Here is a 57671-nt window from a genome sequence, read left to right as displayed (position 1 = left end):
ACAGCCGTAAATTTCCGTCCGTAATTATACAATACCTGCACATACTTTTCAAACATAAAGTCAAAAGCCTCCTCATCGCCATCCTTAAAAGCTTGCCAGAGTGCTGCATCTGTATATGCTGTAAACTTCCTGTTCATCTCAGCAAAAGCCATTTTATGTCCATAAGCCGTATATGAGTGGGTAAAAATAGAGGTATTTCCTGTAATGAATATAAATATAGTGATAATTAACTTTACTTAAATGCTATTGCTTGAATTCTCTGCCGGATGCAAACTTGTTTAGTGGGCAGAAGTACTACTACTTACCACCAGATTCTTGGAAGGCGAAAATAATAAAGCCTGTTTATGCAACCTATGGTGAATAAGTAGCCTCTTACATACTAAACCACTTCTAGCATGGCTCATTTGCATACAACTTGCCTGAAAAAATGCAGTACTATTTTCCGGGTGCTCTGTTTATGGATTGCATTCACCTCTTGCCACAAAGAGGACGTTTTAGAAGGAGTAGATACGCAAGCACTCTTTGCGCCTCCAACCCAGGCAGAAATAGAAACCGTGAAAGCAGACTGGAAGAACAGAGATTTAGCAGTGAAAGGATTCCGTCTGGAGCAAGCCATTCCACTTTCAGCAAATGGGCCATTATTGCAGTTTGTTTCCTTTGAGGTTAATAACTACCGGCAATATGGAGCGTTAATTATTCCTCCTACAGAAAAACCTTTGCCAGTATATCTGTCCATCTATGGCTATGACAATAATAATCCTGTTAATCAACAAACCCTACGCATAAACACTTCGCAAACAGATAGTATTCCTTTTATTTACGCTATTCCAGCCTTACGCGGACAAACACTTGTGCTGACTATTAACGGAGTAGAATACCGGTCGCCTCCATCAGAAGGCCCTCACGCCGATGCTTTTGATGGAGCTACCGACGATGCAATTGCATTCCTGAATGTTATACAAGCACATTTCCCTCAGGCTGATGTAAACAAAACTGCTGTCAGAGGAGGTAGCCGGGGAGGTACAGTAGCTTTATTAATGGCTGAGCGGGATCAACGGGTTAAACTGGCTGTTGGGGTTGCTTTCCCAACAGATTTAATTGGACTAACGGCTAAAAATCAGCGTGATCCTACCTATCAAAATCAATTTCTGCAAGGGTTGCTCAATGGTTCAGGTTCCGTAGCTCAAACCCGTCAGAAAATGATTGCCAGTTCTCCTCTGTTTTTTTGTGAGTTTCTACCAAAAACCCAGATTCATTTTGGTGCAGACGATAAAATTACCCCTGTCCAACAAGGCAGTTTACTAAGCAATAAGATGCATGAGCTAGGAGTAGGCAATCAGCTGGAGTTTTATACCTACCCAGGCAGATCGCATACAAACATTGGACAGGATAATCAGGAGCTCGTTTCCCGTATTCAAACATTCCTTTCTCAATTATTTTAAGCAAGCAACAGCTTCCTGTTATATGCCTTGCTGAAAATTACTTTTTCTCAGTAGAGAATGAATAGGGAAAATCCTCTGACTTAACACCTCTTTGTTTATTGGGGGAAGCGGACATCGTAAAATTCAGGGTGGCTCCCTGCATGAGTTCCTGGTGGCTCAGCCAGTTTTTGCTATAGGGCTTTCCATGCAAGGACAACTCCTGTACATACCTGTTTCCGGCACTATTATTTTGGGCGTTAATGATCAATTGCTTCCCATTTTCTAATTGCAGGGTTATTTTTCGAAACAAAGGTGCTCCTAGTACATACTGGTCGGTAGCCGGGCAAACCGGATAAAAGCCCATGGCAGAAAACACATACCAGGCTGAAGTTTGTCCGTTATCTTCATCACCACAATATCCATCCGGAGTTGGCTGATACATCCGGTTCATGGTTTCGCGGACCCAATACTGGGTTTTCCAGGGTTCACCGGCAAAATTATACAGGTAGATCAGGTGCTGAATGGGCTGGTTGCCATGTGCATACTGGCCCATGTTGGCAATCTGCATCTCCCGGATTTCATGTATTACGGACCGGTAATAACTTTCATCATAGACTGGTGGCAGGATAAATACAGAATCCAGTTTGGCTGCAAACTTTTCCTTTCCGCCCATTAAATTAATTAATCCCTGTACATCATGAAACACCGACCAGGTATAATGCCAGCTATTGCCCTCTGTAAAGGCATCTCCCCACTTAAAGGGGTTAAACGGCGACTGAAACGTACCATCCTGGTTTTTACCCCGCATTAGTCCGCTTACCGGATCATACAAATTCCGGTAATTCTGGCTACGTTTGGCAAACAACTCTATTTCCTTTTTGGGACGTTTCAGGGCTTTGGCCAGCTGATAAATAGTAAAATCATCATAGGCATACTCCAGGGTACGGGCAGCATTTTCATTTATGCCTACATCATAGGGCACATAGCCTAGTTTATTGTAGTGCTTCACGCCTGCCCTACCAACAGCCGTCAAGGGTCCTTCATTTTCAGCATTTTTCAGCAGTGCCTCATACAACGCCTGAATATCATACCCACGGGCACCTTTCAGGTAGGCATCGGCTACCACAGAAGCAGAGTTAGAACCCACCATTACATTCCGCAACCCTGGGCTTGCCCATTCCGGCAACCAGCCGCCTTCTTTATAGGCATTGGCCAGACCTTCCTGCATCTGGGCATTTAGTGAAGGGTACATCAGGTTGAGGAAGGGAAAAAGAGAGCGGAACGTATCCCAGAAGCCAGTATCGGTGAACATATAGCCTGGCAATACTTTTCCATTATAGGGACTGTAATGCATTACTTTTCCGCCTGCATCCAGCTCATAAAACTTCCTGGGAAAAAGCAAACTGCGGTACAAGCAGGAATAAAAGGTTCTTAGTTGGTCTATGGTACCCCCTTCTACTGCAACCCGGCTTAGTTCTTTGTTCCAGGCATCTTTCCCCTGTTGCTTCACTGCTTCAAAATCTGCCGTTCCGATTTCATTCAAATTCAGCTCTGCTTGCTCTGGGCTTATGAACGAAGAAGCTACCCTGGCTTGCACCTGTTCTCCTTTACTTGTTTTAAAGCCGACTAAAGCCCCTACATGATCAGCCGTCAGTTCTACGTTATTGGCTTGTACCTGGTTCCCACTCCAAGTAGCGGTACTTGCAAAGGGTTTGTCAAAAATGATGACAAAGTAATTTTTAAAGTTCTCGGGTACGCCGCCACTGTTTTTAGTCGTATAGCCGGTGATTTTGTTTTCAGCAGGTATGATTTTTATAGACGATCCTTTATCAAAAGCATCAATTAACACATATGCACTATCGGTCTGAGGAAAGATAAAGCGGAACCTGGCAGCACGTTCGGTAGGTGTAATTTCCGTTGTCAGGTTATAATCGGCCAGGTAAACGCTGTAGTAATACGGCTTTACAACTTCCGATTTATGAGAAAACCAGCTGGCACGTTCCTCTTCATTTATTCTGGGTTTTCCGGTAAGGGGCATTATGGAAAATTGCCCGTAATCATTCATCCAGGGAGAAGGCTGATGGGTTTGTTTAAAGCCCCGGATTTTATCGGCGGCATAAGTATATCCCCATCCATCGCCCATTTTGCCGGTTTGCGGCATCCAGAAGTTCATTCCCCAGGGCAAAGCAATTGCCGGGTAGGTATTTCCATTAGAAAGACTCGGTTTAGAATCCGTACCCACTAACGGATTTACCCATTCTACCGGATCAGTTACTTTGTCTACAAGCTGGGCATAGGTGCCTGCAGGAATAACTAAACAAAAAGCAACTAGAAATTTTAGCATATGCATACACGTGATCAAGAAAGAAGTAGAAAAATAAGTGGCCGCCGACAACATGCCCTGGATGTGCCAATATATAGATTTATCCTGCATGAACGCTACATTGCCAGGTAGAAATTCAAAACCAATACAATAAAGAAACTCAGCTTAACCTAACAAAAAATTTTAGACTAGAACTTTTTTGCTAACATTTGAGACATATGTGCTAATAGCTCTGGCAAAAACCGATTATTTTATAGGTAGAAAGAATCTGGGCATATTCTACGGCGGCCTGTTTATCAAACAGGCTATCATGCATTTTTTTCATTTTTTATTCCTTCTTACCCCTCACCACCATGAATAACTCATCACAGGCTGCTTCTGCGGAAGCTCCAACACCAACCATCGATTCGCAAAGAATGGAAGCCTTTCTGGGGAAAGTTGTCACTGATTTTGGCGCTGCTTTCAGTGCACCTTTATGTTATATAGGAGACAAACTAGGCTTGTATAAAGCTATGGCTTTTGCAGGTCCCCTTTCGCACGAAGAAGTAGCACAACGCACCCAAACAGATGCTCGCTATGTGCGGGAATGGCTCATTAATCAGGCAGCCGGAGGATATATGACGTATGATCCTCAAAGCAAGAAATATACATTACCCGACGAACAGGCAACTGCCTTAACTGTAGAAGACAGTCCGTACTATGTGGTAGGAGGGTTTCAGATAGTGAGTGCCATGAACAAAGCCTTAGAACGGATTACAGAAGGTTTCCAGACTGGTAAAGGTATGTTATGGGGAGAACACCACCACAGTTTGTTTCAGGGTACTGAACGTTTTTTTAAGCCCAGCTACATAGGAAACCTGCTTCAGAACTGGTTGCCTGCTGTGGAAGGAGCCGAAGAAAAGTTACAAAAAGGGGCTAAAGTAGCCGATATTGGCGCAGGGCATGGCATTTCCACCCTTATCATGGCTAAGGCATTTCCTAACTCTCACTTCTACGGATTCGATAACCACCAACCATCTGTAGAAAGGGCCAATCAGATTGCTCAGCAGGAAGGAGTTGGTAACCGTGTCGAATTTCAGGTAGCCAGTGCCCAGCAGTTTCCTGGCAGTGATTATGATTTAATTGCGTATTTCGATTGTCTACATGATATGGGAGATCCGGTAGGTGCACTAACAAGAGCCTATGAGGCATTAACCCAGGATGGCTCTGTGATGGTAATTGAACCGATGGCAGGCAGAAAGACCGAAGAAAATTTTAATCCGGTGGGACGTGTGTACTCTGGTGCTTCGGTATTATGCTGTACGCCGAATGCCATTGCTTCCGGCCCCTATGCGCTCGGAACCGTTGCCAGTGACAGCGCCTTACAAGAAGTAGCTACCAAAGCAGGATTTAAAAGCTTTACCAGAGTAGCGGAAACACCTTTTAACCGGGTTTTCCAGGGTAAGAAATGATTTTTATGTAAGCCAAATAAGGATCACCGTTTTGATAGACATCCAAGGTATAAACTAATAAACTACCGAATATTGGTTGAAGCTAGGACTTGTAAACACGCACTAGTTACTTTTTCACTTTTCCCTTTAGTCACCCTTTAATCCTTCACTCCTATGAGAACTAGCTGTCTATTTTTTATACTTGCCTGCTTATATTGTCTGCAGGTAGCGGCACAAACACAAAACTCACTGATAGGTACCTGGAAACTGGTTTCGCAATTGGGTGAAGACGAAAATGGCAAACGCCTTACCCGTGATGCCTCCAAAGTAAAAGAGTATAAAATTATTACGCCTACCCATTTTATGTGGATTGCAGAAGTAAAAGGAGATACAGGGAAATATGCCGGAGGGGGAACCTATACTTTTTCCCCCTATGATGGTAAATATATAGAAACGGTGCAGTGGACTTCTCTGCCGGATTTAAAGAAGACTACCTTTGATTTAACCATGAAAGTAGAAGGAAATACATTGCGGCAAACGGGTTGGGCTACCTTACATGGAAAGAAATATCCACAAGACGAAACCTGGGAAAAAGTAAATCTGCCGGCACAACAGGTAGATGAGGCTATTGGCACCTGGCAACTGGTTAGTTACAAGGCTACTGGCAAAGATGGAAAAGAGCAAGTAACGGACAAATCGCAGATGAAACTTATCCGGGTGATCACCCCGACACACTGGATGCAGCTGGGGGAAGCTTTACAAGGGAGTAAATCAACCTTTGCCTACGCTATTGGTGGAACCCATAAACTGAAAAATGCTAAAGTAATAGTAAAATCTGAAATAGGAACAGTACCGTATACCCAAAATGAATGGACTGAATTGACTTACAAAGTGGAAGGAGACAAGATTTTGCAGACGGGTACGCATCATGAGGCAGATGGCAGCACAGCTACTTTCAGCGATGAATTTCAGAGAATTGGAGCCAAACCCAAACTGGCGAAAACGAGTCCGGCTAAATAACAGACTTTCCAACAAAGCCTCTTACGGATGGTAAAAGACCAGTGGACATAACCGGATATTTTTAGCACGCTTTTTGAAACTATCTTTACTCCTTGAGAAATAAAATTAATCAGGGAATAAGTTTCACTTAACTAACCTATATCCACTATGACAACCACATTTGTAAATAAACTAGCCACAGCCACCTTGCTCATCCTTGCTTTGCTGGTGAGCTATCCTAGCCAGGCCGACCATACATACCCAACACCCAGTAAAAAAGAGATCAGGCAGGAAGCCAGGTCTTTGAAGCTACGGGGCAAAAGGCTGCAAGAAGAAGGAAAACAAATGATCCGAGAGAGCCGGACACTAAAAGCTGAATCTGGCAACAGAAAAGAAGCCCGCAAAATCAGAAGAGAAGGCCGCTTGCTGCTGAAAAAAGGAAAAACGATGGAACAGAAAGGCCGCCTGCTCCGGAAAGGTAAAATATCGTATTATGCCGCTATGCGCTATTAAGGTATACTAGCTGTTTAGGCAGCCACTTGTAAATGGCTGCAACTAGAAACATCCTCTTTTTGGTAGAAATGATTTTTTTATTCAGCTATCAATAAGAGGATTTTCTATGTCCGCTTAGCTGATGAATCCATTGTTTCTGCCAGCAAAATGCGGTGGTACGTTAATTTTTTTCGCAGATAGTCTTATATTGCCTACCTCATTCAACTAAGTAGTGCTACGAATAAATCTATGAAAAAGACACAAATTGCGGTAATAGGGCTGGGAGGCGTTGGCGGATATATTGGCTTTAAACTCGCCCAAACCTATGCCGATGACCTGTTGGTGTCGGTGGCATTTGTAGCACGCAGCGAAACGTATCAGGTGGTCTCTACAAACGGCCTTACATTACTTTCTCCTGAACATGCAGAATCAGTGGTTCGCCCGGCACATCTGGCAGAAAATGTTTATTCTTTACCGCAGACAGATATATTCCTGATTTGCGTGAAAGAATATGATTTAGAAAATGTGTGCAACCAGTTAGTGGCGTATATACAGCCAGATACCCTTATTCTTCCATTAATGAATGGAGCCGATATATATGAGAGAATCCGTAAAATTATTCCTCAGGGCATTGTTTTACCTGCTTGTGTGTATGTAGCCTCTAATATCAAACAAAAGGGGATTGTGGAACATAAGGGCAAGCCAGGAAAAGTTATTCTGGGCAAAGATCCTCAATACCCGTCCTTTTCGCCGGATGAACTTTTTCAACTGCTGCAAAAAGCATCTATTAACGTAGACTATCAGGAAGATGCTTTCCCTGCCATCTGGACAAAGTTTATTTTTATTGCCAGCTTTGGATTGGTATCCGCCTGTTACAACAGCCCTATCGGCCAGATACTCGACGAACTGCCTTTACGGAAACGGGCCACCTCCATTATGGAAGAAATACAGGCTATTGCCTTACAAAAGAACATTCCATTACCAGCAGATATTATTGAACAAACGCTCCGGAAAGCAGCAACCTTTCCACCTCATACACCCACTTCCCTACAGCTTGATGTACAAACAAAAAAAACAGCCAATGAACTGGAACTGTTTGCCGGAACCATTATGCGGTATGGAAAATTGTACGGAATTCCCGTCCCAGCCACCGAGTCTATCTACCACCAAATCCGGGAAGAAATACCAGTGAGCATAGGCAGAGCCACAGAAGATAGTTCCAATTCCTAAAACCTAGCAAGCATTAGTCACCATAGAAACATTTGTAAAGAAACGTATGCAACCCTCTTTATCTTCAGGCATAATCCGGGCGATTCAACTAGCTGACAATGCGGCCATGGCTGGCGTTATCCGGCAGGTAATGACCGAATTTGGCGCGGTAGGCGAAGGCTACTCCATTAACGACCCGGAAGTAGATTTTCTGTATGAAGCCTATCAATCCCCAGGCAAAGCTTTTTTTGTTATTGAACATGAACGGCAGGTGAAAGGCGGTGCTGGTATTGCGCCTTTAAAAGGAGGCGATCCCGGTATATGCGAATTGCAAAAAATGTATTTGCTACCTTCTATCCGGGGGATGGGCTTGGGAAAACAACTGCTGGTACATTGCCTGGAGGTAGCCAGAAAGCTAGGCTACCAGCAATGCTACCTGGAAACCGTGAAGCGGATGGAAAAAGCCCAGCAACTTTACCTCTCTTTCGGCTTCCGGCCACTTCCTGGCCCCTTAGGTAATACAGGCCATTATACGACAGATGCCTGGTACGTATTAGATTTGTAAGCTATTTTCAAGCCTGCATGCTAACATTTGTCCCTATTAAAAACATAGGTAAACAAGTTCATTTGCATACCTTTGTCAGCTATACAGCCCTTTTTCAGTTATTCAAGAAACTATACCCTCACTTATTCTTTACATCTATGTCAACAACTAAGCTTCCGGAAGTATGGCTAAGAGGTCCTTTGCCGGATTTCAATCCATGGGTACAACCAGCGGCCCATGCCTTGCTACAGGCACAGGAAGAAATACAAGCCATGGCTTCTTCCTTTCCCGATGTCTTGCTCTGGGAAAAACCGGCTGGCTTGGCATCTGTAGGGTTTCATCTGCAGCATTTAACCGGCGTGCTGGACCGGCTGTTTACGTATGCCAAAGGTGAATCTCTTTCAGAAATACAATTGCAAGCACTGAAGTCGGAAGGAAAATGCCCGCAAGAACCTTGTAGTACAACCCAGCTGGTGGAGGCTTTTTCTGCGCAGGTTGGTAGAGCCCTAGAACAGCTAAAAAAGACCGATGAACAGCAGTTGTTAGCTAAAAGAAGCGTAGGCCGTGCCCAGCTTCCCTCTACTGGCTTGGGCCTGTATTTTCATGCAGCCGAACATACCATGCGGCATGTAGGACAGCTGCTGGTAACTATCAGATTTCTGCTGGATAAGCAACCTGCCTGAATAAACCTGCTGTTTGCCTTATACGCTTTATAATTAAAATGGGCTCTTTGGAAATATACACTATACCAAAGAGCCCATTTTTTTACTAAGCAGATTATTGTCTTATCACCTTATCAATGGTAGAATATACCAGCCTTACTCTTTGCTTTCCTTTTCTACTTCCTGTTCCACATCAGTGGCCGCTTCCTTTAAATCGTTCACTGCATCAGTTACCCCTTTTTTCATCTCCTCCCATACCGATGCGGTAGATTTCTCAAGCTTTTCCAGTTGAGTATCCAGGGTACCTCTTTTCAATTCAAGTTCCTTTAATTCCCGTTGCATTTTGGCTTTTGCCTCCGCACTAGCCTTACTGGATTCCCGCCTGGCATCTTTTGTCCGGTCATTTATTCTGGTTTTCAGTTTGTCGATACGCTTGTCTAACTCCCGGATTTCGTCTCTGGTAGAAGCTAAAAACTTATCTTTACTTTGCTCCAGATCGCTGCCTATATTTTTGGTGGCAGCGCCTATCTTTTCTCCGGCTTTTTCCAAACCTCTTTCCACATCCTCGCCTGCCTTCTCCAGGTTTTTGCCGGCTTTCTTCAATTGGGCTTCAGTCCTTTCCTGATTAGTTTCCGCAGAATCACAGGCATATACAGAGACTATTACCATGCCCGCTAGCAGGATGTGTTTCCAGGAGGTAAAATAACGTTTAGTCAGTTTCATAGTGTTGGGTTATTTAAATTTCTGTTACAAGTTCCTGAAAAATATGTACGCTTTTTACCCGCCCACGGTTTATGTATCCGGCTTTACTCTTCCCGAAAATCTAAAGCAATGGAGTTGAGGCAGTACCGCAAACCGGTAGGCTTTGGTCCATCGTCGAACACATGCCCAATATGCGAGCCACAGCGGACGCATTCTACTTCAGTCCGGACCATTCTCATACTCCGGTCTTCTACTTCCTTTACTTTATCCTCAGACAGTGGGGCATAAAAGCTAGGCCATCCGGTGCCTGAATTAAATTTAGTTTCCGAGCTGAACATAGGATTTCCACAGCCGGCACAGGCGTAAATTCCTTTCTTTTTATTATCGTTATACTTATTAATAAAAGGCAGTTCCGTTCCTTCTTCCCGTAGCACCCGGTAGGCGGCAAAACTCAGCTGGTCTTTCCATTCTTCTTCAGTTTTTACAACCGTATCTCTTAATGATTCATTATTCAACCTGGCCAGCTGATCTGCTGTTAATGGACTTTCGCCTGTTTTAGCAGTAGACACCCCTCCTTCTGGAGAATCTTTCTGCTGAGAGCAGGCAAGCAGAATCAGGAAAGATAGGATTAAAAAGAAACTATTGATTTTTATCATCATATTCATTTGTTTATGTACAAGTATGCAATTAGAAGTATATTCCTTATACATAAAACCAAATCCTACGCAGAAATGTTGCTACTGAGTTAACCAATATCTGGCAAAAAAACGAAAACTCATTAGTTGGTCATAAACCGCCAGGTAACTTTACCAATTGAGTCTGGCTTATTTTTTTCTGCCTTGGAGATACTTCCTTTAAACTGTCCGTTTTGTTGCTTTTCCACCCGGATTTCGCGCCAGCTATACTGGCCTTTTTCATAATTGTAGGTTTCACCATCGTCATCATAGAGCAGGTAGCGGCCTGGCTTTTCTCCATAATGACGTATTTCCAAATCTACTTTCTGACCCGATTTGGGAGCATGTAGCAGGGGTGGCATCAACGGAATAATTCCCCCATCTTTTACAAATACTGGAATTTTGTCTAAGCCTGGCGCTACAGTGATCACTTCCCCATTCCCTGCCAGCTTACCAGTATAAAAATCATACCAGTTGCCTGTGGGTAATACCACTTGGCGGGTAGCCTGACCGGCAAACATAGGGGCTACCAGAAGGTACTCTCCGGCCATATACTGATCTTTAATCTCTTTTGTAACGGCTTCCACATAGGGATTCTCTCCTAAACTGGTTTTTTCTACTACGCTTACCGCTTTTTGAGTAAAGCCCTCTTCCAGATTCATGGCCCGGAAGGGAGGTATTCCCTGGAAATGATACCTGGCAAAAGCTGTATACCAATAGGGCATCATTTGCATCCGCAGCATGGCAATCTCCTGTACCTGTTTGGCTACTTCCGGAAACGACCAGGGTTTAGTGCCGTCTGCCCAGGCATTAATCATGGCCATGGGTGAAAAACACACCGATTGCATACGCCGCAGCCACTCTTCTCCCGTTTTAGAGGCCCGCACTTCAGGTGTCCATAACACGCCGGAAAATCCGCTGTTTACCAATCCTGTAATAAAATCCTGATGGCTGTAGTTGTCATTGTAGATAACATAGGGAAACGAAGAAGCACCGGCATTCGAAGCACGTACCAAGCCATAAGTCCGCTGGTTATTTTTACGGAACATGTCTGTACTGTATTTCTGCACAAGCACTCCGTACGTTTGCCGCATTTGCTCTGCACTTATACCCGAAGGAAAGGTAGCCACATCTGGCCACAACCAGGTATCGTAGCCATCTACTTCATCAATCTTGTATCCACTTACGCCAATATTTACATGGTCTTTTTCGAACTGAGAAAAAAAGATCGTTTGAGCTTCGGGCATAGTCAGGTCTGGCACAACGCCTACCCAAACGGTGTGCGAACCGGTATACGGCAGGATTTTCTCATACATGGAAGCATCCGGAGACACATAAGGATTTGTCCATAGGTTAATGCGTATTCCTTTTGAAAGCATCTGCTGTACAAATTTAGCTGGTTCCGGAAAACGGGTTTTGTCCCATTCAAAGGTACAAGGGTACGATTTGCTTTGCCAGCCAGGTTCCAGGCCAATAAAATCTAAGGGATACTTACGGGAAGCAAACTCTTCTGCTTCGTTTGTTACCTGATCTGCCGTGTACAAGCGGTGTACCCGCTGGGTAAAGCCTAAGCCCCACCGCGGAGGCAAGCACCCGCCTCCGTTAAACAGATTGAACCGCTGCACGGCTTGCAAAGGTTCTTTTCCACCAAAAATATATAACTCTACGCCTGCTGCCGGCACTAATATCTCCACAGCATCTGAATAAGGCCGGGAACTCCAGGTTGTATCCGTATTGCGGTCTTTTGCTTCTGGTGGATGCTTACTGTCTTTGCGTACGGCAGCACCTGCATAAATATCTAAGTAGCGGGCCGAGTTTACAAATACCCCATACCCTCTGGAAGATACATAAAAAGGGACCGGGGCATGCGTCCGGCCATTGTCTTTATTCCCATAATGATCTACATGCAGTTGCATAACCTTTCCGCGCTGATGCACTGTCTGAAAGTTTAACCCAAACCCATACACCTGTTCTTCCCTAGCCAGAGGTAAGCGGACATAAGTTTTTCCATCCCGGATTTCTACCACTATTTCGTCTCTCTCAAACGGAAACGTTGCCTCGCCTATGGCCGAGATGGCCGCTATGTTGGGAGATACACCAGCTGCCCTAAGCAACGTATAGGCTTCAGGTTTCCCGGCTTCCGCTTTCCAGATACCTGCAGCTACTTCTGTCCAGGTGAGGGATTGACAAAAGCTGGTAAGTGGATTCATCAACCAGAGAATGAATAGCCCGGTAAGAAGATAGATTATTGGTTTGTGGGGAAATAATTTTTTCTGGCGGAAAAGTCTATTTGTTGAACTTGCGGGCCATGTAGCTATCTGCGGGTTTTCTGGCGGCGTTTGAGGGGGATAAGGCATAGAAGAACAGCAATTGAGTCGTGAAATGGAAATTCGTCATTTCTTTCTCAATAGTCAACATTGCTGTATAAATACCTAGTAGGAGATTTTTTAGCTGAAGCAGGGCTAGAAGAGTTTTTTAACCCGGTTTGTTAACGAATGCGTAAAGCTTTTAATGGACTCTACTACCGAATGAGAACGTTCTTGTTCTTCCCGCCACTTCCAGTATTGATCTTCGGGCACATCTGTAGTGCCAGATTGTCTGCATTCTCTGTTCAGCCGTTGCCAGTCGTTTTTCCATTCCAAGGGAATGAGTACTGGTATTAAATTTTTGCCACGCCTGAAATGCCTTGAGCTACACTTTCTACCTTTAAAATCTTTCATTGCAATAGCTTTTATGTTAATCAGTCATTTTACCTACCTTATACTTACGAGGTTTTGAGCAAAAAGTAGACAATTCATTGAAAATACACAAACTGTTCCTGCAAAAAATTGCTACTAAATCACTAACTAGCCAGCTGCCAGCAATACGGCTGGCAAGGTGCTGCCACATACGGTTTGCCAAGCAAATGCACAGCTATCTGACCTGGAATACCCTTTAACGACAAAGTCTTAGTTGCCGCCCTGGGAGGCTGAAGCAATAAGCGGTAGGTTTCATGCGATATAACAAAACTATTGTTGAGCTGCTTGGTTGCCTGTTGCAAACGTGCCGCCAGATTTACCGGATACCCCATCACGGTTAACTGGTTATTTACGCCTAACTCTAATCTTCCTACCACTCCTCTTCCTACATGCACGCCAATTCCTACCTGAAAGGTGTGTTGATATATTGGCTCAAAGTAACATTTATTCATTTCATCCAGTTCCCGGAGTATAGCCAGACCTGCCTCAACGGCTGACGTGGCTGCCTGGGAAAGAGACTGTTCCAAACCAAAAACAGCATACAACCCATCGCCTGCTGTTTCAATAATAGTACCGCCAGAAGAGTGAATAGCCTGCCGGAAAATCCGGAATGCCTCTTGTAACAGCTGCATGACTTCCAGTACCGGCCGGGAAGCAATAAAGGGAGTAAAATCACGTATATCCAGAAAAAAGAAAGCTAACTCTTTTTCCTGCAGCCCCTGCCCTGGTTGGCTTAGTGCATTGCCTGCAATTTCATAATTTACAAGTGTAGCTTTCGGACCGGGACTTACTTTAGTAAAATGTCTCATGGCTGTGTGGTTTGGTTGTTACAAAGTAACAACCAACCAGTGACAACCCTATGTCAGTAGTAGTTGGAAATTTTTCTATATATTTATTAATTATTCTACCCGTATTTACCATACGTAGCTACAGAGTTGAAAGGGAAAGCTACCGGTGCAGGTTAGCGTCTAATCTAGTTTTGCTAGCCTACTTATCCGTTTGGTTAATAAGGTTGGTCAGTAGGTTTTCCGGCCAAAGAAACAGCACAAGTAGCCCACAACCAATAGTGATTCCAAATAACATAGCCATTGTTAGCAATAACTTCCGGTTTCCCAGGGTAGCTACAATACCCGCTTTAAAAGCCAGATTGGAGAGGGAAGCAATTAATACGATTTTCCATCCGGCATGGGGTTCCAGACTTTGAGTATTCACCAGTCTGGCTGTAGAAAGGGTAATGGCATCTACATCTGTCAGGCCAGAGATAATGGCTACGGTATACAACCCATTTCTTCCAAAATAATCTTTTGCAGCCGCCGTACCCAAAACAACCAGCCCATAGATCAGCCCAAAAACTAAGGCACTTTTGAGCTGAGCCGGATTTTTCTGTTCCAGCATACTTTTTTCCTGCCCGTGATGGTTGCCTGTATAGGTAATTACCGAAAGAATAATCATCACCAGCAGGACGACACCCAGAGGCAGAGCAAACGTAAGCAGATACCGGGGAGCTACCACTGCTATTTCTACCAAGATACGGATAAAGGCAATGGCTGAAGCGGCTGTTATAACAAAAGCTGCCGGTTTAACTAGTTTTGGAGCCTCTTTGCTATGCTTGGCGTAGGATACGGTAGTGGCCGTACTGGAGATAAGTCCGCCCAGAATACCTCCCAGAATAATGCCTGCCTTGCTGCCCCAGAACTTATAGGCAAAATATCCGGCTATACCAATACCCACAATCAGCACTACCATCAGCCAGATATCACGCGGATTAAGTACCTGATATGGGCCATACGTACGGTCTGGCAGGATAGGCAAAATCACCAGAGAAATGAGTACAAACTGCATGATCACCCGTATATCTGCGTACCCAAAACGGCTTACCAGCGTATGCAAAGGATTTTTGAAATGAAGCAGCACAGCTGTAATGGCTCCACAAGCTATGGCAATGGGTTGGTTGCCAAAGGGCAGGTAAGCTCCAACTACAAACATCAGTAATATAGCTGCTTCTGTCGTTTGCCCTGGATCATCTGAGGGGTGGTAGATATTTACGGCTATTACCAGTCCGGCTACTGCTAGTAATGCACCTGCCAGCACAAAACCACCAAACTGCTGAGCCAGTAATCCGCTAATTGTTCCAAATAAAGTGATGATGGGAAAGGTACGTATACCGGCAATAGCCGAGTTGGCGTGTTCTCGCTGCAGGCCCACCAGTAAGCCTAGACCCAAGGAAATACCGAAGATTTTTATCAGCTCAACATTCATTTGTTTGATATATCACCCTTTTTTCAAGATTCTGCATTTGTGAGCAGGAGTATTCAGGAGTACCTTCTAAAAAGAACCTAAATACAGTAGTGGTATTTTTTCACACCAACTTTTATGCTAGAGTAGCTGGAACCTTTGGCTTTTCTGAACTCATTGTTGCTCTACTTTACACAGCTTTGTTTTTTTATGGAATAGTTGTGTTTGCCAGATGGGCTTTAAAAGCTAACTAGATTTTACCTCTATCGAAAAAAGTCTGATCTTTTCAGGCATTCTGTTTTATGGTTGCTGCAATTCTTTGAGCAGTGCTTCTTCCAAGGCAACAGGCAGGCCCATGAATCCTTTGGCAGTTAGCAATTTGTAATTTTTGTTAGGCAGGTACGAATCCGGCTGAACATTTCCATTCTCAAAATTTATTGCCCCTATAATATCCGGCATAGGCACATCTCCTTTGGGATTTTTTGTCCGCTTATCTACCAGGTATACATAGCCGTTGCCTACTTTCTGGCCTTCTTTCAGAAAGTCTGGTTCTGTGGGCAGATGCTTTGCCAGAAACGCATGTAAAAATGCTTTGAAAACCGGATTTTCCTCGAATTCTGCGAGGTCTACCTGGGCTGATTTCAGGTATCCGGCTATAGCCTGCGGCATACCTGCCTTGTTTTGAGGTAGAACAGAAATACAATATTGTTGCTTGCCTTCTACTCCTGCTGTAAACACATAATATTCCATATACCTTCCGGGAAACGAGATTATATTTTTTTAAGCAATAACTAGTAGTTACCACTACTCTTTACTGGCTAGCTAACTTTATTTTCTGTACTGCTTGATGATTTGTAAGACTCTTTCTATAGGTAATGCTTGTATCTGATGCCCTTTGTAGCCTTGCATCGTACGGGCTGTAAACAGGGAATTAATGATGGCCTCTTCCGTAGCTTCAATAGCCGCTAAAAAAAGAGGAGACATATTATCATTCCGCAGCAGGGGTACCTGGTCTAAAGGTTGAGCCGATTCGTGGGGAATCCGGTAAGCGGTAGAAATACTTATGACATAATCTCCACTGCCATTAGAAGCAATTCCGCCGGTTTTGCCCAGGCCAAGCATGGCCCGTTTAGCAAGCCGCTTTAGATTACGGGCATCCAACGGGGCATCTGTTATAACTACCATCATGCAGGAGCCGTCGGATGATTTATCCAGCTCTTGCTTAAACGAATACTGACCTAGTTCCTCTCCTACTGGTACGCCATCCACCTGCAACACGCCGCCAAAATTACTTTGCACCAGCACACCCACCGTGTATCCACCCAGGGACGCTGGCAATTTGCGGGAAGCTGTTCCTATTCCCCCTTTATATCCGAAACAAACAGTACCCGTACCTGCGCCTACATTACCTTCTTCCACCCTTCCCCCACTGGCTTTCCGGATGGCTTCCAGTACATGTTCTTTCTTTACATGCCGGCCCCGGATGTCATTCAGAAATCCGTCGTTGGTCTCTCCTGCAACTACATTTACTGAGCCAATGGCTTCATTGCCGGGTTGAGATAAACTGTACTCCACTAAAGCTTCTGCGGCGGTGGCTACATTTAAGGTATTGGTTAAAACTACCGGACTTTCTATGAGCCCTAGTTCCTCTACTTGGGTAGAACCTATTAATTTACCAAAACCGTTTCCTATATAGATCGCAGCCGGCAATTTCTGCTGAAATAGATTATCGCCATGCGGCAAAATGGCCGTAACACCAGTGCGGATATTGTCTCCCTGGATTAAGGTTACCTGCCCCACTTTAACACCTGGCACATCAGTAATGGCGTTTAGCGGCCCTGTAGGCAATACGCCTATGTGAATGCCATAATCACGGGCCCTTTTTACTTGTTGAGCCATTAAATGATCCATTGTTAGGGTATTAAAAATCAGGAACAGGCACAAATATATCCGATGTTGATTGCGCATAAAGAAATGTGTACACGAGCAGTAAGCAAAACAAACTCTACCTACCTAAACATAGGTAATTCAAAGGTAAATCGAAAGCACTCGCCTGATCTTTTAAATACTTCCCGCTTGTTATAATACGATTGATGGTAGAGAAAATTTTTATCTTTTATATAAATGCAACAATGTTGCATTTAACTATATTTGCTCTTAGGGTTGAGCTTGCAGCGTATCTTTACCTGCTTGCGCACCATATTCAGTGATACATTAACTAAAATCAATTTACCTATGAATCAAAATAGCGTGGAAGTACTGATTATTGGCGGCAGTTATGCCGGACTCAGTGCAGGTATGGCTTTGGGGCGTTCCTTACGGAATGTGCTGATTATTGACAGTGGAAAACCATGTAACAGACAAACGCCTCAATCTCATAATTTTATCACACACGATGGCCAGACGCCTGAGGCTATTGCCGCAAAAGCCAGAACGCAAGTACTTGCATACTCCACTGTACAAATTATCCACGATACAGCAATAAGAGCCGACAGAAAAGCCGGTAGATTTGAAGTAACTACAGCTTCGGGAAGCGTAGTTGTAGCAAAAAAATTACTCATGGCGACAGGTATTACAGACCTGATGCTGGATATACCAGGGTTTGCGGAGTGTTGGGGTATATCTGTGCTGCATTGCCCTTATTGCCACGGCTACGAGGTAAGGAACCAAAAAATAGGCATCCTGGGAAATGGAGATAATGGATATGATTTAGTCAAACTGCTCTCCAACTGGAGCAAGCAACTGGTGCTTTTTACAAATGGAAACGCTACTCTTACCCCAGAACAACGGCAAAAACTGCAACAGTATCAGATTCTGGTAGTGGAAACGGCTATACAGGAGATAATCCATACAAAAGGCTACCTTACAGAAGTAACTATGGCCAATGGCAAGCCCTATACGCTAGATGCGATGTTTGCCAGGGTTCCGTTTGTGCAGCATACAGACCTGGCTTTGCAGCTTGGGTGTGCCCATACAGAAGCCGGGCATATTGTTACAGATGAATTTGGAAGAACTACAATACCCGGAGTATATGCCGCAGGCGACAGTACTACTCCAATGCGGTCTGTGGCAATGGCCATTGCAGCTGGTAACAAAGCTGGCGCAGTGCTAAATAAAGAGATGATTGATGAGACCTTCTAAGATAAGCTATTGGTGGCCTTAGATAAAAAAAGAAAGGATTAAAAGAAATCTTTTGTAGCCCAAGCTCCTTTCCGATTTTCTTTTAATCCTACTTAAAGGTGTTAATGATTTATTCCTAAACTATTAACGTCTTGTATAGATGCTTATACGGACCTTTTAAAAAATAGTTACAGGCAAGTTGCATAAGTTTTCAATTTATTTTTTTGCCCGCCAGCTTTTCTTGCTGTATGGGTTGCCTACTGAACAGATTTAATCCAGGATTCTGCGGATGGCATGTCCTTAAACACCTGAGATGTGTAATGAGGTGTTTTTTTAATTAAATCTTGTAAAGCAAACTGGCCAAATATATCTGGCGGATAAATAAACGCAATGTTCTTTAACCCTGCCTGAATAGCCCTTGGAAACCAGTCTTTGGCAATCCACTCATTAGCAGAAGTCCAGGTGCCTTTTACTTTGCGTGTATCGGAAATAATATTCGGGCACTTGTATTTTTGTATGCAGGCAAGGCTCTGGTTTAAGCTTTTTTTCAGTTTCTCGTCGCTTGGGTAGCCGTTACGCGTACTGATGACTACCTTGTTTGCCTGATCGTATTCTATTCTGCAAAAGTCGTCTTGATAAAAGAGTACTAGTTCACTTGTCATAGGTAAATAGTTTAAAAAATATACGAATTGATTTTCGCCTTCATCCCTTTACTGAAAAACAGGTAATTGTGCAAAGGTAGTTGCAGATGGTCTGTATTGGTAAGATCAGGGATTGCTAAGCGGATTTTACTTTGCCACACATAAAAAAGAAGGAAAAAAGGCACATATGTAAATGGCAGGCAGCGTAGCAAAAGGCTATACTGCCAGTCAGGATATGAACGGTGCTTTGGCTTGTTTGCCGGGTCGTATTCTGCTTACCTGCCTGATAACGCTATTCTTCTGGCAGAAAACTAGTAGGCCGGGAAATGGACATGAAAGGTAGTTCCGGTATTTTCCTCACTTTCAATAAAAATATCCCCATTGTTCAGATCAATTACCCGTTTTACCAGGTACATACCAATACCGCGGCCTTCTACTTCCGGATTAAACCGTTTAAAAATCTGAAATACTTTTGGAAGATTTTCAGCTTTTATCCCCAGACCATTGTCTGAAAAGGTGATATATAAACGTCCGTCTTTACGAAAACAGGCAATATCTATGACGAGTGGGCGGTCATACGAGCGGAATTTAACCGCATTCGATAGCATGTTGTACACAAGACTTTTGGCGTGCCGTCTGGGAATACTAAGATAAGGCGTTTGCATCTTCACATTCACCATAGCTCCGGCTTCCGAAATCTGTTCCAGCAATCCGGTTTTTACTTCGTCAACAATTTCGGACAGGTTTACCCGTTCTGTTTTTTCCGGGTGTATTTCTGTAACCTGTGTGAGGTCATGCAACGTGGATTTGAGATCAGCGATAGATTTCTGTAAATGCCGGATATATGTTTCAATATGCTGAGGCCTTTCAGTAAGCTCCTGATCCAGAAAGGACAGTAAACTATCCATATTATGGACAGGCGAACGAAGATCATGGGATGCAGTGTAGACAAAGGTATCCAGTTCGGTGTTGCGGCTAGCCAGTTTTTTCATCTTCAGGTCTAACTCTCTCCTTTCGGTTATATCCATAGAGGCACCGGTGATTTTGCCATTTGTGTACCTGCCTCTCTCCCATATATGTTTAATTTTACCATCGCTGCATTGAATTCTATATTCTACGGTGTAGGGCTCTTCGCGGCCTTTTGAACTCTGCAAAGCCATCTGGAAGGTTTCTTTATCGTCTGGGTGTATGCGGGTGAGCAATACTTCCATCGTTATTTTTCCAGCGCCAGGTTCTATCTCAAATATATGATATAACTGTGGTGTCCAGTAACTTTCATTCAGTTGCTCATCCCACTCAAAGGCACCTATACCCGCTATTTCCTGACTTTCCAGCAGCAATTCCTGGCTGCGTTTCAGTTCTTCTGCTTTGCTCCGTTGCTCAGTAACTATTTCGGTAGAGACCACCAGGCCATCTTCGAATTTAATGCCGCTCTCCCGTATCCAGTCGTTGAGGCCATCGTGCGGATAAAAGAACTCAAGCTGGAAAGGTTCTCCTGTTTCTACCACTCTGGCATACCGCTCAATGTTTGAGTTGGGTTTTAGTCCTCCGGGAAATGCATGCGAAAAGAGTTTTCCTTTTGCCGGATCGAAATCAGAGAGATGGTCGGCATACATTTCTTTAGCTGCCCGGTTGAGCATAACAAAAAGAAAATCGACAATCTGGTTTTTCTCATCGCGTACGGCTTTAAAAACGCCTACCCCGCTCCAGGTAGAATCTAGCACCCCCTGCAACAGCGTGTTTTTCCGTTGCAGTTCTATCTGATTAGTTTTCTGCTCAGTAATATCTTCACTCATGACCAGCACCCCATCCTCAAATTTTGTTATCCGCTCTCTGAACCACTGGCTCTGACCGTTGTAAACCACGGTATGTTCTTTTTCAAGTGCATTACCGGTAATGGTTACCTCTGTATACCACTGTAAAGGCTTTTCATCTTTATTTATATTAACCGCGAGCATGATCTGTGACATTTTCAACTCACCGGAGCTCTTATAATGCCTGAGAATTTGCTCGGCTCTTTTATTGCCCCATAGCCAGCAAAAATCTACTATGTTGTTTTTCTCATCTCTGATGGCCTTCAGCAGGAAAGTAGCATACCAGGGAGAGTCAAACAATTCATTCAACAACTGTTCAGTGGCAGTGTTACGTAATGTCTGGTGAATCATAATGCAAAATTCTTCTAAATGCTTTGACCAGAAGCTGTTTTTCAATCGGCTAGCTACACTGACCTGAGGTGTGTTAGGAGAATACAGGAAGAATAAAGAACAAGGATGCCCGATATCAAAGCATAGTTTTTATAAGTGATTTGTCCTTGCTGCCATTCAATTTACCAGTTCTTTGGTTCTCTTATACACTAAAAAGTCCGTACAGTTAGAAATTGGAATTAGAGTACGCCAAGTTCTTCCTAAACGGTAAAGTAAAGGCATCCCTTTTTCTGCTACTCCGGAATTGGTCTAGCCTATTTAACGATAATTTGTAAAAATGTTGACTATAACTTGTATAAACGGTTTAAAAAGCCCTAAAAATTAGTAACACATCTTTACGTGAGCAAACAAAATTTTCAGGTATAACAAATTAACAGAAAATATTTTATGGCTTAACCAGGAAAGCGAATATATATGCTTCCCGGTCTATACGCAAATCTCAGTATTTTTGATACTACTTTCAGGCAAAATATGCATATTTTAACAGCACCTTCATAAAACCGATACTCGATAAGGTTTTCCCATAAAGCAGGTTGAAATATTCCCTTAAAAAGGTTACTTATGCCGCTCTCTTCCATAAACCAAGTGCAGACAGTAGAAAAGCGACAACCAGCCAGGCTGCCCTATACTTTTACCAATTCTATTCTCTTTTTAATACCATGTTTAAATTACTTATTGCTTTTGCTTTGGCCTGGACTATATTCAGTCCCAGTTATCAGCCGGTTATTCTTCAGCCCTATTCTTATACATTAATTCCCGATAGTTCAGTAATAGAATGGAAAGGTGCCAGCCCGAAAGTATCGCACCATGGAACATTTGCTGTGACAAGCCAGGGCATACACGTAGTGGACGGACAGGTTGTGGGCGGCACATTTCGTATCCCTATCGAATCTATCCGCAACATTGACCTACCCAAAACCATAAAGCCTGTTTTGCTGAAACATTTAAAAAGCAAAGATTTTTTTAATATAGCCCTTTATCCGGAAGCTACTTTTACATTAACAGAAATAACACCTTTACCCAACCCTGCCGATGGAGCAATAGCAGGTGCCAATCAGATGGTAAGTGGTAATTTCACGTTGCTGGGGCAGACACACCCGCTTTCTTTCCCGGCTAACATTACTTTAGCGGATAACCGGCTAACGGTTGAATCTTTATTTACTCTTGACCGCACAAAGTGGGGGATGACGCACGCAGCCGATCCTTCACTGGGTAACAGATATATTCTTCCAGAGGTGGATATCCACCTGAAAGTACAAGCCAGAATAAACCATGAAGAGTAACTATAGCTGTTAGCTACTATTTTTATTTAGTAGCATACACTTCCTTCAGTTGTTGGGTTAGGTAGGCAAAGGCCGCCGGTGCTTCCTGGCTAATGTCGCCTACTCTCCCTTCAATTACGATAGGCCCTTTGTAGCCAATGGTTTTCAGTGCTTGAAAATAGGGTCTAAAATCTTCCCCAACTACTCCCGGAAACGTACGTTTTTCTTTTTCGGCAATCTCTACATACACTATGTATTTGCGGGCATCCAGAATGTGTTGGGGCGGTTCATTTTCCTTCATCATGTGGTAGATATCTGCATTCAGGCGGAAGTTGGGGTGGTTTACCATTTTTACTATTTCGGCTGCTTCTTCCAGCGTATTCAGAAAGTTTGTTTCTGTACTATTCAGGCTTTCAATGGCAATGGTTCTGTTGTATTTTTTTGCAACCTGCGCCATTTTCCGGCAGAGGCTGGCGAACTCCTTTTTTGCCTGCTCTTTATTATACCCCTCCGGTAATCTCCTGGAACCTCCGCTACCCAATACAATCAGCGGTACATTTGCCCGTTTTGCCCGGTAAAAAACCGTATCCAAATAATTAAGTATCCGTTGCTCATCTACCTGAGGTCCGGTAATTTTTATACTGCCCGGAAAAAGAACATTACAGAGGTAGAGCTTGCATTTAGTTTGTTTTATTTGTTGAAGGTTCTCTTCAAATGCTGCCTCCGATAAAGAGGGAGATAACATTTTTCCTACGGTTTCGCCAATCATCCTGAACCCGGTAGCATATAATAAACTATCGTTGCTGATAGAAGCTACGACTCCGAGAGTGGGCATAGCCTGACTATTGGCCTGCTGAAGCCCAATAACTACATTCAGGATAAGAAAAACCAGATACAAGCATTTTTTCATAAAAATAAAGATTAGGTGAACACAAACATTGGCGCATGCAAAAAGACAGGCAAGTTATAAAAATTAGGTATCCAAGTAAACACCTGGTTGCGGCTAAGGCTCTAAATATTCAGGTTACAAGATTACGGATATCCAGTTAATGCCATCTGGGTAGACACACACCCAATTCCTTCACTTTTGTAGAGAGCAGGGTTTCCTATAGTGCACGTACTGTTAATTTTTTCTGCTGCAGCATGTTTACCTGCCGGAGCTTTCATTATCAATGAATAATGGAATGGTAAACTGCAGAGAATAAGAATAAGGAGTGCACACAGATCAGGGAAATGCTCCGGAGATTCCCTGCCTGCCGCGGCTCAATGGCCTGACCTATACACTACCTCAACAACAACAAACTTCTGATACACTCAGGTCTCTTTTCTCTCCTGCTCCGCATACCTATTCTGCTACTTAACACTCTAATCCTGAAAAAATGAAAAAATCAGCATTATTCGGCATGCTGCTGCTAGTGGCATGTACCCAGTTCTCTTGCAACAAAGAGGATAAACTGACCAAAACCCCAACCGAAAACGAGCAAACACCCACAAATGAAGGTTCGTTGCTGGGAGGTAAAACCAGTACCATTGAAGCACTGAGCGAAGCCTATTTTGCCCAACACACAGATGAAGCCGCCAACGCCTCAAAAGTAATCTCGGTAACCAATGAATTTATGGCCATTAACGGGCAAACGGATGAATTCAGAAACAAAAAACCTGCCCGCATCCAGCCCATTTATGCCTATGGTGTAGAAGGCGTAGCATATTACGAAATCTGGTTTAGTGAAGATAATAAGACACCTAAAGGCTGGATACTGATCAGTGCCACAGACAAAGATTATCCCTTGGTAAACTTTTCGCAGGGTATCCCTTATTCCTCACATATGCTAACCGAAGCGAATCAAGCGAATAAAATATACCGCTTTGGGGTAAGCTACTATGCGATGGAAGAAAACGGACGCAAGGTTGCTGATTATGGACGCATGCCCACCTACATAGCCAACCAGGACCGGGATCTGGAAGACAGCAACAGTGAAGACACGAAAACAGGCGACAAAAGCGCCAGAAAAAGTGCTGTAGAAGCCACCGAAGGTGTGGAATATATGGCCATTGCCGATTATGAGTCGTTGAAACAGTTGTATGCCCAGCACTATTATTCACCCAAAAGAAACATAGCTGCCCTGGAGATGAAAAGACGTATTTTTCCAGCTAACGGCCATGGGGAAGCCTTGAAACGTACAGGTGCCAACCAGCGCACAGAGGGGTATTATCAATACCGGTGGGTGCCTGGGCTAAGAACCTACTATACGCAGATTCCAGCCTATACAAGTGTTAACTCATATCCTTGCTGGTCGGGCTGTAATAACAATGCCTGGGCCGGTATTTATGGCTGGTGGGATGCCAACCGCGGAAAAGCCTCATTAATTCCTACCACTTCTACTGGCGAAACAAGTCCCCGCTACCGCAACACAGTTGCCAGACGCAATGTGGTCGATCCCGTACAAATGTATACACGGTCGGTGAGTGGTACATATTGTGGTAGTGGTACCGGCTGGACTTACTGGAGCAATGGCTACAAAGGAGTATTCTACTCTGGTGCGAAGGGCTATGGATACAATTACCGCTATCAGTGGTGTAATAGTGCCGGCTGCAATGTAAACCTGGCAAACATTGTAACCGAAGGCATCGCCAATAATTATACCCCGGTACATATTGGAGCAAATTCACACTTCTATATTGGCCTGGGCTGGTCACAATGGACTGATAACACCGATTGGACATGGGCCTACTGCTATCCGGGCTGGTCTGAGAACGACAACGATAACGTATGGATATGGTGGAAAGACATGAATACTGCCACCCGTTTGTATATCTATTAGCAGCTGCTTTAAAAGTACGCAAGAGTGGTTACTAAGGCCACTCTTGCATTTTACTGTTACGCTTTGCTACCTCTGCTCATTCATTAACTCTACAGTAACGATGATGGCCTGGTTACTTAAGGCTTCTAATTCTATCTGGGGAGTGTTCCATAAAGCTAAACCATCTTTGGCATGTAACAATCTTCCCTCTAGCTCAAAAGCTCCGTTAACTACAAAAGCAAACAAAGTGGATTGCTGATTTTTTAAGGGATAGAAAGCTTCTTTTCTTCCATCAAACCTGCCCAGGCTGATAGCAAATGGATAAGCAGTAGTATTGCATACAGAATTAAGCGAAAACAGCTGATTCTCCAGAGAAGCTAAATCAAAAGCAACAACCTGCCCATGGCCTGATACAGCTGCTTCATTGGTTTTTATACTTACATGCAGAAACGTTATCTCTTCTGCTTCATAGGGATTAGTCAGAGGCAAGGTAACCTGGGAAGCCACTGGCAAAATAAGTATTTCACCCACATCCAACTTAGTGACAGTAGCATCCGGCTCGATAACATTCACCTGGCCTGTAATGGGAAGGATACTTATATACGATGCTTCCTCTACAACTAATTTGACCTCTTGCAAACCTGCTATTGTTACTTCATTTACTGCATAGAGGCTGCCAAAAGCAGTTTTATGCTTATTAAAATAGTCTTCAAAATTGAAGGTGCTATACCGTTGGTAGCCGGGAGTTTGGGTAGTTCCCCGCTGGCCTGCCAGAAAAATTTTTCCGCCGGATTGTTTTACTCTATCCTGGTTGCGGTATTCGACGATGCCATTTCTGCCTCTGAGTTTTTACGTCAGACATCGGTAGATATATTATTTGTAGATATTCAAATGCCAGATATCTCCGGCATTGATCTGGTGCGTACCTTAAAAAAAACCTATCATTATTTTTACTACGGCTCACAAGAAATTTGCCTATGAGGGATTTGAATTAGAAGCCTTAGACTACCTGCTCAAACCCATGGACTTTGACCGGTTTACTAAAGCTATTCAAAAGGCTCTAGATTATCTGGACTATAAAAAAACACCCAAAGATATTTTCAATGAAAGTCTGTATGTAAACTCCGAATACAAGCTTGTTAAAATTGTGCTTAAAGAGATAGAGTTCATTGAAAGTTTAGAAGATTACATCCGTATCCACCTGGAAGGTACAAAACCTATTCTTACATTACCATCTATGAAAAAGATATTGGAGAAACTGCCTTCTAACAAATTCAAACGGATACACCGAAGTTACATCGTCCGTATGGATAAAGTTGTGACCATTCTTAACCGGAAAGCACAGTTAAAAGTGGTAAAGAACTACCTATCAGTGATTCTTTCACAAGCTTTGTTCAGGACTGGCAAAACAATAGCCATTAACAAGCAATGGTCGTCAGTATTTTGCTGATATACCCTATGTTTAACGCTACTCTCTACCGGTATTTCTGGCCATGCCATGTATTTTCAAGGAAATATAGTCTCCAATAGTGCCCAGGTTGTATCCTTTGCTTTTGGCTTCACTAATAAAATCTGCATTTACCCCATGGATTTTGGCTTCTATTAACTTATTGATGGGGAGATTGGAGAAGCCGGCCGTTTCCAGATCGTGAATATAGCTGGCATTTACCCCATGAATTTTTGCTTCACTGAGTTTTTCCAGAGTGAGATTGGTAAAGCCCAGCTTTCTCATTTGCCCAATGTATGAAGGGTCTACCCCATGTATTTTCGCAGAAAGCACCTCCTGCATACTAAGATTAGTAAAACCTTCTTGCTTCAAAGAATTGATAAAATCTGCATTTACTCCGTGTATTTTGGCTTCCATCATTTTTTTCATGTCCAGTCCTGTATAGCCATTGGCTTGAATTTCCTCTACATACGCCTGGTCAATTCCATGAATTTTTGCTTCGATCACTTCTTGTATGGAAGGCTTTTTACCACTGTATTTTTCAAATAACCCTATATACTCCTGATACTTTTTCTGGGAAACCTCATGTATGGCTAGTTCCATTAACCGGTTTCCTTCAATTTGGGTGTAGTGGGTTTTAAGGAACGCAATGTATTGCTTTTGCATATCAGCCAGGTAGAGGTGAAACATAAAGTTTTCATCGCGGCTAGTAATTCCTTGCTCAGTCAGGTATGTTAAAAATGCTTCATTGGCTACAAATTCGTATGTGCCATCTCCTTCTGCCTGATAGAGCTTTCCAGTCAGCGTAAGAGTTCCCGTTTGCCGGGTTAGTTGAAATACATCGGTTTGCTTTTTTTCAAAAGCATTTTTATCGAAACACTCCGTTATACCCCAATTGTGCTCATTTTCATTTTCACCAAACCGGATACAATACTTATCTCTGGTTTCCCGGCTATGCCAGTAACCCTTTGTCATATCTTGGGTAATGGATTTAGTCTGTTTGGAACGCTGTTCAGCATTATCCCATCTGGCAGCATAGGGTAAATTTACAGCTGTCAATAATCCCATGCTTGTGGCAGGCAGGGTTAGTATAAAAAATGCACCTGTAAAAACAGAAACCAGGAAAGAAACTATCCTGACGTTAGAAGATATAGATGGTAAGTTCATGGGTAGCGTAATTTTTAGAATCTCCAAAAGAAATAACTGCATGGGAAACCTCAGTTTTAGAAGATGGTTACAGAGAAATTCTAAAAAATTTAAGAAAATGTAATGGACTCCTCCTGTAACAGAAAAAGTAGGATAAGCCATGCCCACAGCCAGAAGAGTTACAGTTGAAGTAGCTAATATAAAATACGTGTTATTTTTTGAGAGTTAGCTTCAAGATCACTGTTTCCTGTAACTGATCCAATGGGAGAATGTTTCCCTGTTCATCCATACTTCTGAGCTGGCTGTTGGCTATAAAATAAAATGCATTGCCAACAACAACCCCAGTGGTTGGTATCTTCTCAAAAAGGGGATGGTTTGCTTCCAGAACGTCTACTTTAGTAAGGCCATTATACGTTGGATTGAGGTGCATTTGTATTATTCGCTGAGGCATTACTCCATTCTGAACCCCGATTAATGAGTTATCATATACAGATAACCCATCAATACCAGCAATGGTTGTATTTTCCGGGTGAGTCATTTCAGCGGAAGTGCCCTTACTCAGGTCGGCAACCGAAATGCCGGCAAAGTGAGCAATATATAATTTACTGCCGTCGGGCGACAGGGCTATGCCATTGGGGTAAATAAATATTCCGGGTTTGATAAAGATTTCCAGCTGATCGGTAGCTTTAGGAATTTTATACACCGCTCCTGCTTCACTATTGGTGGCATACACATCTCCATTTTTCAGAATTACCAGGTCGTTTAGCAGTTGCTTTTGCTGGCCACCCGGCAGCAGGTATTTCTTCAATAGCTTTTGGTTAGTGAGGTCATACTTGAATATGGCTGAATTTCCACTGGTATCTCCGCCAAGAGCAGCATTGCAAACCCAGAGTACCCGGTTAGCCACATCTACTTTCATACCTAATACACCCAATAAGCCCTCTTGCCCTTCAGTTGTAAAATCACTTGCTTTTCCCTGTGCATCCAGCCGGATAATTTTCCGTTTGTAGATGCTCCCGACAAACCACTGTTCTTGTTGAGCATCATAAGTGATTCCTTCCAGAACCAGGTCTTTTTCAGAGATAACAAACGCTTGGGTACTGGAATATTTGGAAAACACATTTTTATCGAACGCTTTTTTTGCCTGGGCAAACAAGGCTGACTTTCTAAAGCTTTCAAAATCGGGATCGGTGGAAATAGGATAAGCTAGCCCCATAGCTGCTAACTTATTCAGGATGGTTGATGCTTCTTTATGTTTTCCAGTTAATGTGTAAGCACCAGCCAACTGATAGAGCAAAGCTGGTTGCTTGCTCTGCGGGTCTACAACCTTGCTTAGATTTTCAGCATACAGTGAATAGTTTTTAGCAGCATAGGCCTGCATGGCCTGTTCATAATACATAAATGGATTATCGGCTGCCAGATCTTGCCCTTGCGAAAAAAATGTACAACTGCTCAGTAGTAAACAAACAATTGCTTTCAGCAGCCTGATTTTCGGATACATGAGAAATATACGTTAGCAAGACAAATGTTATAGATTTTACAAGCAATTACGTTTAATATACCTAACCTGCCACTAACAACAAAATACATTTACACCCAACTTACTCAGAGGTTTTTCTTTTTTAGTTCACTCACCGCATAGTCCGCTGCTCTGGCCGTAAGAGCCATATAAGTTAGTGAGGGATTCTGTGTAGAGGTAGATGTCATGCACGCTCCATCGGTAACAAATACATTTTTGCAGGCATGAAGGGCGTTCCATTTGTCCAGAAGGGATGTTCTGGGATCTGTGCCCATGCGTACGCCACCCATTTCATGAATATCGGCTCCGGGCGCATGTTTAGAGTCACTGGTTTTGATGTTGGTAAATCCGGCTTTGGTGAACATCTCAGTGAACTGTTCCTGATAATCTTTTACCATTTTGTCGTCATTTTCTTCCCAGTCGACCGAGATATGCAAAAGTGGAATGCCATAGGGATCTTTCTGGCTGGCATCCAGGCTTACAAAGTTGGTTTCTTTGGGTATAGTCTCTCCCATCATCCACGAACTGACGTTCCAAGGGCCAAGTGTGGGATTTAACAGGCTTTCTTTTAAGGAAACTCCTATCCCCTCGCGGTTCTGGTTGGTGCCCCGCCCGGCAGAGAAACCAGCTGCATAGCCGCGTAGAAAATCAGTCTCCTGTTTATGTACATTGCGGAATCTGGGAAAATAACTATGATTAGGTGTGCGTCCGTCGGTAGTAGTATCCTGGTAACCGTCGTATTGGGCAGTTATTCTGGCCCGGTAGTTATGCCAGGCAATATGCTTCCCTAATAACCCATTATCGTTGCCTAATCCTTGCGGAAAGCGGGAAGAAGTAGAGTTTAACAGAATAAGGTTCGTATTCAGGGCTGAAGCATTAACAAAGATGATACGTGCATAATACTCACTCATTTGTTTAGTGTTGGCATCTATTACCCGGACACCACTGGCTTTGCCTTTCTTCTCATCGTATATAATCGAATGCACCACCGCATGGGGCTGTAAGGTCATGTTGCCTGTTTTGGCAGCCCAGGGTAAGGTAGAGGCATTGCTGCTGAAATAGCCCCCTAACGGACAACCCCTGGAACACAATGTCCGGTGCATGCACTTTGCCCGCCCCTGTTCAAAATGAATAGGCTCCGGCTTGGTAATATGGGCACAACGTCCCTGAATGAGTTGACGGTCTTTGTAATGTTTGGCAAGTTGTCCCTGAAAATACGTTTCTACACAATTCAATTCAGTAGCAGGCAAAAATTCACCATCAGGTAATTGAGGCAACCCATCTTTATTTCCTGAAATTCCGGCAAATTTCTCTACATGACTATACCAGGGAGCCATATCTTTGTAGCGGATAGGCCAGTCTACCGCAAACCCATCCCTGGCCGGGCCTTCAAAATCAAGGTCGCTCCATCGCTGCGTTTGCCGGGCCCACAACAGGGATTTCCCGCCTACCTGATAGCCCCTTGTCCAGTCGAAGGGTTTATCCTGCACATAGGGATGTTCAGCATCTTTGACTACAAAATGCATGGTAGCTTCACTGAACAAGCCTCTTTTCTGACCAATTAAAGGGTTTTGCTTCCGGAGTTCCAGTGGAACCTGACCCCGGTGTTCGAACTCCCAGGGGTGCATGTTAGCTGTCGGGTAATCTTTTATATGCTCTACATTGCGGCCTCTTTCCAGCACCAGGGTTTTCAGACCTTTTTCTGAAAGTTCTTTAGCCGCCCAGCCCCCGCTGATACCCGACCCGATGACAATGGCATCATAGGTCATTTTTTTTACTGCATCTATTGTAAAGTTTGCCATATCCGCCTGAGAGGTTTATTTGGTAACCACCGGAACACAACCATAATAATGGCCAGGTACCATGGTATACTTCATGTGTTTGGTTAGTACATATTCTGAACTCATGTATCCTTGTATGGTAAGGTCTTTGGTCAGTTTAAAGAAATCGGCTACCGGTTGATCAGCAGAATTTTCCATCTGGGTAAGAACCTCCATCCGTTGATCTGCGCTACAGGAGTTGAACGGTTGACTATACTTTTTTCTGGCTAGTTCCTCAGTTACCTGAAGCCCTTTAATCATGTTTTGCTGCACTTCCTCTTCATAGCAATCGTTTACCATTTTCTGAACAAATGTGTGTACGTTCAAGGATCTGGCTCCGGGGATATCTGTTTCGGGAATAATGGTTTCTACTACGCTTGCCAGAAGTGCATCCTGCTTAGCAGATAAATAAGAGTTGGTAGTTAGGCTCTGACTACTCCATCCATTGGCCCAGGCAGGCAGGGTGACTAAACCGCCTACCACAGTTGCCATATGTTGAAGGGCTATGCGTCTTTTCATAAGTAGGTAAAAATTGAAAGGTATATTAAATGAAATCCGGTACGTGATAAACAGATAAATTCAGCCATCTTATTAACATCCTTGAAAGAATATACCTCTATCTGCCAGGATTCTTAAATTACACATTCTTCCTTAATAATTACTAACCGCAGGGCAACTAATAGTTGCATGTAAATCAGATTGCTGTTTAGTATAAAGCCTAAATAGCTTGCCCCTGCTGCGCCTATTAAGAAATAAGAAGTTCAGGCGTATGTCGTATATTACTTAGTTAGTGATTGAAAAATACTTTCCAGGCTGTTTTCTTCCTGTTTAAGCCCAACCAGAGACCAGTTATTTTCAGCAGCCAAACGGAACACGAGCGAACGGATATCGGTACTACCAGAAGTAAGAACTTCATATTTCCCTCCTCCTCTGGACGTAACCGCCTGAACATCTGGCAAACTGCTTAGTTTTTCGGTGTCTATTTCGTGGCTGAATTCGATAAACAAGGTTTGTGACCCTTTCTGATACTGATATAAATCCCGTACCGGGCTGTCGGCTACAATTTTACCCAGGTTAATAATTATTACCCGGTCGCAGATAGCTTCCACTTCCTGCATAATATGGGTAGAAAAAATGACTGTTTTATTTCTCCCAGCCTCTTTGATTACCTGGCGAATCTCTACGATCTGGTTAGGGTCAAGGCCGGTGGTTGGCTCATCGAGAATTAATACTTGCGGGTTGTGTATCAGAGATTGGGCCAGGCCAACCCGCTGGCGGTATCCTTTGGATAAAGAGCCTATTTTTTTTCCTTGCTCGCGGCCCAAACCGCATAAGTCTATCATTTCGCTGATCCGCTGCTTCAGGGTAGCTCCTTTCATTTTATGCACTGAGCCAATAAACTGCAGGTATTCATGCACATACATATCCAGATACAAAGGATTGTGCTCTGGCAAATAGCCGATGTTGCGCCGGACTTCCATTGGTGATTTTACTACATCATGTCCACAAACCTGTACCTGTCCGCTGGAGGGAGGCAGATAACAGGTAATAATTTTCATGGTAGTGGATTTACCTGCTCCATTGGGACCTAAAAAGCCTACTACTTCTCCTGGGTTTGCCTCAAAGGTTATTCCATCTACTGCTTTTTGAGAGCCATATATTTTTATTAACTGCGAAATATGTACGGACATGAATGAATATACTGATTAGTGAGTCGACTTAGTAAGCACGTGTCCTTCAGGAAGTTCTACACAAAAGGCAACAGGCAATATTCTATTATTTTTCAAAGAAAGTCAAAATTAGCAAATCCATTGAATAATATGTCTGAATAATTAGCTAAGCAGACTTGTAATTGTTATAAAATCCAATAAAATAATGCAAGATCACCAAAATGTAAGTAATTGTTAATGTACAATTTATCTGACTCTTTACCCTAAATTTGGCAAATATTCGTACCTTTGCGGCTCAATTTAAAAAAGTAGAATGCAAAGCATCAGAAATATTGCCATTATTGCACACGTTGACCATGGCAAAACTACACTGGTAGACAAAATTATTCATGCCTCCAAGATTTTCCGCGAAAATCAGGAATTTGGTGACCTTATCCTCGATAATAATGACCTGGAACGGGAACGAGGAATCACTATTGTAGCCAAGAACGTATCTGTCCGGTATAAAGACGTAAAGATCAATATTATAGACACCCCAGGCCACGCCGATTTTGGAGGTGAAGTAGAACGGGTTCTGAAAATGGCCGACGGCGTACTGCTTTTGGTAGATGCCTTTGAAGGTCCTATGCCGCAAACCCGGTTTGTGTTGAGCAAAGCCATTCAACTAGGGTTGAAGCCGATTGTTGTAATTAATAAAGTAGATAAAGAAAATTGCCGCCCGGACGAAGTACATGAATCAGTGTTCGATTTAATGTTTAACCTGGAAGCTAGCGAAGAGCAGTTGAATTTTGTGACCATCTATGGTTCCTCCAAACAAGGATGGATGAGCACCGACTGGCGGAAACCTACTGATAATATTATTCCGCTGCTGGATGCCATTGTAGAAAATATACCTGCCGCCCCCTTTATAGAAGGTACACCTCAAATGCAGATTACTTCCCTGGATTATTCTTCTTTTGTAGGCCGTATAGCCATAGGCCGTGTATTCAGAGGAACACTGAAAGAAGGCGCATTTATGTCTTTGTTAAAAGCCAATGAGGTAGTAAAGAAAGTACGCATTAAAGAATTGCAGGTATTTGAAGGCTTAGGTAAAATAAAAGTGGCCGAAGTAAAAGCTGGTGATATTTGCGCTGTAGTGGGCCTGGAAGATTTTGAGATTGGTGATACGCTGGCAGATGCAGAAAAGCCAGAACCATTACCCAGAATTTCTATTGATGAGCCTACCATGAATATGCTCTTCACTATTAATACCTCTCCTTTCTTCGGAAAAGAAGGCAAATATGTAACTTCCCGCCACTTAAGAGATAGGCTTTTTAAAGAAGTAGAAAAGAACCTGGCTATGCGTGTAGAGACCACCGATAGCGAAGATAAATTTTTGGTATATGGACGGGGAATTCTGCATTTATCTATCTTAATAGAAACCATGCGCCGCGAAGGGTACGAATTGCAGGTAGGTCAGCCACAGGTAATTTTTAAAGAAATTGATGGGGTACGGCATGAGCCAGTAGAAACGCTGGTGGTAGATGTACCTGAGGAATCGGCCGGTAAAGTTATTGAACTGGTGACACAACGGAAGGGTGAACTGCTGGTGATGGAGCCTAAAGGCGACTTACAGCACCTGGAATTTATTATTCCTGCCCGTGGAATTATCGGTTTACGGAATAACGTACTTACCGCTACTGCCGGTGAGGCTATTATGAACCACCGGTTCAAAGCGTATGAGCCTTATAAAGGCAACATTCCAGGACGCATCAATGGCTCGCTTATTTCTATGGAAACTGGTGCAGGAACAGCCTACGCTATTGATAAGTTACAGGACCGGGGCTTCTTCTTTGTTGATCCGGGTGAAGAGGTATATATGGGTCAGGTAATTGGGGAGCACAACCGCCAGAATGATATTGTGATAAACATTCAGAAAGGCAAGCAGCTTACAAACATGCGTGCTTCAGGGTCAGACACCAACGTGCGGATTACACCCAAAATCCAGTTCTCTCTGGAAGAAGCCATGGAATATATCCAGAAAGATGAATACCTGGAAATTACGCCAAAATCTATCCGGATGCGTAAAATCTACCTGGATGAGAACGAACGTAAACGTATGGAAGCAAAAGCCAATTAAAACTTCTCTGTATAAGTAATAAAAAAGCCAGATTCAACGTCTGGCTTTTTTATTATCTTCCGTTAATAGAAAAACTTTTATAGGCTATTTTCACTTTACCGCATGTAGAAGTCTGTTATCTATAAAAAGGAAAAACCATGAAAATTGAAGTAGAGGTACCCGAAGAACTGCTGGCAAAGCTAGGGAAAGAAGCCATAGAATCGTATTTAGCTAGAAAAGCAGAGAGTTTGTATGTAGCATTACAAAATCAATCTGCTGAGGAAAGTGACATACCTACCGAAGATGTGGAGGCAAGAGATAAAGCCTGGCAAACATTTAACAAACGGGGAATGTCCTGCTGAGGTAGAAATCCTTTATAGGCAATAAATTTTGAAGGCCATTCTTACAATAATTTCTTTACCATCCGGTAATGCTGAATTTCATTGAAGAGCAAATAGGTTTTCTCGGTAACCTGGTAGTTAATTTTTTTATAGAAAGGCACCGCATTTTCACGGGCATCGAGTACTACTTCTGTTGCACCCTTTTCTTTAGCTACCTTCTCCAGATACTCCATTAGCAGTTTACCTACTCCCTTTCCCTGGGCTTGCTGGGCTACGGCTACAAACCTAACCTGTGCTGTTTGTGGCGAGTTAAATTGAAGCCGTGCAACTCCCAGAATTTCCCCGGAATCGGCCAAAACCATTGCGTGAATACAGGAATCCTCCTCTGTTGTTACCTCACTACCTTTGGGCTGTCCCCAGGGTTTACGTAAGATTTCCCAGCGTAACTGATAATATCTATCAAAATCCTGCTTCGATTGAGGCGAAGTTACTACCATCGTTAATCATTTTTAGTCAAAAAATCTAGGTAAATCAGCATTTTACATGAAAATGATAAGGTTTGGAAATTTTTTATGCTAATTTTCTACTTCGGTATGATTTCTTTTTAATAGTTTTAAATTTTGTTACATTGTGATCATAATTTAGATTTACCTTAGCGTGTAAATATACAACCTTACATCATTATATATACTCCTTTTAAATTAATTACTGAATAAGTGCTATGGCTAAATTAAAAAACATAATAAAGCAACTTTCACAGGAAGATTACAAAGCTATTTACGATTCTTTGATGACAAGTAACGCAGAAAAATCTGCCTACCTGCTGAAGTTTATGCGTGAAAAGCAATTGTCGGATAGCAAGATTATGGATGAATTGGAAGTAAACACCAATGCATATTATACCCTCCGCTCCCGCCTCAATCAGAAAATAGAAGAATACCTACTGCAGCAAATGGAAAGTCCACGGACCGACCTTTTGAAAAAAGTAGCCAATATCAATGAAATAATTTTCACTAAAAAAAGAGCTATTGCAGTAGCTACTTTAAAGAAATTAGAGAAAGAACTGTTAGACTACGATTTGTCTAACGAGTTAACAGTTATCTACAAAACGCTCAAGAAACTGCATATCAATACGCCTGAGTTATTCAATTACTCACAGCTCTATAACCGTCACGTAGCCTATATGCTGGCCGTAGATAAAGCAGAAGACTTGCTGGCCGAATACTTCAAGAAATACGGTTTATATACCTTATCTGGCACTCCTACCGAGAAACTAGAATTAACCCTGTTACACCGGGAAATGGACAATGTATGCCGCTTGTACCAGTCTCACCGCTTGTATGTATATCAGCATTGCATGAGCATTTTCCACCGCTTATTTGTGGAAGATGAAATAGAGTCTCACAAGGACGACATGGAGCCAATTGAGGATATCCTGGCTAATGTAGAAAAGATCTTTACGCAGTATAGCCTGGATTCTATTTATTACCATTTGAAACTGGTATTTGAATTCCTGAAATTAGAGTATTATACACACTACAAAGTATATAAAAAGGCTGAGAAATACTTTGATGAGGTAAACGATGCTGTAAGTACTTTGCTTACTAACTATAGTTTATATACCTATCCTTCTCAGTTCCTGTTTACGAAAGTAAACCGCCACATCCGCACAGATACAGAGCATTTGATGTATGAGGAAAACGACGGGTTATTCCAGGACTTTGAGATTGATACAAATGATCTGCCAAAATACATTTCCTATGTAACCTACCGGGCTTTATCCTGCTACTATGCCAATAAGTACGATGAGGCTTCTAAGTGGATCAACAATTTGCTGAATGACCTGAGTTTGAAACGTTTCCCACAAGCACAGCTAGAAGTAAAACTGTTACTTGCCTTGCAATACTGCTTATTAAACGACTACGAATTGTTCAGCCAGTTATTGAACAGCATTCAGCGCCAGATCCGTATTTTGGGAAAAGACAACTGCGAGAGAATGTTGTTATTCACAAAAATACTGAAGACTTCTCTGTACGACAGCAAAAACGGAAAAGCAGCTAAAATCAGAAGCCTGGTAGAAAAGCTTGCCAAAACCCATGAAAAAGGCTTCTCTATTACCAATTACATTAAAATGGACGAAGGCTTTATCAACAGATTGACTTCTTAATTACACTTGTATATTTAACCATAGCCACAAAGGTGCTGTATATATTACAGCACCTTTTTTATTGCAGAAAGTAAAGCCTATAAAACAAAAAAGCCGGAATATATTTCCGGCTCGTGTAGATAAAAATCAGATAAATATATTAGATACTTAACTTTGACAGGCTGTCTTGGGTAAGCGGCTTATTTACATATTTTTTTACGTAATCATACTTTTTAGACTTATTCATATCCTGTGGATTAATAGAAGAAGTAAGCATAACTACACTGCAATATTGTTTAGTTTCTTTGGAGAGTTTATCAAACTCATCTAGAAACTGGAAGCCATCCATCAATGGCATATCAATATCAAGAAAAATTATTTCAGGTAAACAGCCGGGTACGGAAGCTGCAATTTTTTCCATGTTTTTTAAGAATTCAATTGCACTTTTTCCACCGGTATGAGTAAAGATATTTTTACATATATTAGACGATTCGATAATTTTCTGATTGATCAAATTATCAATCTCATTATCGTCTATCAACATAATGGTATTGTACTTAGTCTTTTGCTCAGGCATACTTATGATTGATAAAGTTGAGGTATATTTTTTTTAAAGGTAACTGATTTAAAGATATAAAATGCAACAATAAACGCAAAAAAAAATATTTTAGGCAAGGTAAGATTATGGTGCAATTTCAAATTTTATCCCCTGTGCCAAAGGCATTGTCTTGCCATAATTGATCGTATTTGTCTGCCGGCGCATATAGAATTTCCAGGCATCTGAACCTGATTCACGCCCGCCTCCCGTCTCTTTCTCCCCACCAAAAGCTCCTCCAATTTCTGCACCGGACGTGCCAATATTTACATTTGCAATTCCACAATCTGAACCTGAAGAAGCTAAAAATGCCTCTGTTTCTTGTAAATGCGTAGAAAATATTGCAGAAGACAATCCCTGCCGCACACCGTTCTGTAATGCAATAGCATTTTCTACAGAGCCTTCATAGCGGATAAGATATAAAATAGGCGCAAACGTTTCTTCTTGTACAGTTAAATAATGGTTTTCTGCTTCCACAATGGCAGGCTTTACATACGTTCCCGAAATATACGCACTTCCTTCCAGGGAGTTACCACCGGTCAATAGCTTGCCTCCTTCTTGTTGTACTTTTTCCAGAGCCTGGGTGAATGATTTTACTGCCTCTTTATCAATTAGCGGCCCAACCAATGTGCTCTCCTGCAAAGGATTGCCAATAGGTAGCCGGTCATAGATTTGAAGCAATCTTTCCTTTACCTGATCGTATACATCGGCATGGACAATAAGGCGGCGGGTAGTCGTACACCGCTGTCCGCAGGTACCCACAGCGCCAAAAACGGTGGCTCTCACAGCGGATTCAATATTTGCCTGTGGTGTAATAATTATTGCATTATTTCCTCCAAGCTCTAACAAGGATTTCCCAAGTCTGCCAGCCACTGCTTTTGCCACCTGTTTGCCCATGCGCGTAGAGCCCGTTGCTGATATAAGGGGCACTCTTTCGTCTTCCGCCATCTGCTGCCCTATTCTGGCATCTCCAATGATGAGGCTGAATACACCTTCAGGGACATTATTTTCTTTCAACACCTTGCTAATAATCTGCTGGCAGGCAATAGCCGTTAACGGTGTTTTTTCCGAAGGCTTCCATATGCATACATCGCCACATACGGCAGCCAGCATGGCATTCCAGGACCATACGGCTACCGGAAAATTAAATGCTGAAATAATACCTACAATTCCTAGAGGATGGTACTGTTCATACATCCGGTGATCAGCACGTTCCGAATGCATGGTAAATCCATGAAGCTGGCGGGATAAGCCAACAGCAAAATCACAGATATCAATCATTTCCTGGACTTCTCCCAGGCCTTCCTGCAATATCTTTCCCATTTCCATTGTCACCAGCTTGCCTAACATTTCTTTATGCAGCCGCAATTCTTGCCCAATCTGCCTTACTACCTCTCCCCGTTTGGGAGCAGGTACGTTGCGCCATTGAACAAAAGCTGCTTGTGCCTGTTTTACAACTTGCTCGTAATCTTCTGCACTGGCCATACATACAGAAGCAATCAGTTTTCCATCAATAGGCGAATGAATTGCTTTTACCTCACGTTCCTGAGTAGTTCCCCAGGTAAGGCCGGTACTAAAGGATGGATTAAGGGAGCGGATTTGTAGCGATTCCAGGATGTTGTGCATAGAATAAAATAGTTAGCTGGTTTACAAAAATAAAAAAACTCTTTAAATACCAGAGAATTTAAAGAGTTTAAAGGTTTTACCGGATAAATTATTATTGTTCCACAGCCCGGTATGCTTTGGTTCCGTCTGGATATACGCCTTCAATGAGGAAAGGGCCTTTTATATTTTTTATGGCTTTGGTTACATCGGCAGCCGATTTCACTGATTTTTTATCTACATGCGTTATAATAAATCCTTCACTAATGCCGGCATCTTTAATTTTACCAGACCCAAGCCGGGTAATTCTCACGCCATTTTCAATATTCAATTTCCGTTTTTCGTCAGCAGCAACAGGTTCTAGTTCGGCCCCCAGTATACTCTCCCGCTTCTCAATTTCACGCTTTACAACCGTTGTCCGGCCCATACTATCTTTCAATACTACATTCGTATTCATCTCCTTGCCATTCCGCTCATAGGTTACTTTTACCTTATCGCCCGGCCGGTACGTAGCTACCAAGCCCTGTAACTCGGCCGATGTATTGACTTCAATGTCATTTATTTTTTTAATAACATCGCCGGTTTTCATGCCGGCTTGTTGTGCAGCACTGCCTTCATTTACTTCATCCACATACACCCCTTTCAAAGACTTTAATCCTTTTTCTCTGGCAAAATCAGCATCAATGTCTTGCCTGATTTTTACGCCTAAGAGCGCTCGCTGTACTTCTCCGTATTTCAGCAAATCATCCATTACTTTTTTGATTAAAGTAACTGGCACGGCAAAAGAATAGCCCTGGGAAAAACGGGTATTGGTAGCAATAGCTGTGTTAATACCTACCAGTTTACCTTTCAGGTCTACCAACGCTCCACCGCTATTTCCTGGGTTTACAGCCGCATCTGTTTGTATAAAGGATTCTATTTGCATGCCATTTTTATCGCGCAGAATATTAATATTTCTGCCTTTGGCGCTTACAATTCCGGCTGTAACCGTAGAGGTCAGATCAAAAGGATTACCAATGGCTAATACCCACTCTCCTACTTTCAGATTATCAGAATCGCCATAGTGAATAAAAGGCAGGTCTTTGGCCTCTATTTTTACTAGAGCCAGATCTGTTGTGGGGTCGGTACCTACCACGGTACCTTCGTAGCTGCGTTTATCATCCAGAATAACCCGGATTTTGCGGGCATCTTCTACTACGTGGTTGTTAGTGGCAATGTACCCGTCAGCAGAAATAATAACCCCGGAACCTGCCGACTCTCTTGGGCCCGGATTGCCAAATTGTCCGCCAAACGGGCTGCCATGAAAGTCTTTAAATAAACCTTCCAGGTCTTCATCTTCCGATTTGCCATAGGCTGTAGCTTCATAGGATGTTTTAATATGTACTACTGCCGGACGAACCCGTTCAGCCGCATAAATAAAATTCAGCCCTTCAGGCACGGTGAAGGAAGTATCGGCGAAGTAGCTTGAAAAGCGTACGTTTTGCTTCTGTTCAAAAGATTCTTCTTTTTTATCTTCATTGAAAAATCTAAAACCTGCCAGGGCAATAAATCCGCCCAATACAGAAGCCAGCAAGAGCCCCAGAATAAATTGTGTTTTGCTCATTTGATTAGATAATAGATGATTAATAAGGCTAAAGCCGAAATCTGCCTTAGGTTTAACAATGTATAGTATGTATTTGTAAGAAACTTTTTCAGGATGTGAATAGTAAAACGAAAAACTATAAGTGCTTGTTTTAAAAATGCTTTTTAAGCAGTAAAAACTTTTTAAACAAACCCACTACCTGCTAACTACACCTTTTTCGATTACGGCAACCTTAATTTACCGAATTTACTTTTTTGTTCCAAACTTCTCTATCCATAAAGCGGACACAATAATTCAAAAACACTTACCGCTAGCATAGAACATATCCTTATCTTTTTCAACAATCAAAATAAGGCTGATTTATGGGCTAATTGCAGGGATTTATGGCAAAAATTTTTAAGATTTTTTTTGTGTAATTAAAAATAACGGGCTATTATTGCACACCGATTTAAGAGACACTCTTCCTTAGCTCAGTCGGTTAGAGCATCTGACTGTTAATCAGAGGGTCCCTGGTTCGAGCCCAGGAGGAAGAGCTTAAAAGTCAAGCAGTTATAAGATAAAACTTGTAACTGCTTTTTTGTTTTGTACATTTTCAGCAATTAAATGCGTATAGCCTTAAAATTGGCTTGCAAAAGAGTTTTCTTATCTATTTATTCACATGTATGCATTGTTTGTTGACTTACACATATCAACAGAAGTAGAAGATAATTAAAAATTGTCATTTCAAGGATTACTAAGGCGAGAGCCGATGGGAACCAATGTAGTTGAAGAAATCATTTTGATGTTACCGATACTGTCTAAAGAGATTCCTCCTCCCCTCGGAATGACATTGGCTAAAAGATATTTTAATTTAAATCAGTTGAACTGCTTAATTTTATAAAAAATGAGCTTATGAAACAGCCATTAGTACACAGGACACTTACCAAAGAAGAGTTTTTAGGCTTATTAAAAGAGGCTTTTGCTATTGATGCCCGCTTAGGTGGATATGTTGTAGGGCGGTCTCACGAAGAAGGTGGAATAAAATGTTTTATAGAAACGGAGGAGGGATTCGAGCTGATTGCAGAAATAGAAGGAGGAGAATATATAATAAATGGTGGCGGGGCTTCCCAATTTGAGAAGGAATTAGCTTCTTTAAATGCCATGTATGCGAGTGAACCTGCTTCAGCAGAGTCTCTGGCCATTAGTGAATATTCGACTGTGTACAATACCAGGGGCAGCCAGGAAAAACTTTTGTGGGTTTCAGGCGGAGGTTTTATTATGAATAAATATGCTACCCGGCAATACTTTCAAATCATAGAAAAAATAAACTTCAGTTCCAATCCTCTTAGGCTATACGATACATAGAAAAAGATTATTGCTACCTGTATCGATGGTAACCAGCAATGGTATAACTACTATTACTTTTTGAAAATTATTATATGTACGTTGGTATCTGGTCTTATTCTTATCACCTTATGAGGTATGGCACTTATTCTTAGCATAGAAACCTCTACGCATGTCTGCTCGGTTGCCCTCCATGAGGATGCACAATTGATTGGGGTTTACGAATTATTTACGGAAAAATCGCATGCCAGTGCCATTACTTTACTGATTGACCAACTCCTGCATAATGCCGGTTTTCAACTGGCAGATATATCCGCTGTTGCAGTTTCTAAAGGGCCAGGGTCGTATACAGGTTTGCGCATTGGTGTGGCAACAGCCAAAGGTTTGTGCTATGCATTGGATAAGCCGTTGATTTCTGTGTCTACCCTACAAGCAATGGCTTATGGCGTAAGCAAGCAATATCCTATAAAAGATTTTTTATTTTGTCCGATGCTAGATGCCCGCCGCATGGAGGTTTATTGTGAGGTGTTTACAAGTGAACTGGAATCTGTCTTGCCTGTAGATGCCCGAATCATTCAAGAACATTCTTTTGATGAACTTCTGGCAAGCAACCGGGTGGTTTTTTTTGGAAATGGAGCAGCCAAGTGCAAGCCTTTGTTAAGCCACCAACCAACTGCTTTGTTTGCAGATGATGTATATCCATCGGCTAAGTATACAGGGGTTTTGGCACATCAGCATTACCTGAAGAATATGTTTGAAAATATTGCCTATTTTGAACCTTTTTACCTCAAAGAATTCTTTTATAAGAAAGCATAACCTCTGTGTAAAATCTTTATGGAAGAACAAGACATACTCATAAACAAAGTAGCTAACAGTGGCTTGTTAACGCTAGACCTGGAAGATTTCTACCATCCTGGCCAAAGGGTAGTATATGATATTACAGACAATCTATTCCAGGGATTAATTTTGAAGGAAAAGGATTTCAGAGAGTTTCTAAAAACACATGACTGGACTCAGTATACAGATAAAAATGTAGCTATTATTTGCTCGGCGGATGCTATTGTACCTACCTGGGCGTATATGCTGCTGGCAACTTACCTGGAACCTTATGCTAATTTTTTTGTATTTGGTAGCTTAGAAACGCTGGAAGAAGCTCTTTTTTCGCATGCCTTAGCTAAACTAGATCTAACCTCTTTTAAAGATGCGAGGGTGGTCGTAAAAGGCTGTGGAAATTTGCCGGTCCCAACGTATGCCTATGTAGAAATTACCAGACTTTTAAAACCCCATGCAAAAAGCCTGATGTATGGCGAACCTTGCAGCACAGTACCTATCTATAAGCGAAAATAAAACCTGTTAAGCTATGTAAGGTGACTTTTTTCCTATCTGTGCTTTGTGTTCTGCACTTATAAGGTCATTTTTTCGATTAGCAGGATGAGTATATGGATGATCTTGATGTGCACTTCTTGGATACGGTCGGCATATCCTTGATGTGGCACCCGGATTTCTCTGTCAGCCAGGGCAGCCAGTTTACCACCATCTTTTCCGGTAAGGCATACGGTAACCATTCCCTTTTCTCTTGCTTTTTCCACAGCCCGGATGACATTGGCAGAATTTCCACTGGTACTGATACCTAACAACACATCGCCAGGCTGCCCAAGGCCTTCTACAAAACGGCTGAAAATATGGTCAAATCCATAATCGTTTCCCGTGCAGGTAATATGGCTTACATCAGAAATGGCAATGGCAGGCAAAGAGCGGCGGTGATCCCTGTACCTGCCGGAGAGTTCTTCAGCAAAATGCATGGCATCGCAATGAGATCCTCCGTTTCCACAGGATATTATCTTATGGCCATTTTTAATTGCCTCAGCCATAAGGCTGGCTACCTGTTCAATCTGTACTAAATTATTTTCGTCAGACAAAAACCGCTGCAATAGCAGAGCTGCTTCAGAGAGTTCTTCAGTAATTAATTGCGAATAATTCATGCACAAATATAAGCAAGCAGGCGGGCTTTACTAGTATCTAATTATCTTTACAACAGGGGCCTTGGACGGTTTTCCTTTGTTTTGTCAACAATAATGGTTTCATCAACATCAGTGGCGGGCCTTCTGGTATCTGTATTTCTGATAACGGTTCTGTCTTTGTCAAAGTCGCGGTCTCTGGTTTTCATCATATCGTCGTACATGCGGGCTTTCAATTCTGTATTTTCTTTGGCAAGCTGTGCATACGATTTATTTTTGCTAGAAAGGTGAATATTTTCCAGTACACTTTCAAACATAAGTAACACATATCCGATTAATGCCCAGAACATCCATAGCGTATTACTTGTCTCCAGATCAAAAGTGGCTATGATGCTATCATTGTACAACACACCTAAAATGGTAAGAATTAACATTAATGTATAAATGACATACATTATCTTTTTAAAAGAAGTCATATCGGTAGGGTATAATTAGTTTATAGTACTAACGCTTTTTTTAACAATTCGTTTTCTGCTTCTTTTAACCCCCATTAAAATTCATACATCCGTTGTGGAATATTCCACCGGAGTGCTACAGACGTAAATAAGGTATTCTGCTTTACAGGCAATGCTGTGTTTACCCGTCTGGCAATTTGCTTTACGTCTAAAAACAAATTGTGCTTGAACTGATAACTGGCTGTAAGATCGGCGTACGTAAGATACGAGGTTACTCCCTGCCCAATCTCATTCCCATATTCCTGCACCCGTGTCTGGTAAGGTAGCCGTACATTCCCACCCCAGTTAGTGCCAGGAGAATCTGCGCCATATTCCGCATAAATCAGTTTACCAGTTAGTTGCAGGCGGTTGATAGGCTGGTAACGCAGAATACCGATAAACTCATAAAAATTAGCTCCCAGCGGATGGGCCAGTGGCTGATTGTAATGGGCATAACTGGTATAAGGTGTTTCGTGGGAATAGGTATATGGCCTCGCAATATTGGCTTCTGCCTGTAAATCCAGGTTGGGAATATTGGCTACATCAATGTATTTTAATCCGATTTGTCCGGCTTGTTTGTTTGCCCACCAGCCATTGCCATCTCTGATCTCCCCTAATAAAAACTCATCGAGCATCAGCTGGCCATATACGGAGAAATGCCGCAGGAAATTCCATTTAAAGTCCATGCCGAGTAATGCATTATCTTCGCTGCCAATCTGTTGTTCTATGGATCGGTAAAAAATAAGAGGATTTAGGTAATTCAGGTCAAAGCCATTGCGCTGCGTAGAGTCGCCCCGGCCAAACATAACCGCTTCAAATATACCTATATTCAGGTTTTTGGTGAGGTTTACACTTAAGTGGTGGAAGGCAAAATATTTTTTTGGAAACACGGCATCTGCAAAGGTGGGGATATCCGCATTCATCTGGGCAAAGATATTCTGGTAGTTAATTTTCCAGACGCGTGTATTGAGCTTTAAAAACAAATGACTGTTCGAGTAATCGGATAAGATCATGGAACGGTAACCATTGCCAATAAAATTGCGGTCGTGCCCAAACTGTACTTGTATGGGTTTTACGATGTTGAACGTAATATACCCTCTGGCCGTAAGAAAATCTACACCGTTCTGTTTGAAAGGTTTAAAGTATCCTTCATTAGGCACTGCATTATAAAATCCGATCCGCTCACGTACATATTCGGGAAATACAGCCTGGTTTTCTGCCAGAAAAGTATAAAAGCCAATTTTTTTGGAGATCATTCCCCGCAGTTCTACCCCTCTGGTATTGATATAGGGTGTGACATCTTCACCGGATGCTACGCCTGCGCCCAGGTACAATACCGGGTTAACGTGCACTTCAAAATCATCGCTCCGGTACTGATACAAGTCTGACTTTTTCTGGTAAAAAATACCAAAGATGGGTTTGCGGTTGTCGTTAGAAGCACTATCAGTCCACTCCCAGTTGTCGTTTCGAAGATAATCAATATTAAACCGGTCGCGCGAAGTCAAATAATTATGATTGGCGGCTACACTGTCAGCCAGTTGGGCTATTCCTTTGCGTTCAAAAGGCCGGATATGGCTATGGAACCCCTCCGCAAAGCGGCCGTATTTTATTTCGTATCTTTCCAGCAGGTGGTAATAATCCCGGTTTAAGGGAGCATATACACTTTGTGCGTAAGATTGAGTAAGTGAAAAAATAAGGGAAGCAGATAGCAGAAAAGTATAAAACAAACACGTTGTTAGGCGCATAGCTTAGTTGGCTTGAAATAAAACTGGCGGCAAGTTAAACAAAATGTGGAAATGTGCAGAAATAAAGCAGAAATGTCTGCTGGCAGGGAGTTTATCCTTTTCAGCAGACATTTATAATTTCCAGATTTTTATTGTATTCACATTAACTATTCTGCTCTTGTAAAATGGGAGCCAGCACTTTCCATACATTTGCGGCCACAAGCTGATGCCCTTCGGCCGTTGGATGAATACCATCTGGTAGATTTAACCTGGCAATTCCACCCACACCTTCTAACAGAAAGGGAATTAAGGGCAAGTTATTTTTCTCAGCCAACTCAGGATAAATTGTCCTGAATTTACTGGTATAGTCGGGTCCCATATTGGGCGGAATTTGCATACCAGCCAAAATTATTTTAACATCCGGATTTTTTGCCCGTACCGTATCAATAATGGCTTGCAGGTTATTTCTGGTAGATTCCAGTTCTACGCCGCGTAGGCCATCGTTTCCGCCAAGCTCCAGCACAAACACATCTACTTTCTGCCTCAGTACCCAGCCAATCCGGCTCTTACCGCCAGCCGTAGTTTCTCCGCTTAAGCCTGAGTTAATTACTGTATAATTCCAGCCGGCAGAATCTATTTTCTGCTGAATTATTGCCGGGAAAGCTTGTGAGGGCTCCAGACCATATCCAGCCGTAAGGCTGTTACCAAAGAAAAGAATAGTTTTGGGTTCAGCCTTGGAAGCCGTTTTTGTAGAAACAGTATCTTTTGTTTGCTGGGTGGTAGCAGTGGTTTGCTCCTCAGAGTTGGTTGACTGACAAGCCGTACACAGGCATCCCAATAAACTATAGAAATAAAGTGTTTTAACGAGCTTAATCATATGTAAACTTATAAAAATAATACCAGTGATTAATGGCTTTCTACTAGGATAACCAGTATATTACTAAAATTATTCTGTGTTCAAGTAAAAAAATCCAATATTATTTCATCTAATACGTATGTATAACAAACAGAGGCCCTATGAGTTATACCCATAGGTATGGATGCATGTTTCCTTTCATCCGGCAACTTGTCCATTTATCACATAGCGGGATCAAAAGCGGCATTTTGTTGTTACTAATTGCATACAATCATTTACTATAGCAGCCTTATATCTTCAATGTCAAGCATATTACGCGTTCAAAATCTGACAAAATCTTATCAAAGTGGCAACCGTACATTAACCGTATTGGATAACGTATCATTTGATGTACAAGCAGGCGATACTTTTTCCATCGTTGGCCCATCTGGTAGCGGAAAAACAACTTTACTTGGCTTATGTGCCGGTTTGGACAGGTCTAGCTCCGGCAGTGTGTTTCTAAATGGCGTACAGCTCGATAAACTGAGCGAAGATGAAAGAGCCAGAGTACGGAATCAATATGTAGGATTTATTTTTCAGAACTTTCAGCTAATGCCTACCCTTACTGCCCTGGAAAATGTAATGGTGCCCATGGAATTGCGTGGGGAAAAAGGGGTAGCCAAACGGGCGCTGGAGTTATTAGACCGCGTGGGACTAGCTTCCAGGCAACACCATTATCCAACGCAACTTTCTGGCGGCGAACAACAGCGGGTGTCCCTGGCCAGGGCTTTTTCTAACAAACCCAGAATTTTGTTTGCCGATGAGCCCACCGGCAACCTGGACACCGAAACCAGTGATAAGGTAGAAAAACTAATATTTGAACTGAACCGGGAACAAGGTACTACCCTTATTTTAGTAACACACGATTTAGATTTAGCTGCCAAAACCGGCCGTATCATCCGTATCAAAGGAGGGAGTGTGGTTTCCGATACCCTCACCGAAGCTGTCCGTCAGCAGATTTAATTTTATTTAGTTGTAACACCTATGTCTTCCTCCTCCTCTCCTTTTAATCCCTGGCTATGGCAAATGGCCTGGCGCGACAGCCGCAAAAGCCGGCAACGTCTGCTCCTGTTTATGTCTTCCATTATGCTGGGTATAGCCGCCTTGGTAGCCATTAACTCATTTGCCATCAACCTTGAAAAAAGTATAGATGACCAGGCGAAAGAACTATTAGGAGCCGACCTGGCCTTAAGCACAAATAAGCCTGTTTCTCCGGAAGCACAGCAATTGATAGACTCTATAGGTCAGGAAAGGTCAGAAGAGCGGGGGTTTGCATCCATGGTATTTTTTCCGAAAAACAGCGGAACCCGGCTTATTCAGGTAAAAGCTTTACAAGGAAACTTTCCCTATTTTGGAGAAGTAGAAACCATTCCTGCCGATGCTTTTAGCACCTTTAAGCAAGGCGGCAAAAAAGCCTTGGTAGACGATGTGCTGATGACCCAGTTCAACATTGAACCCGGCGATTCAGTAAAAATTGGCGAAACTACTTTCTATATTATAGGCAGAATTTTAAAAATGCCCGGTCAGTCAGCAGTTTCAACGACTGTAGCGCCAACGGTATATATTCCCCTCAATTATCTAGATGGTACTGGCTTGGTACAACGGGGCAGCCGGATCAACTATAAGTTTTATTACCAGCTGCCTGGCACCGATGTTGAAAAGCTTGCAGAAACGTTGGAACCCAGATTAGATAAAGAAGGTATCAACTCAGATACAGTAGAAGAACGAAAAGAGGAAATAGGCCGCACATTTGCTAACATGACCCGTTTTTTGAATTTAGTAGGCTTTATTGCCCTGTTGTTGGGTTGTGTAGGGGTGGCTAGTGCCATTCATTTATATGTGAAAGAAAAACTGGCTTCTGTAGCTGTATTGCGTTGCCTGGGCGCCGGGGGCTGGCAAACCTTTTATATATTTCTTATTCAAACTTTTCTGATGGGCTTTACTGGTGCGCTGATGGGGGCTTTGTTGGGGTCGGCTATTCAATTTGTGCTGCCTGAAATATTGGGAGAATTCCTTCCGGTAGATGTAGCGGTTACCATTGCCTGGGCAGCCATTGGGCAGGGTGTAGGAATTGGCTTAACGATGGCCGTATTATTTGCTTTGCTGCCTTTATTATCTATCCGGCGTATCTCTCCCTTGCGTACCCTGCGGGCTTCTTTTGAGGAAGATACTTCGGCGAAAGATCCGGCCAGGTGGTTAATTTATGGGCTTATTATTTTGTTTGTTGGAGGGTTTGCTTATTTGCAGATCAGAGACTGGCGGCAGGCTTTAGGATTTACCGTGGGTATTTGTGTGGCTTTTCTCTTACTAACCGGCATGGGCATATTAATTATGTATCTGGTACGCCGCTTTTTCCCGGTTTCCTGGAGTTATGTCTGGCGGCAAAGCCTGGCCAATTTATACCGCCCGCAAAACCAAACCCTGATTCTGATTATTGCCATTGGCCTGGGTACATTTCTGATTTCTACTTTATATGTATCCCAAAACCTGCTGTTAGACCAGGTAACACTTTCAGGCAGCGGTAACCAGCCAAATATGGTGCTTTTCGATATTCAAACCAATCAGAAAGAAGCAGTAGTGAAACTGGCTAAAGATTCAGGCATTCCTATTTTACAGGAAGCTCCTATTGTTACTATGCGCCTTTCTCAAATTAATGGACGTACGGTAGAAGCTATTCAAAAAGATACCTCTGCCAAAATTCCTGACTGGGCACTCACCCGGGAATACCGGGTTACCTACCGCGATAAGCTGATTACGTCTGAAAAATTGCAGCAGGGCCAGTTGCGCAAACTTAATTCACCTTCCGACAGCATTTTCGTTTCTGTAGAAGACCGGTATCTGGAGCGGATGAAGTTGAAAATAGGCGATGAACTCGTCTTTAACGTACAAGGTTCTCCTATTAAAACCTATGTTGGCAGCACCCGGGAAATAGACTGGAACCGGGTACAAACCAATTTTCTTATTGTGTTTCCAAATGGAGTATTGGAAGAAGCGCCTCAGTTTCATGTGCTGGTTACCAAAGTAAAGTCATCCGACCAGTCGGCTAAGTTTCAGCGGGAATTAGTACAGGCCTATCCCAATGTATCGGCTATTGACCTGGGTTTGATTCTGCGCACTATTGATGAAATCTTGAATAAGGTATCATTTGTTATCCAGTTTATGGCTTTATTTAGCATTATCACCGGATTAATCGTATTGAGCAGTTCTGTCATTATCAGCAAATATCAGCGGATACAAGAAAGTGTGCTGCTCCGGACACTAGGCGCCAATAGCAAGCAAATCATCCAAATTTCCATTATCGAATATCTTTTTCTGGGAGCTTTGGCTACGTTATCGGGCATTTTATTATCACTTATTAGCAGCTGGTTATTAGCCCTATTTGTGTTTGAAGTACCTTTCCAGCCAGTACTTACTCCACTGATGGTTGTACTAGTTGTAGTAACTGGATTAACTGTACTGATTGGCATGCTTAATAGCCGTGGCGTATTAAACCGACCACCACTGGAGATTCTTCGGACGGAAGTATAGGGAACCTCTACACTTCAAACTTTAACCCATCGTAGGCGATTCGGATAAAGGCTGGTAATTCTTTTTCTACCTCGGCATGTAAGCCCAGTTTATGGCTAATATGGGTAAGAAAAGCCTTATCTGGCTTCAATTCCTTGAGAAGTTCTACGGCCTGCGAAAGGTTAAAATGGGAAATATGCGATTCTTTCTGGAGGGCATTGAGTACAATTACTTTAGAACCTCTTATTTTTTCCAGTTCTTCCGGGGCAATATAGTTGGCATCAGTAATATAGGTAAAGTCGCCAATACGGAAACCGAATACAGGCAAACGGTAGTGCATTACTTCCACTGGAATTACGTTGATTCCTTCCACCAGAAAAGGGGTATTTTCAATAATATTCACCTCAACTCTGGGAATGCCTGGATATTTAAAATCAGAAAATATATAAAAAAACTCCCGCTTAATCTGCTCTATTACCGAAGCCCTGCCGAAAATGGGCATATCTTTTTTCTGCCTGAAATTATAAGAACGGATATCATCCATGCCAGCGGTGTGATCCTTATGCTCATGCGTGAAGAGTAAAGCATCCAGGGTTTTTATCCGTTCGCGGAGTACCTGCTGCCGGAAATCCGGGCCAGAGTCTATAATAAAGCTCTTATCATTAATTTGCAGATGCACCGATACGCGCAGACGTTTGTCGCGGAAATCAACTGAATGGCATACTTCACATTCGCAAGCGATTACCGGAATTCCCTGTGAAGTGCCTGTACCCAGAAAAGTTACAACCATACGTTTGTTAGCGGAGTAACCCTGCAAAAGCTTCCCAAAAGGGTAAAGAATTTGTCAGGAATGGGAAACCATATTATGCCTGTTTTACCGGCACTGACGTGGTTAATTCGTCCAATAATTTTTTATTTTTTTCACTAAACCTGGAGGTATCCATCCGGATAGTACGGAGAATATCCAGTAAGCAGTTAATCTTCCCCTCTGTTGTAAAATACTTATTGATGATCACAATTTTGGTATCTTTCAGAACACAGTATCCTGATTTAAAGTTGCCTTTTTCGTACCGCAACATATAATCAGATTCTGCGAAAATATCTTCCAGCTTATGCAGAAACTGGGCTGTATACTTTATTTGCATCAGAAATAAAAATAGGTAAAAGAATGACAGGTTATCTGACAAAAGGCATGGGTATGAAACTGCCTTTAATCAGCTAATCACTCATTTACCAGAATAAATAGTTATTAAGCCGTCAATTCTTTTACGACGCTTACCAGTTTATCAAAATCCAGAGGCTTCTGAAGATAATCCGTGATGCCGGCTTTTTTGAAATCTTCCATGGAATAATTTTTGGCGTTGCCAGTGATGGCTACAATGGGGATACCAGCCTTTTTGGCATCAGGCAGGGCACGTACCTGACGGGCACATTCCATGCCGTCCATTACTGGCATATTAATATCCATGAGAATTATATCGATGTCTTCTTTTTGTAACGTTTGTAATACCTGCTCACCGTTTTTTACAGCAACAATATCAAAATTCTGGAACTGTAAAATCTTCTTAGTCAGGTTTTGAATGACAGAACTATCTTCAGCGATAAGTACTTTTTTTGCGGCGTTCATACGTTAGGTTATTAATGCTTTCTTATATTCAGTTTGAAACTCTTTAAAAAATAGCTGCAGATTTTGCAGATCGGCTGCCAGCTGATCCGTAATTTTATTTTTCAAGCGGCTTTCAGCATCTCTTGATAAATTGGCAATCCGGTCGGCTCCAATGGTACCTGCACTGCCTTTGAGTGTGTGCAAATTACTTAAAATTTTATTGTAGTCGTTATTTTTTAAATAATTATTAGATTCTTCCAGCAACTGTGCCGTCTCTGTATCAAAATCTTCAAATACGCTTGCCAACAGTTCTATGCCTCCGAATTTTTTTAGCTGTTCCATCACTTCCTGGTTCAAAATTGGCGCGCCATCTGCTACTACCTCTGCTTCCTTGACTTTCGCTTGTTTACCTTTCTTTGCAGAAGTTTTTTTCTGTGGTACAAACCATTCCTTTACTTTAGCAATCAGCGTATTAGCCCGGATAGGTTTAGGTATATAATCGTCCATACCCTGGCTCAGAAAACGGTCCCGGTCTTCACGCATTGAATAAGCCGTCATGGCTACAATGGGTGGAAGTTTGTCGATGGCTAGTTGTTTTATTTTCTGGGTTGCCTCAATCCCATCCATATCCGGCATTTGTATATCCATAAAAATGAGGTCATACATACGTTTGTCCGGATCGTTATAGGTAGCCTGTACCAGATCTATGGCTTCCTGCCCATTGCTGGCTACTTCAAGTATACAGCCGGATTTAATCAGAATTTCACTGGCTACCCGCTGATTTACAATATTATCATCGGTTAACAGAATAAATGGAGAGGAGTTGCCAAAGTGGTCGCCAGCTTTAAAATCATTGGTGGTAGAAGGTAAATTCTGTGGAGCGGTCTGCGTTTCTTTGGCTTCAAAAGTAAACCAGAAAGTACTGCCTTTTTGCGGGGCAGATTCCACACCTATTTCACCATTCATCATGCGGCTTAGCTCTTTGGCGATGGATAGTCCAAGGCCTGTACCAGCATACGACTTAGAAGAAGAATTATCTATCTGGCTGAAGTTATTGAACAGCAAAAACAAATTCTCTTGCGCTATTCCAATACCGGTATCTGTTACTTTTACCTTAAACTTTTTCAGTTTACCCTTACTTTGTATCAGCGAAACATTAATAGTGATTTTACCATTTTCTGTGAATTTAATGGCATTGGATGTCAGGTTGGAAAGTATTTGCAGTAACCTGGTTTCATCGGCTACAATAAACTTCGGAATTTCAGGCTCTATCTGATAGCTAAGCTCATTCTTTTTGGAATTTGCCTGCTGGGCAAACAAGGCATACAATTTTTCAATGGTTACTTCCAGCGACATGGGTGCTTTATGTAATTCCATTTTGCCAGCCTCAATTTTCGACAGATCCAGTATGTCGTTAAGAATATACAGCAGCGTCTCCGATGATTTTTTTACTGTCTGCACATATTCCAGCTGTGTGGGTTGTAGGTCTGTGTCGCTTAGCAAGTCAATCATGCCAATAATACCATTCATTGGCGTACGGATTTCGTGGCTCATATTAGCCAGGAACAACTCTTTAATTTTCAGTGATTTTTCTGCAATCTCCTTAGCCTTTAGCAGTTCTTCTGCTGATTTCTTCAGTTCGGTAATGTCCCGGGCAACGCCTTCTATCTCTACCGGATTACCTTGTTTATCATACACCAGGCGCATGTTGAGAATGAATTGCAGAATGGAGCCGCTTTTGGTCTGGAAACTAGCTTCCAGGTTTTTGGCACTGCCATAGCGCAATAGTTCCCGGAGCACATTCCGGCTTCTGGCTATATCATTGAAAAAATTAGATATCTTTTTATTAATGATCTCAAAAGGGCGGTATCCGCTAACTTCATAGGCCGATGGGCTGATCATAAGAATACGGCCGGTCAGATCGGAGCGGTAATAAATATCCTGGAACGATTCGAATATATCGCGGAATTTTTCTTCGCTTTCCATCAGGGCAATTTCTGCCTGCTTTTTATGCGTAATATCATGGGCAATACCGGAAACCTCCTCGATGCTGCCGTCCTGCATAAAAATAGGATTGAGGTAAATTTCCCGCCATACACTTTTGCCATCCCGGTCGTTCATCTGCGCCTCAAAGTACTGCGGACTCCCCCGGAAAGCGGCTTCGTATTTTCTTTCCCACAATAAGTATTGTTCGTCATTAAACAGGAATGAACGTACTTTTTCAGTGGCATTTCCCTGAATAAGTTTTACCCCATACTGGCTTTCAATTGCATCGGCATAATTCTGATTGAATGAAGTCAGATACATTTTGCGGTTGATGGACCACATCAGGTGAGTGCCACTTTCAAAAATAGCATTTAAGCGGGCCGTTTGCTTTTGCAGCTTTTCTTCGTTCTGCTTCCGTTCAATGGCCAACGCAATTTGGCCGGATATAAAGTCGAGTAATTCCAGATCGCGGATGCTATAGGTAGTACGGCTTCTGTAGCATTTTACAGCAATAATTCCGGTAATGCGGTTTTCTACTTTTAAGGGTACGCCCAGCCATACTTTGGGTATGGCCCCAAATATTTCCAGGTTATGGTCTTTGGCCAGTTGCCGGATCTGCTCCTCATAGAGGAACAAGGGCTCGTTGTAGAACATGGCATACTCAGTTAAGCCTTTGCCCACTTTCCGCTGCGTCAGGCGTATTTCTCCATGCTGATCTTCGTCTACATAATAGGGGAAGTTGAGTGAATTTTTTTCTTTATTATACAGGGTGATATAAAAATTCCTTACCTCAATTACTTTGCCTAGTTCCTTATGAATATTCTGATAGAGATTATCCAGATTATGGCTTTTGGTGGTTAAGCTGGCAATACTGTAATACAAGTTTTGTGCTTTTTCAGCCCGTATTTTATCGGTAGTGTCGTATAGTATACAACGGAAAGCCGTAGGCCTGCCATTCTCATAGCGGCAACTCACACTACCTGCCAGGTAAATGCTGTTTCCTTCGCGGCTTACAAATACCGTCTGGAACTTGAATAACTTCTCTCCTTTTACAATACGGCGGAACATTCGTAAGGTAGACTTTCCATAATCCGGGTGCACAATGTCCTTGAGGTTCATGTTCTCAATTTCACTGTCTTTGTAGCCCATTTTGTCTTTCCAGGCTTTGTTCACAAACAAAATATCTCCCCGCATAGAAATAATCTGGATCAGGTCATTGGCATTGTCAAATAAGTCTTGCAGTTGCGCCTGGTTACGGGCAAGGCTTTCAGTAACTTTTTTCCGGTCGGTTACATCTTCACCAATGCGGGTAATGCCTTGTATTTCGCCGCCCTGGCTATTGAGCATGACGGAACTGAACTGGATGAAGCGAACTTTGCCATCTCTGGTAAGTAAACTGCGCTCCATGTTTTCAAAAAAGCCCCCATTCCGCAAAGCTCTGGTGAACTCTTCGCGGCGGGCTTCCCGTTCATAGGCAGGCACAAAAAAATCAAAAAAGTTTTTGCCAATTACTTCCTCCCGTTTGTAGCCGGTGGCATTAAGCAGATAATTATTAATAAAAGAAAGGGTACCATCTTTTTCTACGCGTAAGCCGGCAAAATTTACATCTTCCAGGGCTTTCATAAAGGTTTCATCTGCACTCCGGATGGCATCTTCCCGTTGCTTCTCTTCTTCGGCCATCTTCCTCTCACTTATGTCGAGCGCCGAAGAGATAAATCCTTTAAATTTTCCTTCAGTATCAAAATGTGGCACGCCATTATCCAGAATCCACCGGTACTGCCCATCTTTCCGCTTGAGCCGGTAGCTGATTTCGTAGCTTTTTTTCTTTTTGAAGGCATATTGCAGCGCTTCGCTTACCTGAGCTTTATCGTCGCCATGCACACACCCAAGCCAGCCTTTATCATTTTCTTTCTTCAGCGAACGGCCGGTAAACTGCAACCATTGTTTATTGAAATAATAAAATTGATGGTTTTCATTGGTCATCCGCAATAATACCGGGGCATTATCGGCCAGGGTGCGGAATCTGGCTTCACTTTCCTGAATGATCTTTTGTGCCTGCTTTTTTTCCGTAATATCTTTTCCATAGCTGATAATTACTTCTTCCCCCAGATACCGGCCTATTTTAAACACAATTTCACGGGCCAGAAACTTGCCTGAAGGAGTCACGCCTTCCCACTCCATTCTGGTATCTTTTCCTTGCCAGGTATAGTCAAAAATTTGCTGGAGTTTGTCTACATCTGCCGGATAGTTATATTTCTTGCAAAAGTCAACAGCATACATCCCCAGCAGGTCTTTTTTGGTACACTGGTATTCTTGTAAGGCACTCTGATTCACATCCAGAATGATTCCATCTTTGCTGAATATAAAAATAGCATCGCTGCTGGAATTAAATATTCCCCGGTAATTCAGGTCAAAGTCATAAATATCTATGTCTGATGTATGGCCGGTTCCCAGTCCGGTATAGGAACCTTCCAGAACACTATTAGTAGCCACTTCTTCAGGCGCAGATACAAAATCCATCCGCTGAACTACCGATTTACGCAACCGGAGGATCTCTTCTATTAACTGGGCTTTGGTTTTATTTTGTAACGTTTCCATATATTATTCACTTACAAACTTGCAGGTTTTTTAATGCTTTGTAAAACCTATTTTAGTCTATTGTTGCCTAGGTAACTAAACTATTGGTATAAATTATTCAATTGAACTTGCAACAATAAACTGGACAAATAGTTAAGCTGCGTTTTTATAACTGTTT

At 42.5% G+C, this 57671-nt stretch carries 52 protein-coding genes and 1 tRNA gene (1 of these 53 running past the window's edge); 22 read left to right on the top strand and 31 right to left on the bottom strand.

The genetic code is table 11. The features are described from left to right. Positions 1–137 carry the beginning of an RNA polymerase sigma factor gene (locus Q0590_RS29480; RefSeq protein WP_302041242.1) on the bottom strand. It extends 484 nt beyond the left edge of the window, so only the first 137 of its 621 coding nucleotides appear in the window; its start codon is at positions 135–137; the stop codon falls past the left edge of the window. A gap of 258 nt (positions 138–395) precedes the next feature. On the opposite strand from Q0590_RS29480, the gene Q0590_RS29475 reads away from it, so the two are divergent. Continuing rightward, positions 396–1442 carry an alpha/beta hydrolase family protein gene (locus Q0590_RS29475; protein WP_302041241.1) on the top strand — a complete coding sequence of 349 codons (1047 nt, stop codon included), beginning with the start codon at positions 396–398 and terminating at the stop codon, positions 1440–1442. Between the two features lie 37 nt (positions 1443–1479). Here Q0590_RS29475 and Q0590_RS29470 read toward each other — a convergent pair whose 3' ends face one another. Then, positions 1480–3765, bottom strand: coding sequence for a GH92 family glycosyl hydrolase (locus tag Q0590_RS29470; protein WP_302041240.1), 2286 nt, complete (start codon positions 3763–3765; stop codon positions 1480–1482). A 332-nt stretch (positions 3766–4097) separates the two neighbouring features. Between Q0590_RS29470 and Q0590_RS29465 the strand changes: the two genes are divergently transcribed. The 6 genes from Q0590_RS29465 to Q0590_RS29440 all read left to right on the top strand — a co-directional run bounded on the left by Q0590_RS29465 (position 4098) and on the right by Q0590_RS29440 (position 9101). After that, positions 4098–5195, top strand: a complete 1098-nt coding sequence (locus Q0590_RS29465; protein WP_302041239.1) for a class I SAM-dependent methyltransferase — start codon at positions 4098–4100, stop codon at positions 5193–5195. Between the two features lie 153 nt (positions 5196–5348). After that, positions 5349–6194, top strand: coding sequence for a DUF4488 domain-containing protein (locus Q0590_RS29460; RefSeq protein WP_302041238.1), 846 nt, complete (start codon positions 5349–5351; stop codon positions 6192–6194). A gap of 147 nt (positions 6195–6341) precedes the next feature. Continuing rightward, positions 6342–6686, top strand: coding sequence for a hypothetical protein (locus tag Q0590_RS29455; RefSeq protein ID WP_302041237.1), 345 nt, complete (start codon positions 6342–6344; stop codon positions 6684–6686). 228 nt (positions 6687–6914) lie between these two features. Then, positions 6915–7895, top strand: a complete 981-nt coding sequence (locus Q0590_RS29450) for a ketopantoate reductase family protein (protein WP_302041236.1) — start codon at positions 6915–6917, stop codon at positions 7893–7895. A gap of 46 nt (positions 7896–7941) precedes the next feature. Further along, positions 7942–8439, top strand: a complete 498-nt coding sequence (locus tag Q0590_RS29445) for a GNAT family N-acetyltransferase (RefSeq protein ID WP_302041235.1) — start codon at positions 7942–7944, stop codon at positions 8437–8439. A gap of 137 nt (positions 8440–8576) precedes the next feature. Beyond that, positions 8577–9101, top strand: coding sequence for a DinB family protein (locus Q0590_RS29440; RefSeq protein WP_302041234.1), 525 nt, complete (start codon positions 8577–8579; stop codon positions 9099–9101). A gap of 135 nt (positions 9102–9236) precedes the next feature. Here Q0590_RS29440 and Q0590_RS29435 read toward each other — a convergent pair whose 3' ends face one another. The 8 genes from Q0590_RS29435 to Q0590_RS29400 all read right to left on the bottom strand — a co-directional run bounded on the left by Q0590_RS29435 (position 9237) and on the right by Q0590_RS29400 (position 17340). Next, complete coding sequence (locus Q0590_RS29435; protein ID WP_302041233.1) at positions 9237–9803, bottom strand: sll1863 family stress response protein; 567 nt, start codon at positions 9801–9803, stop codon at positions 9237–9239. A gap of 83 nt (positions 9804–9886) precedes the next feature. Next, a complete protein-coding gene (gene msrB, locus Q0590_RS29430; RefSeq protein ID WP_302041232.1) occupies positions 9887–10441 on the bottom strand; it encodes a peptide-methionine (R)-S-oxide reductase MsrB in 555 nt (184 codons plus the stop codon). Positions 10442–10560: 119 nt separating this feature from the next. Further along, the gene (locus tag Q0590_RS29425; RefSeq protein ID WP_302041268.1) at positions 10561–12666 is read right to left on the bottom strand and encodes a glycoside hydrolase family 31 protein; all 2106 of its coding nucleotides are present in this window, start codon (positions 12664–12666) and stop codon (positions 10561–10563) included. Positions 12667–12918: 252 nt separating this feature from the next. After that, entirely contained in the window at positions 12919–13176 is a 258-nt protein-coding gene (locus Q0590_RS29420) for a hypothetical protein (RefSeq protein WP_302041231.1), read from the bottom strand. A 122-nt stretch (positions 13177–13298) separates the two neighbouring features. After that, complete coding sequence (locus Q0590_RS29415; protein WP_302041230.1) at positions 13299–14003, bottom strand: adenylate/guanylate cyclase domain-containing protein; 705 nt, start codon at positions 14001–14003, stop codon at positions 13299–13301. Between the two features lie 178 nt (positions 14004–14181). Then, positions 14182–15453: an MgtC/SapB family protein gene (locus Q0590_RS29410; RefSeq protein WP_302041229.1), complete on the bottom strand. Its 1272-nt coding sequence runs from the start codon at positions 15451–15453 to the stop codon at positions 14182–14184. 276 nt (positions 15454–15729) lie between these two features. Next, on the bottom strand, positions 15730–16179 hold the full coding sequence (locus Q0590_RS29405; protein WP_302041228.1) for a hypothetical protein: 450 nt from the start codon (positions 16177–16179) through the stop codon (positions 15730–15732). A 78-nt stretch (positions 16180–16257) separates the two neighbouring features. After that, positions 16258–17340 carry a DmpA family aminopeptidase gene (locus Q0590_RS29400; RefSeq protein WP_302041267.1) on the bottom strand — a complete coding sequence of 361 codons (1083 nt, stop codon included), beginning with the start codon at positions 17338–17340 and terminating at the stop codon, positions 16258–16260. 324 nt (positions 17341–17664) lie between these two features. On the opposite strand from Q0590_RS29400, the gene Q0590_RS29395 reads away from it, so the two are divergent. Next, positions 17665–18570, top strand: a complete 906-nt coding sequence (locus Q0590_RS29395; protein WP_302041227.1) for an NAD(P)/FAD-dependent oxidoreductase — start codon at positions 17665–17667, stop codon at positions 18568–18570. A gap of 236 nt (positions 18571–18806) precedes the next feature. Here Q0590_RS29395 and Q0590_RS29390 read toward each other — a convergent pair whose 3' ends face one another. Together Q0590_RS29390 and Q0590_RS29385 are read right to left on the bottom strand one after the other, a co-directional pair. Continuing rightward, a complete protein-coding gene (locus tag Q0590_RS29390) occupies positions 18807–19211 on the bottom strand; it encodes a hypothetical protein (protein WP_302041226.1) in 405 nt (134 codons plus the stop codon). 290 nt (positions 19212–19501) lie between these two features. Further along, entirely contained in the window at positions 19502–21355 is a 1854-nt protein-coding gene (locus tag Q0590_RS29385) for a PAS domain-containing sensor histidine kinase (protein WP_302041225.1), read from the bottom strand. 698 nt (positions 21356–22053) lie between these two features. Between Q0590_RS29385 and Q0590_RS29380 the strand changes: the two genes are divergently transcribed. After that, positions 22054–22677, top strand: a complete 624-nt coding sequence (locus Q0590_RS29380; protein ID WP_302041224.1) for a YceI family protein — start codon at positions 22054–22056, stop codon at positions 22675–22677. Positions 22678–22699: 22 nt separating this feature from the next. Here the strand turns inward: Q0590_RS29380 and Q0590_RS29375 are convergent, their stop codons facing one another. Then, entirely contained in the window at positions 22700–23566 is an 867-nt protein-coding gene (locus tag Q0590_RS29375; protein WP_302041223.1) for a sugar phosphate isomerase/epimerase family protein, read from the bottom strand. 304 nt (positions 23567–23870) lie between these two features. Here Q0590_RS29375 and Q0590_RS29370 point away from each other — a divergent pair, with 304 nt between their 5' ends. Then, positions 23871–24017 carry a hypothetical protein gene (locus Q0590_RS29370; RefSeq protein WP_302041222.1) on the top strand — a complete coding sequence of 49 codons (147 nt, stop codon included), beginning with the start codon at positions 23871–23873 and terminating at the stop codon, positions 24015–24017. Positions 24018–24035: 18 nt separating this feature from the next. Then, on the top strand, positions 24036–25478 hold the full coding sequence (locus Q0590_RS29365; protein ID WP_302041221.1) for a hypothetical protein: 1443 nt from the start codon (positions 24036–24038) through the stop codon (positions 25476–25478). 66 nt (positions 25479–25544) lie between these two features. Here the strand turns inward: Q0590_RS29365 and Q0590_RS29360 are convergent, their stop codons facing one another. Beyond that, positions 25545–26096, bottom strand: coding sequence for a pirin family protein (locus tag Q0590_RS29360; RefSeq protein ID WP_302041220.1), 552 nt, complete (start codon positions 26094–26096; stop codon positions 25545–25547). A gap of 51 nt (positions 26097–26147) precedes the next feature. Between Q0590_RS29360 and Q0590_RS29355 the strand changes: the two genes are divergently transcribed. Together Q0590_RS29355 and Q0590_RS29350 are read left to right on the top strand one after the other, a co-directional pair. Continuing rightward, positions 26148–26438 carry a response regulator gene (locus tag Q0590_RS29355; protein WP_302041219.1) on the top strand — a complete coding sequence of 97 codons (291 nt, stop codon included), beginning with the start codon at positions 26148–26150 and terminating at the stop codon, positions 26436–26438. A 40-nt stretch (positions 26439–26478) separates the two neighbouring features. Next, positions 26479–26907 (top strand): LytR/AlgR family response regulator transcription factor, encoded by a 429-nt coding sequence (locus Q0590_RS29350; protein ID WP_302041218.1) that lies wholly within the window; start codon positions 26479–26481, stop codon positions 26905–26907. A gap of 18 nt (positions 26908–26925) precedes the next feature. Here Q0590_RS29350 and Q0590_RS29345 read toward each other — a convergent pair whose 3' ends face one another. The 5 genes from Q0590_RS29345 to gldA form a co-directional block, all read right to left on the bottom strand. After that, positions 26926–28071: a hypothetical protein gene (locus tag Q0590_RS29345; RefSeq protein ID WP_302041217.1), complete on the bottom strand. Its 1146-nt coding sequence runs from the start codon at positions 28069–28071 to the stop codon at positions 26926–26928. 190 nt (positions 28072–28261) lie between these two features. Continuing rightward, positions 28262–29551, bottom strand: coding sequence for an SMP-30/gluconolactonase/LRE family protein (locus tag Q0590_RS29340; protein ID WP_302041216.1), 1290 nt, complete (start codon positions 29549–29551; stop codon positions 28262–28264). Between the two features lie 104 nt (positions 29552–29655). After that, positions 29656–31371 (bottom strand): GMC oxidoreductase, encoded by a 1716-nt coding sequence (locus Q0590_RS29335; protein WP_302041215.1) that lies wholly within the window; start codon positions 31369–31371, stop codon positions 29656–29658. Between the two features lie 15 nt (positions 31372–31386). Next, positions 31387–31908: a gluconate 2-dehydrogenase subunit 3 family protein gene (locus Q0590_RS29330; RefSeq protein WP_302041214.1), complete on the bottom strand. Its 522-nt coding sequence runs from the start codon at positions 31906–31908 to the stop codon at positions 31387–31389. A gap of 260 nt (positions 31909–32168) precedes the next feature. Continuing rightward, the gene (gene gldA, locus Q0590_RS29325) at positions 32169–33080 is read right to left on the bottom strand and encodes a gliding motility-associated ABC transporter ATP-binding subunit GldA (RefSeq protein ID WP_302041213.1); all 912 of its coding nucleotides are present in this window, start codon (positions 33078–33080) and stop codon (positions 32169–32171) included. A 292-nt stretch (positions 33081–33372) separates the two neighbouring features. On the opposite strand from gldA, the gene typA reads away from it, so the two are divergent. Together typA and Q0590_RS29315 are read left to right on the top strand one after the other, a co-directional pair. Further along, complete coding sequence (typA, locus tag Q0590_RS29320) at positions 33373–35178, top strand: translational GTPase TypA (RefSeq protein ID WP_302041212.1); 1806 nt, start codon at positions 33373–33375, stop codon at positions 35176–35178. Between the two features lie 137 nt (positions 35179–35315). Beyond that, positions 35316–35519 carry a hypothetical protein gene (locus tag Q0590_RS29315; protein WP_302041211.1) on the top strand — a complete coding sequence of 68 codons (204 nt, stop codon included), beginning with the start codon at positions 35316–35318 and terminating at the stop codon, positions 35517–35519. Positions 35520–35560: 41 nt separating this feature from the next. Here Q0590_RS29315 and Q0590_RS29310 read toward each other — a convergent pair whose 3' ends face one another. Next, the gene (locus Q0590_RS29310) at positions 35561–35995 is read right to left on the bottom strand and encodes a GNAT family N-acetyltransferase (RefSeq protein WP_302041210.1); all 435 of its coding nucleotides are present in this window, start codon (positions 35993–35995) and stop codon (positions 35561–35563) included. A 224-nt stretch (positions 35996–36219) separates the two neighbouring features. Here Q0590_RS29310 and Q0590_RS29305 point away from each other — a divergent pair, with 224 nt between their 5' ends. Further along, positions 36220–37665, top strand: a complete 1446-nt coding sequence (locus tag Q0590_RS29305; protein ID WP_302041209.1) for a hypothetical protein — start codon at positions 36220–36222, stop codon at positions 37663–37665. A gap of 139 nt (positions 37666–37804) precedes the next feature. Here the strand turns inward: Q0590_RS29305 and Q0590_RS29300 are convergent, their stop codons facing one another. The 3 genes from Q0590_RS29300 to Q0590_RS29290 all read right to left on the bottom strand — a co-directional run bounded on the left by Q0590_RS29300 (position 37805) and on the right by Q0590_RS29290 (position 41444). Beyond that, positions 37805–38221, bottom strand: a complete 417-nt coding sequence (locus Q0590_RS29300) for a response regulator (protein ID WP_302041208.1) — start codon at positions 38219–38221, stop codon at positions 37805–37807. A 105-nt stretch (positions 38222–38326) separates the two neighbouring features. After that, positions 38327–39865 carry an L-piperidine-6-carboxylate dehydrogenase gene (amaB, locus tag Q0590_RS29295; RefSeq protein ID WP_302041207.1) on the bottom strand — a complete coding sequence of 513 codons (1539 nt, stop codon included), beginning with the start codon at positions 39863–39865 and terminating at the stop codon, positions 38327–38329. Positions 39866–39956: 91 nt separating this feature from the next. Next, a complete protein-coding gene (locus Q0590_RS29290; protein ID WP_302041206.1) occupies positions 39957–41444 on the bottom strand; it encodes a Do family serine endopeptidase in 1488 nt (495 codons plus the stop codon). Positions 41445–41882: 438 nt separating this feature from the next. On the opposite strand from Q0590_RS29290, the gene Q0590_RS29285 reads away from it, so the two are divergent. From Q0590_RS29285 to Q0590_RS29270, 4 genes are all read left to right on the top strand, one after another. Continuing rightward, a tRNA-Asn gene (locus tag Q0590_RS29285) sits at positions 41883–41956 on the top strand. Positions 41957–42314: 358 nt separating this feature from the next. Next, positions 42315–42767 (top strand): hypothetical protein, encoded by a 453-nt coding sequence (locus Q0590_RS29280; protein ID WP_302041205.1) that lies wholly within the window; start codon positions 42315–42317, stop codon positions 42765–42767. 117 nt (positions 42768–42884) lie between these two features. After that, entirely contained in the window at positions 42885–43562 is a 678-nt protein-coding gene (tsaB, locus tag Q0590_RS29275; protein ID WP_302041204.1) for a tRNA (adenosine(37)-N6)-threonylcarbamoyltransferase complex dimerization subunit type 1 TsaB, read from the top strand. 18 nt (positions 43563–43580) lie between these two features. Continuing rightward, complete coding sequence (locus Q0590_RS29270) at positions 43581–44093, top strand: DUF2480 family protein (protein WP_302041203.1); 513 nt, start codon at positions 43581–43583, stop codon at positions 44091–44093. Positions 44094–44149: 56 nt separating this feature from the next. Here Q0590_RS29270 and lpcA read toward each other — a convergent pair whose 3' ends face one another. The 4 genes from lpcA to Q0590_RS29250 form a co-directional block, all read right to left on the bottom strand. Next, positions 44150–44728 carry a D-sedoheptulose 7-phosphate isomerase gene (lpcA, locus tag Q0590_RS29265; RefSeq protein WP_302041202.1) on the bottom strand — a complete coding sequence of 193 codons (579 nt, stop codon included), beginning with the start codon at positions 44726–44728 and terminating at the stop codon, positions 44150–44152. A gap of 47 nt (positions 44729–44775) precedes the next feature. Then, positions 44776–45180, bottom strand: a complete 405-nt coding sequence (locus tag Q0590_RS29260) for a hypothetical protein (protein ID WP_302041201.1) — start codon at positions 45178–45180, stop codon at positions 44776–44778. 74 nt (positions 45181–45254) lie between these two features. Next, positions 45255–46943, bottom strand: coding sequence for a capsule assembly Wzi family protein (locus tag Q0590_RS29255; protein ID WP_302041200.1), 1689 nt, complete (start codon positions 46941–46943; stop codon positions 45255–45257). Between the two features lie 142 nt (positions 46944–47085). After that, on the bottom strand, positions 47086–47799 hold the full coding sequence (locus Q0590_RS29250) for an arylesterase (protein ID WP_302041199.1): 714 nt from the start codon (positions 47797–47799) through the stop codon (positions 47086–47088). 279 nt (positions 47800–48078) lie between these two features. On the opposite strand from Q0590_RS29250, the gene Q0590_RS29245 reads away from it, so the two are divergent. Next, positions 48079–48780, top strand: a complete 702-nt coding sequence (locus Q0590_RS29245; RefSeq protein WP_302041198.1) for an ABC transporter ATP-binding protein — start codon at positions 48079–48081, stop codon at positions 48778–48780. A 21-nt stretch (positions 48781–48801) separates the two neighbouring features. Next, entirely contained in the window at positions 48802–51345 is a 2544-nt protein-coding gene (locus Q0590_RS29240) for an ABC transporter permease (protein ID WP_302041197.1), read from the top strand. 7 nt (positions 51346–51352) lie between these two features. Here Q0590_RS29240 and Q0590_RS29235 read toward each other — a convergent pair whose 3' ends face one another. The 4 genes from Q0590_RS29235 to Q0590_RS29220 form a co-directional block, all read right to left on the bottom strand. Further along, the gene (locus Q0590_RS29235; protein WP_302041196.1) at positions 51353–52114 is read right to left on the bottom strand and encodes an MBL fold metallo-hydrolase; all 762 of its coding nucleotides are present in this window, start codon (positions 52112–52114) and stop codon (positions 51353–51355) included. A 73-nt stretch (positions 52115–52187) separates the two neighbouring features. Next, positions 52188–52469, bottom strand: a complete 282-nt coding sequence (locus Q0590_RS29230; protein ID WP_302041195.1) for a hypothetical protein — start codon at positions 52467–52469, stop codon at positions 52188–52190. 104 nt (positions 52470–52573) lie between these two features. After that, positions 52574–52951, bottom strand: a complete 378-nt coding sequence (locus tag Q0590_RS29225) for a response regulator (RefSeq protein WP_302041194.1) — start codon at positions 52949–52951, stop codon at positions 52574–52576. A gap of 3 nt (positions 52952–52954) precedes the next feature. Further along, positions 52955–57514 (bottom strand): PAS domain S-box protein, encoded by a 4560-nt coding sequence (locus Q0590_RS29220; protein ID WP_302041193.1) that lies wholly within the window; start codon positions 57512–57514, stop codon positions 52955–52957. Positions 57515–57671: the final 157 nt, after the last annotated feature.

This window comes from Rhodocytophaga aerolata, assembly GCF_030503435.1.
Taxonomy (GTDB): Bacteria; Bacteroidota; Bacteroidia; order Cytophagales; family 172606-1; genus Rhodocytophaga; species Rhodocytophaga aerolata.
The sequence above is the reverse complement of the archived record's forward strand: the minus strand, read 5'-3'. Positions and strand labels throughout refer to the sequence as shown.

Excerpts from the sequence above, each read along its gene's own strand:
- Q0590_RS29475 (WP_302041241.1), top strand. The coding sequence starts at position 396 with ATGGCTCATTTGCATACAACTTGCCTGAAAAAATGCAGTACTATTTTC.
- Q0590_RS29470 (WP_302041240.1), bottom strand. The coding sequence starts at position 3,765 with ATGCTAAAATTTCTAGTTGCTTTTTGTTTAGTTATTCCTGCAGGCACC.
- Q0590_RS29465 (WP_302041239.1), top strand. The coding sequence starts at position 4,098 with ATGAATAACTCATCACAGGCTGCTTCTGCGGAAGCTCCAACACCAACC.
- Q0590_RS29460 (WP_302041238.1), top strand. The coding sequence starts at position 5,349 with ATGAGAACTAGCTGTCTATTTTTTATACTTGCCTGCTTATATTGTCTG.
- Q0590_RS29455 (WP_302041237.1), top strand. The coding sequence starts at position 6,342 with ATGACAACCACATTTGTAAATAAACTAGCCACAGCCACCTTGCTCATC.
- Q0590_RS29450 (WP_302041236.1), top strand. The coding sequence starts at position 6,915 with ATGAAAAAGACACAAATTGCGGTAATAGGGCTGGGAGGCGTTGGCGGA.
- Q0590_RS29445 (WP_302041235.1), top strand. The coding sequence starts at position 7,942 with ATGCAACCCTCTTTATCTTCAGGCATAATCCGGGCGATTCAACTAGCT.
- Q0590_RS29440 (WP_302041234.1), top strand. The coding sequence starts at position 8,577 with ATGTCAACAACTAAGCTTCCGGAAGTATGGCTAAGAGGTCCTTTGCCG.
- Q0590_RS29435 (WP_302041233.1), bottom strand. The coding sequence starts at position 9,803 with ATGAAACTGACTAAACGTTATTTTACCTCCTGGAAACACATCCTGCTA.
- msrB (WP_302041232.1), bottom strand. The coding sequence starts at position 10,441 with ATGATGATAAAAATCAATAGTTTCTTTTTAATCCTATCTTTCCTGATT.
- Q0590_RS29425 (WP_302041268.1), bottom strand. The coding sequence starts at position 12,666 with ATGAATCCACTTACCAGCTTTTGTCAATCCCTCACCTGGACAGAAGTA.
- Q0590_RS29420 (WP_302041231.1), bottom strand. The coding sequence starts at position 13,176 with ATGAAAGATTTTAAAGGTAGAAAGTGTAGCTCAAGGCATTTCAGGCGT.
- Q0590_RS29415 (WP_302041230.1), bottom strand. The coding sequence starts at position 14,003 with ATGAGACATTTTACTAAAGTAAGTCCCGGTCCGAAAGCTACACTTGTA.
- Q0590_RS29410 (WP_302041229.1), bottom strand. The coding sequence starts at position 15,453 with ATGAATGTTGAGCTGATAAAAATCTTCGGTATTTCCTTGGGTCTAGGC.
- Q0590_RS29405 (WP_302041228.1), bottom strand. The coding sequence starts at position 16,179 with ATGGAATATTATGTGTTTACAGCAGGAGTAGAAGGCAAGCAACAATAT.
- Q0590_RS29400 (WP_302041267.1), bottom strand. The coding sequence starts at position 17,340 with ATGGATCATTTAATGGCTCAACAAGTAAAAAGGGCCCGTGATTATGGC.
- Q0590_RS29395 (WP_302041227.1), top strand. The coding sequence starts at position 17,665 with ATGAATCAAAATAGCGTGGAAGTACTGATTATTGGCGGCAGTTATGCC.
- Q0590_RS29390 (WP_302041226.1), bottom strand. The coding sequence starts at position 19,211 with ATGACAAGTGAACTAGTACTCTTTTATCAAGACGACTTTTGCAGAATA.
- Q0590_RS29385 (WP_302041225.1), bottom strand. The coding sequence starts at position 21,355 with ATGATTCACCAGACATTACGTAACACTGCCACTGAACAGTTGTTGAAT.
- Q0590_RS29380 (WP_302041224.1), top strand. The coding sequence starts at position 22,054 with ATGTTTAAATTACTTATTGCTTTTGCTTTGGCCTGGACTATATTCAGT.
- Q0590_RS29375 (WP_302041223.1), bottom strand. The coding sequence starts at position 23,566 with ATGAAAAAATGCTTGTATCTGGTTTTTCTTATCCTGAATGTAGTTATT.
- Q0590_RS29365 (WP_302041221.1), top strand. The coding sequence starts at position 24,036 with ATGAAAAAATCAGCATTATTCGGCATGCTGCTGCTAGTGGCATGTACC.
- Q0590_RS29355 (WP_302041219.1), top strand. The coding sequence starts at position 26,148 with ATGCTTATTAAAATAGTCTTCAAAATTGAAGGTGCTATACCGTTGGTA.
- Q0590_RS29350 (WP_302041218.1), top strand. The coding sequence starts at position 26,479 with ATGGACTTTGACCGGTTTACTAAAGCTATTCAAAAGGCTCTAGATTAT.
- Q0590_RS29345 (WP_302041217.1), bottom strand. The coding sequence starts at position 28,071 with ATGAACTTACCATCTATATCTTCTAACGTCAGGATAGTTTCTTTCCTG.
- Q0590_RS29340 (WP_302041216.1), bottom strand. The coding sequence starts at position 29,551 with ATGTATCCGAAAATCAGGCTGCTGAAAGCAATTGTTTGTTTACTACTG.
- Q0590_RS29335 (WP_302041215.1), bottom strand. The coding sequence starts at position 31,371 with ATGGCAAACTTTACAATAGATGCAGTAAAAAAAATGACCTATGATGCC.
- Q0590_RS29330 (WP_302041214.1), bottom strand. The coding sequence starts at position 31,908 with ATGAAAAGACGCATAGCCCTTCAACATATGGCAACTGTGGTAGGCGGT.
- gldA (WP_302041213.1), bottom strand. The coding sequence starts at position 33,080 with ATGTCCGTACATATTTCGCAGTTAATAAAAATATATGGCTCTCAAAAA.
- typA (WP_302041212.1), top strand. The coding sequence starts at position 33,373 with ATGCAAAGCATCAGAAATATTGCCATTATTGCACACGTTGACCATGGC.
- Q0590_RS29315 (WP_302041211.1), top strand. The coding sequence starts at position 35,316 with ATGAAAATTGAAGTAGAGGTACCCGAAGAACTGCTGGCAAAGCTAGGG.
- Q0590_RS29310 (WP_302041210.1), bottom strand. The coding sequence starts at position 35,995 with ATGGTAGTAACTTCGCCTCAATCGAAGCAGGATTTTGATAGATATTAT.
- Q0590_RS29305 (WP_302041209.1), top strand. The coding sequence starts at position 36,220 with ATGGCTAAATTAAAAAACATAATAAAGCAACTTTCACAGGAAGATTAC.
- Q0590_RS29300 (WP_302041208.1), bottom strand. The coding sequence starts at position 38,221 with ATGCCTGAGCAAAAGACTAAGTACAATACCATTATGTTGATAGACGAT.
- amaB (WP_302041207.1), bottom strand. The coding sequence starts at position 39,865 with ATGCACAACATCCTGGAATCGCTACAAATCCGCTCCCTTAATCCATCC.
- Q0590_RS29290 (WP_302041206.1), bottom strand. The coding sequence starts at position 41,444 with ATGAGCAAAACACAATTTATTCTGGGGCTCTTGCTGGCTTCTGTATTG.
- Q0590_RS29280 (WP_302041205.1), top strand. The coding sequence starts at position 42,315 with ATGAAACAGCCATTAGTACACAGGACACTTACCAAAGAAGAGTTTTTA.
- tsaB (WP_302041204.1), top strand. The coding sequence starts at position 42,885 with ATGGCACTTATTCTTAGCATAGAAACCTCTACGCATGTCTGCTCGGTT.
- Q0590_RS29270 (WP_302041203.1), top strand. The coding sequence starts at position 43,581 with ATGGAAGAACAAGACATACTCATAAACAAAGTAGCTAACAGTGGCTTG.
- lpcA (WP_302041202.1), bottom strand. The coding sequence starts at position 44,728 with ATGAATTATTCGCAATTAATTACTGAAGAACTCTCTGAAGCAGCTCTG.
- Q0590_RS29260 (WP_302041201.1), bottom strand. The coding sequence starts at position 45,180 with ATGACTTCTTTTAAAAAGATAATGTATGTCATTTATACATTAATGTTA.
- Q0590_RS29255 (WP_302041200.1), bottom strand. The coding sequence starts at position 46,943 with ATGCGCCTAACAACGTGTTTGTTTTATACTTTTCTGCTATCTGCTTCC.
- Q0590_RS29250 (WP_302041199.1), bottom strand. The coding sequence starts at position 47,799 with ATGATTAAGCTCGTTAAAACACTTTATTTCTATAGTTTATTGGGATGC.
- Q0590_RS29245 (WP_302041198.1), top strand. The coding sequence starts at position 48,079 with ATGTCAAGCATATTACGCGTTCAAAATCTGACAAAATCTTATCAAAGT.
- Q0590_RS29240 (WP_302041197.1), top strand. The coding sequence starts at position 48,802 with ATGTCTTCCTCCTCCTCTCCTTTTAATCCCTGGCTATGGCAAATGGCC.
- Q0590_RS29235 (WP_302041196.1), bottom strand. The coding sequence starts at position 52,114 with ATGGTTGTAACTTTTCTGGGTACAGGCACTTCACAGGGAATTCCGGTA.
- Q0590_RS29230 (WP_302041195.1), bottom strand. The coding sequence starts at position 52,469 with ATGCAAATAAAGTATACAGCCCAGTTTCTGCATAAGCTGGAAGATATT.
- Q0590_RS29225 (WP_302041194.1), bottom strand. The coding sequence starts at position 52,951 with ATGAACGCCGCAAAAAAAGTACTTATCGCTGAAGATAGTTCTGTCATT.
- Q0590_RS29220 (WP_302041193.1), bottom strand. The coding sequence starts at position 57,514 with ATGGAAACGTTACAAAATAAAACCAAAGCCCAGTTAATAGAAGAGATC.